Source organism: Streptomyces sp. IMTB 2501 (assembly GCF_001953885.1).
Classification (GTDB): Bacteria; Actinomycetota; Actinomycetes; order Streptomycetales; family Streptomycetaceae; genus Streptomyces.
Window position 1 is genome coordinate 114,485 of the sequence record NZ_MQUS01000013.1, and the last position, 56,789, is coordinate 171,273.

At 70.3% G+C, this 56,789-nt stretch carries 50 protein-coding genes and 1 pseudogene (1 of these 51 cut by a window edge); 17 read left to right on the forward strand and 34 right to left on the reverse strand.

Translation table 11 applies throughout. The features are described from left to right. The first annotated feature begins 39 nt into the window (after window positions 1–39). Window positions 40–549, forward strand: a complete 510-nt coding sequence (locus AV521_RS22965; RefSeq protein ID WP_179023318.1) for a hypothetical protein — start codon at window positions 40–42, stop codon at window positions 547–549. Between the two features lie 90 nt (window positions 550–639). On the opposite strand, the gene ppc is transcribed toward AV521_RS22965, so the two are convergent. Continuing rightward, window positions 640–3,384 (reverse strand): phosphoenolpyruvate carboxylase, encoded by a 2,745-nt coding sequence (gene ppc / locus AV521_RS22970; RefSeq protein WP_076090374.1) that lies wholly within the window; start codon window positions 3,382–3,384, stop codon window positions 640–642. Between the two features lie 304 nt (window positions 3,385–3,688). Between ppc and AV521_RS22975 the strand changes: the two genes are divergently transcribed. Genes AV521_RS22975 through AV521_RS22985 form a run of 3 tightly spaced genes read left to right on the forward strand, consistent with a single transcriptional unit; the run spans window position 3,689 to window position 5,929 of the window. Continuing rightward, window positions 3,689–4,696, forward strand: coding sequence for a fatty acid desaturase (locus AV521_RS22975; protein WP_076090375.1), 1,008 nt, complete (start codon window positions 3,689–3,691; stop codon window positions 4,694–4,696). After that, on the forward strand, window positions 4,693–5,370 hold the full coding sequence (locus AV521_RS22980) for a TetR/AcrR family transcriptional regulator (protein ID WP_067049993.1): 678 nt from the start codon (window positions 4,693–4,695) through the stop codon (window positions 5,368–5,370). Before AV521_RS22975 ends, AV521_RS22980 begins: the two co-directional genes overlap by 4 nt. A gap of 43 nt (window positions 5,371–5,413) precedes the next feature. Then, on the forward strand, window positions 5,414–5,929 hold the full coding sequence (locus tag AV521_RS22985; RefSeq protein ID WP_076090376.1) for a hypothetical protein: 516 nt from the start codon (window positions 5,414–5,416) through the stop codon (window positions 5,927–5,929). Here the strand turns inward: AV521_RS22985 and AV521_RS22990 are convergent. Together AV521_RS22990 and AV521_RS22995 are read right to left on the reverse strand one after the other, a co-directional pair. Next, the gene (locus AV521_RS22990; protein WP_076090377.1) at window positions 5,878–6,237 is read right to left on the reverse strand and encodes a VOC family protein; all 360 of its coding nucleotides are present in this window, start codon (window positions 6,235–6,237) and stop codon (window positions 5,878–5,880) included. The genes AV521_RS22985 and AV521_RS22990 overlap by 52 nt on opposite strands. Window positions 6,238–6,239: 2 nt before the next feature. After that, complete coding sequence (locus AV521_RS22995) at window positions 6,240–7,052, reverse strand: trans-aconitate 2-methyltransferase (RefSeq protein WP_076090378.1); 813 nt, start codon at window positions 7,050–7,052, stop codon at window positions 6,240–6,242. A gap of 88 nt (window positions 7,053–7,140) precedes the next feature. Here AV521_RS22995 and tamR point away from each other — a divergent pair, with 88 nt between their 5' ends. Then, window positions 7,141–7,638: a MarR family transcriptional regulator TamR gene (gene tamR, locus AV521_RS23000; RefSeq protein ID WP_076090379.1), complete on the forward strand. Its 498-nt coding sequence runs from the start codon at window positions 7,141–7,143 to the stop codon at window positions 7,636–7,638. On the opposite strand, the gene AV521_RS23005 is transcribed toward tamR, so the two are convergent. Further along, entirely contained in the window at window positions 7,597–8,364 is a 768-nt protein-coding gene (locus tag AV521_RS23005; RefSeq protein WP_076090380.1) for a response regulator transcription factor, read from the reverse strand. The two genes, tamR and AV521_RS23005, sit on opposite strands and share 42 nt — an antisense overlap. 255 nt (window positions 8,365–8,619) lie before the next feature. Here AV521_RS23005 and AV521_RS23010 point away from each other — a divergent pair, with 255 nt between their 5' ends. Beyond that, entirely contained in the window at window positions 8,620–9,069 is a 450-nt protein-coding gene (locus AV521_RS23010; protein WP_076090381.1) for an N-acetyltransferase, read from the forward strand. Between the two features lie 10 nt (window positions 9,070–9,079). Here the strand turns inward: AV521_RS23010 and galK are convergent, their stop codons facing one another. The 3 genes from galK to galT are packed head-to-tail and all read right to left on the reverse strand — an operon-like array spanning window position 9,080 to window position 12,263. Further along, window positions 9,080–10,243 (reverse strand): galactokinase, encoded by a 1,164-nt coding sequence (gene galK, locus AV521_RS23015; protein ID WP_076090382.1) that lies wholly within the window; start codon window positions 10,241–10,243, stop codon window positions 9,080–9,082. Further along, window positions 10,243–11,205, reverse strand: coding sequence for a UDP-glucose 4-epimerase GalE (gene galE, locus AV521_RS23020; protein ID WP_076090383.1), 963 nt, complete (start codon window positions 11,203–11,205; stop codon window positions 10,243–10,245). Before galE ends, galK begins: the two co-directional genes overlap by 1 nt. Next, window positions 11,202–12,263, reverse strand: coding sequence for a galactose-1-phosphate uridylyltransferase (gene galT, locus AV521_RS23025; RefSeq protein ID WP_076090384.1), 1,062 nt, complete (start codon window positions 12,261–12,263; stop codon window positions 11,202–11,204). Before galT ends, galE begins: the two co-directional genes overlap by 4 nt. Window positions 12,264–12,442: 179 nt before the next feature. Here galT and AV521_RS23030 point away from each other — a divergent pair, with 179 nt between their 5' ends. Both AV521_RS23030 and AV521_RS23035 read left to right on the forward strand, forming a co-directional pair. Further along, a complete protein-coding gene (locus tag AV521_RS23030) occupies window positions 12,443–14,134 on the forward strand; it encodes a sodium:solute symporter family protein (RefSeq protein ID WP_076090385.1) in 1,692 nt (563 codons plus the stop codon). A gap of 20 nt (window positions 14,135–14,154) precedes the next feature. Beyond that, window positions 14,155–14,508: a hypothetical protein gene (locus AV521_RS23035; RefSeq protein ID WP_076090386.1), complete on the forward strand. Its 354-nt coding sequence runs from the start codon at window positions 14,155–14,157 to the stop codon at window positions 14,506–14,508. Window positions 14,509–14,717: 209 nt separating this feature from the next. Here the strand turns inward: AV521_RS23035 and AV521_RS23040 are convergent, their stop codons facing one another. From AV521_RS23040 to rsmI, 10 genes are all read right to left on the reverse strand, one after another. Next, window positions 14,718–15,401, reverse strand: coding sequence for a response regulator transcription factor (locus tag AV521_RS23040; protein WP_076090387.1), 684 nt, complete (start codon window positions 15,399–15,401; stop codon window positions 14,718–14,720). A 225-nt stretch (window positions 15,402–15,626) separates the two neighbouring features. Beyond that, on the reverse strand, window positions 15,627–17,465 hold the full coding sequence (locus tag AV521_RS23045) for a PQQ-binding-like beta-propeller repeat protein (protein WP_076090388.1): 1,839 nt from the start codon (window positions 17,463–17,465) through the stop codon (window positions 15,627–15,629). 82 nt (window positions 17,466–17,547) lie between these two features. Further along, a complete protein-coding gene (locus tag AV521_RS23050; RefSeq protein ID WP_076090389.1) occupies window positions 17,548–19,329 on the reverse strand; it encodes a PQQ-binding-like beta-propeller repeat protein in 1,782 nt (593 codons plus the stop codon). Between the two features lie 584 nt (window positions 19,330–19,913). Continuing rightward, window positions 19,914–21,722, reverse strand: coding sequence for an ABC-F family ATP-binding cassette domain-containing protein (locus tag AV521_RS23055; protein ID WP_076090390.1), 1,809 nt, complete (start codon window positions 21,720–21,722; stop codon window positions 19,914–19,916). A 243-nt stretch (window positions 21,723–21,965) separates the two neighbouring features. Beyond that, window positions 21,966–22,859 carry a 4-(cytidine 5'-diphospho)-2-C-methyl-D-erythritol kinase gene (locus AV521_RS23060; RefSeq protein WP_076090391.1) on the reverse strand — a complete coding sequence of 298 codons (894 nt, stop codon included), beginning with the start codon at window positions 22,857–22,859 and terminating at the stop codon, window positions 21,966–21,968. After that, complete coding sequence (rsmA, locus tag AV521_RS23065) at window positions 22,856–23,833, reverse strand: 16S rRNA (adenine(1518)-N(6)/adenine(1519)-N(6))-dimethyltransferase RsmA (protein ID WP_256725654.1); 978 nt, start codon at window positions 23,831–23,833, stop codon at window positions 22,856–22,858. The genes AV521_RS23060 and rsmA overlap by 4 nt, the downstream gene beginning before the upstream one ends. Before the next feature lie 150 nt (window positions 23,834–23,983). Then, on the reverse strand, window positions 23,984–25,477 hold the full coding sequence (locus AV521_RS23070) for a resuscitation-promoting factor (protein WP_079249363.1): 1,494 nt from the start codon (window positions 25,475–25,477) through the stop codon (window positions 23,984–23,986). Between the two features lie 136 nt (window positions 25,478–25,613). Then, complete coding sequence (locus AV521_RS23075) at window positions 25,614–26,510, reverse strand: TatD family hydrolase (protein WP_076090392.1); 897 nt, start codon at window positions 26,508–26,510, stop codon at window positions 25,614–25,616. Between the two features lie 47 nt (window positions 26,511–26,557). Continuing rightward, window positions 26,558–26,977: a hypothetical protein gene (locus AV521_RS23080; protein WP_076090393.1), complete on the reverse strand. Its 420-nt coding sequence runs from the start codon at window positions 26,975–26,977 to the stop codon at window positions 26,558–26,560. Between the two features lie 380 nt (window positions 26,978–27,357). Further along, window positions 27,358–28,206, reverse strand: a complete 849-nt coding sequence (rsmI, locus tag AV521_RS23085; RefSeq protein ID WP_076090394.1) for a 16S rRNA (cytidine(1402)-2'-O)-methyltransferase — start codon at window positions 28,204–28,206, stop codon at window positions 27,358–27,360. Between the two features lie 144 nt (window positions 28,207–28,350). Here rsmI and AV521_RS23090 point away from each other — a divergent pair, with 144 nt between their 5' ends. Further along, entirely contained in the window at window positions 28,351–30,099 is a 1,749-nt protein-coding gene (locus AV521_RS23090) for a dolichyl-phosphate-mannose--protein mannosyltransferase (RefSeq protein ID WP_076090395.1), read from the forward strand. Window positions 30,100–30,210: 111 nt separating this feature from the next. Here the strand turns inward: AV521_RS23090 and AV521_RS23095 are convergent, their stop codons facing one another. Genes AV521_RS23095 through AV521_RS23115 form a run of 5 tightly spaced genes read right to left on the reverse strand, consistent with a single transcriptional unit; the run spans window position 30,211 to window position 34,816 of the window. Then, the gene (locus AV521_RS23095; RefSeq protein WP_079249364.1) at window positions 30,211–30,897 is read right to left on the reverse strand and encodes a peptidase inhibitor family I36 protein; all 687 of its coding nucleotides are present in this window, start codon (window positions 30,895–30,897) and stop codon (window positions 30,211–30,213) included. Then, complete coding sequence (locus tag AV521_RS23100) at window positions 30,894–31,277, reverse strand: hypothetical protein (RefSeq protein ID WP_143658638.1); 384 nt, start codon at window positions 31,275–31,277, stop codon at window positions 30,894–30,896. The genes AV521_RS23095 and AV521_RS23100 overlap by 4 nt, the downstream gene beginning before the upstream one ends. Before the next feature lie 39 nt (window positions 31,278–31,316). Beyond that, window positions 31,317–32,096: a hypothetical protein gene (locus AV521_RS23105; RefSeq protein ID WP_079249365.1), complete on the reverse strand. Its 780-nt coding sequence runs from the start codon at window positions 32,094–32,096 to the stop codon at window positions 31,317–31,319. Further along, on the reverse strand, window positions 32,093–32,578 hold the full coding sequence (locus AV521_RS23110) for a hypothetical protein (protein ID WP_076090398.1): 486 nt from the start codon (window positions 32,576–32,578) through the stop codon (window positions 32,093–32,095). Before AV521_RS23110 ends, AV521_RS23105 begins: the two co-directional genes overlap by 4 nt. Window positions 32,579–32,584: 6 nt before the next feature. Continuing rightward, complete coding sequence (locus tag AV521_RS23115; protein WP_076090399.1) at window positions 32,585–34,816, reverse strand: glycoside hydrolase domain-containing protein; 2,232 nt, start codon at window positions 34,814–34,816, stop codon at window positions 32,585–32,587. A gap of 610 nt (window positions 34,817–35,426) precedes the next feature. Here AV521_RS23115 and AV521_RS23120 point away from each other — a divergent pair. After that, window positions 35,427–37,097, forward strand: a complete 1,671-nt coding sequence (locus AV521_RS23120) for a penicillin-binding transpeptidase domain-containing protein (protein ID WP_076090400.1) — start codon at window positions 35,427–35,429, stop codon at window positions 37,095–37,097. Here the strand turns inward: AV521_RS23120 and AV521_RS23125 are convergent, their stop codons facing one another. Continuing rightward, window positions 37,098–37,436 (reverse strand): SsgA family sporulation/cell division regulator, encoded by a 339-nt coding sequence (locus AV521_RS23125; protein WP_076090401.1) that lies wholly within the window; start codon window positions 37,434–37,436, stop codon window positions 37,098–37,100. 140 nt (window positions 37,437–37,576) lie between these two features. Here AV521_RS23125 and AV521_RS51030 point away from each other — a divergent pair. The 4 genes and pseudogenes from AV521_RS51030 to AV521_RS23140 all read left to right on the forward strand — a co-directional run. Next, window positions 37,577–37,663: pseudogene (locus AV521_RS51030) on the forward strand (cobalt ABC transporter ATP-binding protein); the annotation flags it as partial. Then, entirely contained in the window at window positions 37,660–38,124 is a 465-nt protein-coding gene (locus AV521_RS23130) for a MarR family winged helix-turn-helix transcriptional regulator (protein WP_076090402.1), read from the forward strand. The pseudogene AV521_RS51030 and the gene AV521_RS23130, both read left to right, overlap by 4 nt. A gap of 151 nt (window positions 38,125–38,275) precedes the next feature. Continuing rightward, the gene (locus tag AV521_RS23135; RefSeq protein WP_076090403.1) at window positions 38,276–38,722 is read left to right on the forward strand and encodes an organic hydroperoxide resistance protein; all 447 of its coding nucleotides are present in this window, start codon (window positions 38,276–38,278) and stop codon (window positions 38,720–38,722) included. Window positions 38,723–38,795: 73 nt separating this feature from the next. Beyond that, on the forward strand, window positions 38,796–39,974 hold the full coding sequence (locus AV521_RS23140; protein WP_076090404.1) for a serine hydrolase domain-containing protein: 1,179 nt from the start codon (window positions 38,796–38,798) through the stop codon (window positions 39,972–39,974). A 73-nt stretch (window positions 39,975–40,047) separates the two neighbouring features. Here AV521_RS23140 and AV521_RS23145 read toward each other — a convergent pair whose 3' ends face one another. The 3 genes from AV521_RS23145 to AV521_RS23155 all read right to left on the reverse strand — a co-directional run bounded on the left by AV521_RS23145 (window position 40,048) and on the right by AV521_RS23155 (window position 42,192). After that, complete coding sequence (locus tag AV521_RS23145) at window positions 40,048–40,323, reverse strand: DUF1876 domain-containing protein (RefSeq protein ID WP_076090524.1); 276 nt, start codon at window positions 40,321–40,323, stop codon at window positions 40,048–40,050. A gap of 92 nt (window positions 40,324–40,415) precedes the next feature. Next, a complete protein-coding gene (locus AV521_RS23150) occupies window positions 40,416–41,303 on the reverse strand; it encodes an NAD(P)-dependent oxidoreductase (RefSeq protein ID WP_076090405.1) in 888 nt (295 codons plus the stop codon). A gap of 43 nt (window positions 41,304–41,346) precedes the next feature. Then, on the reverse strand, window positions 41,347–42,192 hold the full coding sequence (locus tag AV521_RS23155; RefSeq protein ID WP_076090406.1) for a DMT family transporter: 846 nt from the start codon (window positions 42,190–42,192) through the stop codon (window positions 41,347–41,349). A gap of 220 nt (window positions 42,193–42,412) precedes the next feature. Here AV521_RS23155 and AV521_RS23160 point away from each other — a divergent pair, with 220 nt between their 5' ends. After that, window positions 42,413–43,510, forward strand: coding sequence for a PP2C family protein-serine/threonine phosphatase (locus AV521_RS23160; protein WP_076090407.1), 1,098 nt, complete (start codon window positions 42,413–42,415; stop codon window positions 43,508–43,510). Here the strand turns inward: AV521_RS23160 and AV521_RS23165 are convergent. The 4 genes from AV521_RS23165 to AV521_RS23180 form a co-directional block, all read right to left on the reverse strand. After that, window positions 43,494–43,676, reverse strand: a complete 183-nt coding sequence (locus tag AV521_RS23165) for a DUF397 domain-containing protein (RefSeq protein ID WP_076090408.1) — start codon at window positions 43,674–43,676, stop codon at window positions 43,494–43,496. The two genes, AV521_RS23160 and AV521_RS23165, sit on opposite strands and share 17 nt — an antisense overlap. Continuing rightward, window positions 43,673–44,518: a helix-turn-helix transcriptional regulator gene (locus tag AV521_RS23170; protein ID WP_079249366.1), complete on the reverse strand. Its 846-nt coding sequence runs from the start codon at window positions 44,516–44,518 to the stop codon at window positions 43,673–43,675. Before AV521_RS23170 ends, AV521_RS23165 begins: the two co-directional genes overlap by 4 nt. A 153-nt stretch (window positions 44,519–44,671) precedes the next feature. Further along, window positions 44,672–46,876 carry an MMPL family transporter gene (locus tag AV521_RS23175; RefSeq protein ID WP_076090410.1) on the reverse strand — a complete coding sequence of 735 codons (2,205 nt, stop codon included), beginning with the start codon at window positions 46,874–46,876 and terminating at the stop codon, window positions 44,672–44,674. A gap of 144 nt (window positions 46,877–47,020) precedes the next feature. Continuing rightward, window positions 47,021–47,668, reverse strand: coding sequence for a TetR/AcrR family transcriptional regulator (locus AV521_RS23180; RefSeq protein ID WP_076090411.1), 648 nt, complete (start codon window positions 47,666–47,668; stop codon window positions 47,021–47,023). A gap of 155 nt (window positions 47,669–47,823) precedes the next feature. Here AV521_RS23180 and AV521_RS23185 point away from each other — a divergent pair, with 155 nt between their 5' ends. Then, the gene (locus AV521_RS23185) at window positions 47,824–51,261 is read left to right on the forward strand and encodes a S41 family peptidase (RefSeq protein WP_076090412.1); all 3,438 of its coding nucleotides are present in this window, start codon (window positions 47,824–47,826) and stop codon (window positions 51,259–51,261) included. A gap of 838 nt (window positions 51,262–52,099) precedes the next feature. Here AV521_RS23185 and AV521_RS23190 read toward each other — a convergent pair. The 4 genes from AV521_RS23190 to AV521_RS23205 all read right to left on the reverse strand — a co-directional run bounded on the left by AV521_RS23190 (window position 52,100) and on the right by AV521_RS23205 (window position 55,919). Beyond that, a complete protein-coding gene (locus AV521_RS23190) occupies window positions 52,100–52,333 on the reverse strand; it encodes a hypothetical protein (protein WP_076090413.1) in 234 nt (77 codons plus the stop codon). A gap of 117 nt (window positions 52,334–52,450) precedes the next feature. Further along, complete coding sequence (locus AV521_RS23195) at window positions 52,451–53,335, reverse strand: SDR family oxidoreductase (protein ID WP_076090414.1); 885 nt, start codon at window positions 53,333–53,335, stop codon at window positions 52,451–52,453. Further along, entirely contained in the window at window positions 53,332–54,297 is a 966-nt protein-coding gene (locus AV521_RS23200) for an alpha/beta fold hydrolase (RefSeq protein ID WP_076090415.1), read from the reverse strand. Before AV521_RS23200 ends, AV521_RS23195 begins: the two co-directional genes overlap by 4 nt. Beyond that, window positions 54,294–55,919 carry an NAD(P)/FAD-dependent oxidoreductase gene (locus AV521_RS23205; protein ID WP_079249367.1) on the reverse strand — a complete coding sequence of 542 codons (1,626 nt, stop codon included), beginning with the start codon at window positions 55,917–55,919 and terminating at the stop codon, window positions 54,294–54,296. Before AV521_RS23205 ends, AV521_RS23200 begins: the two co-directional genes overlap by 4 nt. Before the next feature lie 242 nt (window positions 55,920–56,161). Here AV521_RS23205 and AV521_RS23210 point away from each other — a divergent pair, with 242 nt between their 5' ends. Beyond that, on the forward strand, window positions 56,162–56,789 hold the 5' portion of the coding sequence (locus AV521_RS23210; RefSeq protein WP_076090526.1) for a MerR family transcriptional regulator. It continues 8 nt past the right edge of the window; only the first 628 of its 636 coding nucleotides appear in the window; it begins with the start codon at window positions 56,162–56,164; its stop codon lies beyond the right edge, outside the window.

Genomic DNA, 56,789 nt, shown 5'->3' on the forward strand with positions numbered 1-56,789 from the left:
GGTTCCCGGGTGAGTTGACCGGTCGTGGCGGTATGGCCAATGATCCCGGCCATGTCTGCCACAGCTTCCGCCTCTGCTCGTCGGGCCTCCGTGACCGCTCTGCGGTTCGGGCGGGTCGCGGCGATGGGCACGGTCGCCGCGTTGATTCTGTTCGCCGGTGTGTGGGGCTCCTGGGGGACCGCGCAGCACGTGATGCTGGCGAAGGGGCGTGAGGCGGGGACGGTGCGGGTGACGCGGTGTGCCGGGGACAGTTGTTCGGGGCCGTTCAATCCGACGTCGGAGGGATCCCTGGCACGTGCGCGTGTGGAGCTCACGAAGTCCGTCGCGGTGCGGCAGGGGCAGACGTATGACGTCGTTCTGAAGCCGGGTACGTCGGACGCGGTGCGTTCGGGGCCGGCGGGGATCTTGTACGCCTGGGTGCCGTTGGGCGGGGCGTTGCTGCTGGCTTCGGTGGTGGTGGCGGGTGGGCTGCGGCTGACGCGGGCGGCGTGGGTGCTGGGGCTTTCGGGGGCGGTGTTGCTGACGTCGGCGTTTCTGGCGGTGCAGTGAGGCGGTGACGAGGGTGCCCCCGGGGTCGTACGACCTCGGGGGCACCTTTTTGTGTCGTGTGCTTGTGTCGTGCTTGTTGTGTTGTTGTGGTCAGCCGGTGTTGCGTAGGCCGGCTGCCACGCCGTTGACGGTGAGGAGCAGGGCGCGGGAGAGCAGGGGGTCGGGGGTGACGTCGGCTGCGGCGGCGTCGCGCTGGCGCTTGAGCAGGGTGACCTGGAGGTAGGAGATGGGGTCGAGGTAGGCGTCGCGGATGGCGAAGGTCTGCTTCAGGTCGGGCTGGGCGTCCAGCAGTTCCTGTTCGCCGGTGATCCGCAGGATCTCGCGGACGGTGAGTTCGTGTTCGGCCTTGATGGTGTCGAAGACGTGCTTGAGGTCGTCGGGGACGAGGGTGTCGACGTAGTGCTGGGCGATGCGCAGGTCGGTCTTCGCGAGGGTCATCTCGACGTTGGAGATGAAGTTCTGGAAGAAGTGCCACTGCTGGTGCATCTCGTCGAGCACGGTGTCCCCTTCCTGCCGCAGGCCCGCTTCGCGCAGGGCCTTGAGGCCGGAGCCGACGCCGAACCAGCCGGGGACGATCTGCCGGGACTGGGTCCAGCCGAAGACCCAGGGGATGGCGCGCAGGCCGTCGAGGCCGGCGCCGGAGTCGGGGCGTCGGGAGGGCCTTGACCCCAGGTGCAGGTCGGCGAGCTGGTCGACGGGGGTGGAGGCGAAGAAGTAGGCGGGCAGGTCGGGGTCCTCGACCAGGCGGCGGTACGCGGCGTGGGCGGCGTCGGAGACGACGTCCATGGCGGTGTCCCAGCGGGCGAGGGCCTCGTCGGACTGGCGGGGTGCGGTGTGCAGGGCGGATGCCTGCAGGGTGGCCGCGACCGTCAGTTCCAGGTTCTCCCTGGCCAGGGAGGGGATGAGGTACTTGTCGGAGATGACCTCGCCCTGCTCGGTGACCTTGATCTCGCCTTCGAGGGTGCCCCAGGGCTGGGCGAGGATGGCGTTGTGGGAGGGGCCGCCGCCGCGGCCGACGGTGCCGCCGCGGCCGTGGAAGAGGCGCAGTCGTACGCCGTACCGGTGGGCGACGTCGCGCAGGCGGCGCTGGGCGCGGTGGATCTCCCACTGGCTGGTGGTGATGCCGCCGAACTTGGAGGAGTCGGAGTAGCCGAGCATGACTTCCTGGACGTCGCCGCGCAGCGCGACCAGGCGCCGGTAGGACGGGTCGGAGAGCATGTCTTCGAGGATGGTGTCGGCTGCGCGCAGTTCGTCGGTCGTCTCCAGGAGCGGCACGATGCCGATCTTGGCCCAGCCGGCGTGCAGGTCGACGAGTCCGGCCTCGCGGGCGAGGACGGCGGCGGCGAAGACGTCGTCGGCGCCCTGGCACATGGAGATGATGTAGGACTCGATGACCTCGGGTCCGAAGACCTCCAGGGCCTTCTTGACGGTCTCGAAGACGCCGAGGGTCTTGGCGCCGGCGGCGTCGACGGGTGCCGGGGTGGAGGCCAGCGGGCGGCGTGACCTCAGTTCCTTGGCGAGGAGCTTGGCGCGGTATTCGCGGGGCATGTCGGCGTAGCGCCAGGACTCCTCGCCGAGGCGGTCGAAGAGCTGGCCGAGGGCGTGGTGGTGGGCGTCGGCGTGTTCGCGGACGTCCATGGTGGCGAGCTGGAGGCCGAAGGCGGCGAGGGTGCGGATGGTGCGGTTGAGGCGGCCGTCGGCGAAGAGTGCGCCGCGGTGTTCCCGGAGGGAGGTCTGGATGAGCCGCAGGTCGGCGAGGAGTTCGGCGGTGCCGAGGTAGTCGCGGCCCGCTTCGTGCGGGATGCCCTTGGCGAGGCGCTGCTTGGTGTTGACGAGCTTCTGGCGGATGCAGGTGGCCTTGAGCCGGTAGGGCTCCTCGGCGTTGAGGCGCTTGTAGCGGGGGCTGATCTCGGGGAGCAGTTCCAGGTCCTGTTGCAGGGACTGCAGCAGTTCGTCGGTCGCCCCGGTGTAGCGGATGGAGTTGGAGAGCAGTCCGCGCAGTTCGTCGATCATCTCCAGGGCGTCGTTGATGCCGTGTTCGTGCTGGAGGATGAGGACGTCCCAGGTGACCTGGGGGGTGACGTTGGGGTTGCCGTCGCGGTCGCCGCCGATCCAGGTGCCGAAGGTGAGGGGGCGGGTGTCGGCGGGGAGCTTGACGCCGACGCGCTCCAGTTCCGCGGTGAGGTCCTCAAGGACGTCGCCGACGGCGTCGGCGTGCAGTTCGTCGAGGTAGTAGATGGCGTTGCGGGCTTCGTCGGCGGGCTCGGGGCGTACGACGCGCAGTTCGTCGGTCTGCCATACCAGGTCGATGTTCTCGGCGAGGCGGACGTCGTGGCGGCGGCGGTCGGAGTCGAGGACGGGGAGTTCCAGGAGCGCGGCGATGCGCCGGAGCTTGTTCAGGACCGAGCGGCGTGCGGCTTCGGTGGGGTGTGCCGTGAACACCGGGCGAACGTTCAGGTGCTGGACGGTCTGCTGGAGGTGTTCGGGGTCGGCGTCCTTGAGCCGGTCGGCGGTGCGGGCGAGGAGGCCGCCCTCGGCGGCGCGCCGGGCGCGCAGTTCGCGGCCGCGGTGCACCTGCTCGGTGACGTTGGCGAGGTGGAAGTAGGTGGAGAAGGCGCGTACCAGCTTGGCCGCGGTCTCCAGTTCGGTGCCGCGCAGCAGCTCGGCGGCGGCGTCGCCGTCTTCGCGGGTGAGGCGGCGGACCTTCTCGACCAGGTCGAGGAGCTCGGGACCTTCCTGCCGTACGAGGGTCTCGCCCAGGAGATCACCCAGCCGGCGGATGTCGGCGCGCAGCTCGCTGCTGGTCGTGGTGGTCTGGTCGTCGGCACTGCTCACAGGTGCGGCTCCTTGCAGTGTTGAAGCTCAGTCTGGGAGGGAACCCGGCCGGCTGGCAGGCGGCGGGCGCCGCATACGGGCCGGAGCGTCCGGGAAGGAAACTTCAGCGGACCGCGCTGTCCGACCGAGACCAAGGATAGGTGGCCATGTGGACGCGCAGGGTCTGGGGCTCTTGCCGCCGCTCGCCACGCTGCCATACTTACGTCGCCGTAGGTTACGGAACCGTAGGGAAGTACCGCTCGACTCCCGTCCCGTTCCGGTGGCCCGGCATCTGCCCCGACCCTCGACCCCACAGGGGACGCGCATGACCTCCAGTTCCGATGTGATCGAAGAAGCGCCCAAGGCCGACGACACTGCCTACCCCTCCGCCACGCTGGGTGGCGAGCAGAAGCGTTCGATCGAGCAGATCACGCTGCTCCTGTTCATCACCGTGCCGTTCCTGGCACTCGTGGCGGCTGTGCCGCTGGCTTGGGGCTGGGGGGTGAGCTGGCTCGATCTGGGCCTGCTGGTCTTCTTCTACTACCTGGGATGCCACGGCATCACGATCGGTTTCCACCGGTATTTCACGCATGGTTCGTTCAAGGCCAAGCGGCCTCTGAGGATCGCGCTGGCGATCATGGGCTCGCTGGCGGTCGAGGGGCCCCTGGTGCGCTGGGTGGCCGATCACCGCAAGCACCACAAGTTCTCCGACGCGGAGGGCGACCCGCACTCTCCGTGGCGGTTCGGGGAGACGGTCCCGGCGCTGATGAAGGGTCTGTGGTGGGCTCACATCGGATGGATGTTCGACGAGGAGCAGACCCCGCAGGACAAGTACGCACCGGATCTGATCAAGGACCCGGCGATCCGGGCGATCTCCCGGCAGTTCGTGTACTGGACCGCCGTGTCCCTGATCCTGCCGCCGCTGATCGGGGGTCTGGTGACGATGTCCTGGTGGGGCGCGGTGACCGCGTTCTTCTGGGGTTCACTCGTACGGGTGGCGCTGCTGCACCATGTGACGTGGTCGATCAACTCGATCTGCCATGCGGTGGGCAAGCGGCCGTTCAAGTCGCGGGACCGTTCGGGCAATGTGTGGTGGCTGGCGGTGCTGTCGTGCGGGGAGTCGTGGCACAACCTGCACCACGCCGACCCGACGTCGGCGCGGCACGGGGTGATGCGCGGCCAGATCGACTCCTCGGCCCGCTTCATCCGGATCTTCGAGCTGCTCGGCTGGGCGTACGACGTGCGCTGGCCGTCACGCTCACGTATCGATTCGCGCCGTAACACCCAAGATGACGGTTCCCGGCGCCGGAAGGTGGGCGCCGAGGCGGCATGATTGACGCCGTGGCGACCGACTCCAGCAGCACCTCCAGCAACGACAAACCGCGGCGGACCCGCCGGACCCGTATGACCGGCGCCGAGCGCCGCCAGCAGCTGCTGGAGATCGGTCGCACTCTCTTCGCGGCGAAGGGTTTCGAGGGCACCTCGGTGGAGGAGATCGCGGCCAAGGCCGGGGTGTCCAAGCCGGTGGTGTACGAGCACTTCGGCGGCAAGGAGGGCCTGTACGCGGTGGTGGTGGACCGCGAGATGCGGCGGCTGCTGGACATGGTGACCAGCTCGCTGACGGCCGGCCACCCGCGTGAGCTGTGCGAGCAGGCGGCTTTCGCGCTCCTCGACTACATCGAGGAGTACACGGACGGCTTCCGCATCCTGGTCCGTGACTCCCCCATCCCCCAGTCCACGGGCTCCTTCGCCTCGCTGATCTCGGACATCGCCACGCAGGTGGAGGACATCCTGGGCCGCGAGTTCAAGAGCCGGGGCTTCGACCCCAAGCTCGCGCCCCTGTACGCGCAGGCCCTGGTCGGCATGGTCGCCCTGACCGGGCAGTGGTGGCTGGACGTACGCCGCCCGAAGAAGGCGGAGGTCGCGGCTCACCTGGTGAACCTGGCCTGGCACGGCCTGGACGGCCTGGAGCAGAAGCCGCGGCTGATAGGCCACCGCAAGGCGTAGCCCCGGCGGCGGGTGGCGGGCGGGGCGTTCGTACGATCGGGCGGTGGCCAAGCAGCGTACGTCCCGCGCCCCGCAGGGCGTCGTCCCGATGGAGCGGAAGAAGAAGGCCGGGACCGTCCTGTGCGGCGTGCTCACCGTGGGCCTGCTCGCGCTCACCGTCTATCTGGTCGGCTCGGCCGTCGGACATCTCGGGTTGATCGGCCGCCGGCTGGGTCTGCGGGTCGAGGACTGCGAGGTGACGTCCAGCAGTGCCCCGCGCGGGGGCGGCAGGGCGGAGGTCTCGTACGCCTGCTCCGGAGAGGTGACCTCCGACGGCACGACGCGCCGGATCACGGCGTACGACTTCACCTCCTACCCCCTCACCCTCGACCCGGTGCAGGTGTCCCAGGAGCCCTGGGGGACCTGGGTCCCGGTGGATCACGGCACCTGGAACCAGGTGGGCCGCGCGGTGTCCCCGCTGGTCCCGCTCGGGTTCACGTATCTGTTCGCCAGGGGCACCCTGATCGGTTACCGCCGCTGGAGGAACTCCAGCCGGTTGCCGACGGGGTCCTGCGAGTAGAAGCGCAGATGGCCGGGGAGGTTGTCGTCCCAGGTCACCGGGGCACCGAGGGCGGTCAGCCGGGCTGCGTACGCCTCGATCTCCGTGACCCTGAGGCCTGGATGCGCCTTTTTCGCCGGACGGAAGTCATTCGCGATGCCGAGGTGCAGCTGGACGGGCCCCGCCGCGAACCAGCAGCCGCCGCGCGCGGCCGGCACAGGTGGCTTGGGGATCTCGGTCATGCCGAGGACACCGACGTAGTACGACCGAAGGGCGGGCTCGGACCCCGGCGGTGCCGCCAGCTGCACATGATCGACCGCGGCCAGCACTCTCAGGCCTCCTTCACGGCGACGGCGAACAGCCGGCGGAACGGCATGACCGTGCCGTACGGCGCGCTCGGGTAGGCCTGCCGCAGCAGGTCCCGGTACTCGGTGAGGAACGCGTCCCGCGCCTCGGGGTCGTCGGCGAGCGCGGTCAGCGCGGGCCGCAGACCGGTTCCCTTCACCCAGTCCAGGACCGGGTCCTCGCCGTGCAGGACGTGCAGATACGTCGTCTGCCACACGTCGGTCGCGCAGCCGAGGCGGGCGAGGCGGTCCAGATAGGCGCCGGGTGTGTGCACCGAGTCGGTGTGGCGCAGGACGTCGGCGAGGCGGGACTTCCAGCGCGGGGTGCCGGCGAGTTCGCGCATCAGGGCGTGCAGCGGGGCGTCGATGTTGTCGGGTACCTGGAAGGCGAAGACGCCGCCCGGCTCCAGGCCGGCGATCCAGTGGGCGAACCGCTCCACGTGGCCCGGCACCCACTGCAGCGTCGCGTTGGAGACGATCAGGTCGTACGGCTCCTCGGGCGTCCAGGTACGGACGTCGGCGGCGGCGAAGTCCAGCCGGCCGCCCCCGGCCGTGGGGCCCTCGTGCCCCGTGTGGGCCGCGTCGAGCATCTCGGGCGAGTTGTCGTAGCCGGTGACGTGGGCGGTGGGCCAGCGCCGGGTGAGCTGGACGGTGACGTTGCCGGGGCCGCAGCCGAGGTCGGCGATGCGGGGCGCCTGTGCGGGCAGGTCCGGGACGCGGGCGAGGAGATCGGTGAAGGGACGGGCCCGGTGATCGGCGTGCCGCAGGTACTGACCGGGGTCCCAGATGGCGTTCGTCATGACCACCACTCTCCCCACCCAAATATCTCGAAGTCAAGAGACTCGACGTCAAGAGACTTCATGTCGACACAACCACTACACTGATCTCATGGAGGACGAGGTCGATCGGCTGGTCGCAGCGTGGCGCCGGGAACGTCCGGACCTCGACGTCGAGCCGCTGGAAGTGCTCAGCCGGGTGAGCCGACTCGCCCGGCATCTGGACCGTGCGCGCCGGCTCGCCTTCGCCGAGCATCAGCTGGAGCCGTGGGAGTTCGATGTGCTGACCGCGCTCCGGCGCGCGGGCACGCCGTATCAGCTCTCCCCCGGCCAGCTGCTGACGCAGACCCTGGTCACGTCGGGCACGATGACCAACCGCATCGACCGTCTGGCCAAGAAGGGCCTGGTGGAGCGGCTGCCCGACCCGAGTGACCGGCGCGGTGTGCTGGTCCGGCTGACCGACACCGGCCGGGACCGCGCGGACCAGGCGCTGGCCGGGCTGCTGGAGCAGGAGCGGGCGATCCTCGCCGAGCTGTCCCGCGCCCAGCGCGCGGAACTGGCCGGGCTGCTACGCCAGTTGACCGCCCCGTTCGACAACGTCCCCGGTTAGGTCGGCCGGTCCGACCCCCGCGCGGCGGGCGAGCGCCACGGCGGCCAGCGTGGAGTGGACGCCCAGTTTGCCGAGGACGTTCTGCATATGGGTGCGCACGGTGTGCGGGGAGAGGAACAGCCGCTCGGCGACGGCCTTGCGGCCCAGGCCCGCGACCATGCACCTGAGGACCTCCCGCTCCCTCGGTGTGAGGGACTCCACCAGCCGCTCGCTCTCGGTACGGTGCCGGCGTGCGGCGGTGAGTTCGCGGAGCACACCGGTGAGCAGGGCGGGCGGCAGATGGGTCTCGTCGCGCAGCACGCCCCGGATCACCGTCAGCAGCCGGGACAGCGAGCAGTCCTTGGCGACCCACCCGGAGGCACCGGCCTGGAGGGCGAGCGCCGCCCGCCGGGGATCGTCCTTCTCGGCGAGCACGACGATCCGTACGGCGGGCTGGGCCGCGCGCACGCCCGCGACCAGGGAGATCCCGTCGACCAGGCCCTCCTCGTCGCCCTCCTGCACGGGCACGGCCGGGCGGGTGCCGGGCACCGCGCCGCCGAGGTCCGCGTCGACCAGGAGGACGTCGAAGCGACGGCCCTCACCGGCCGCCCGCTCCAGACAGCGCAGCGCGGCGGGGCCGCTGCCGGCGGCGGAGACGTCGACGTCCGGCTCGGCGGCCAGGGCGGCGGCGAGCGACTCGGCGAAGATGCGGTGGTCGTCCACGACCAGGACTCGGATACGAACCACGAAACCCCCTTCCCCAGGCTCCGCGCGGAGCCGGGGACAACCACGGAGCGTGTACGACACCCACGGCAAGGACGCGCGCCGCACGGCCGCCGCCGTCGCGGAAACTGCTACCCCCACCGCGGGCGCCGTACCCGCCTGTCTCGCCCCCTGATCAGCACCGGCCCCCACCGGTGCTGTTCCACAGAGTACGGATGAGAGCACGCAGCGGAAGCGGATTTACAGAACTGGCCATCCGGCGCGTTTATCGTGTGCCGCATGTTTCGTATTGAGGCGGAAGTCGACAAAGGCCGACGTGATCTGCTCCGCTCGCGGCTGCGGGACACCAACACGGCGGCGTCCCCGGTCCTCGCGGCCCTGCGCGGCACGCCCGGCGAACGCGAAGTCCCCCTGCACGTCTGGGCCCTGGACCCCGCCGGCGGCCTGGCGGGCGGCCTGGTCGGCCACACCTGGACGACCTGGCTGCACGTCACCTATCTGTGGGTCGACGCCGCCCATCGCGGCACGGGCCTCGGCTCACGTCTGCTGGCGGGGGCGGAACACATCGCCGCCACCGACCGCGCCTGCACGGCGTCCCGCCTGGAGACCTGGGACTTCCAGGCCCCCCGCTTCTACGAGAAACAGGGCTACGAGGTGGTGTGCGTGATCCCCGACTATCCGCCGGGGATCACGGAGTACACGCTGACGAAGCGCCTGCACCCCCAGTAGGCGGTATCGACTACTCGGTGGTGTCGACTCGCCGCGCCCCCGCCGAAGGCACCGCCTCGAAGACGCGCGGGGCCTTGAAGCCCGCCGCCGCGAAGGCCTCTTCGATCGCCTTGGTCTGGGTGTCGACGTCCGACGCCTCCGTCAGGACGATCGCCGAGCCGCCGAAGCCGCCGCCGGTCATGCGGGCGCCGAGGGCGCCGGTGGTGAGGGCCGTGTCGACGACCAGGTCCAGCTCCGGGCAGGAGATACGGAAGTCGTCGCGCAGGGAGGCGTGGCCCTCGGTGAGGACCGGGCCGATGGCGCGGGTGTCGCCGGCAGTGAGGAGTTCCACCACCCGCTCCACCCGGTGGTTCTCCGTCACGATGTGGCGGACCAGCCGGACGATCTCCTCCTCGTCGCCGAGCCGGGCCAGCGCCGCGTCCAGGCCGGCGTACGGGATGTCCCGCAGGGCGTCGACGCCGAGCAGGGCCGCGCCCTTCTCGCAGCCGGCCCGGCGCTTGCCGTACTCGCCGCCGCTGTGCGCGTGCTTGACCCGGGTGTCGACCACCAGCAGCCGCAGCCCCTCGGCCGCGAGGTCGAAGGGGATCTGCCGCTGGGACAGGTCACGGGTGTCCAGGAAGAGCGCGTGGCCCGCCTCGCAGCAGGCCGACGCCGTCTGGTCCATGATCCCGGTCGGCGCGCCGACGTAGACGTTCTCGGCGCGCTGACACAGCCGGGCCAGCCTCCAGCGCCGCAGGCCGAGGTCGTAGAGGTCGCCCAGGGCGAGGGCGATCACCACCTCCAGGGCCGCCGAGGAGGACAGGCCAGCGCCGGTCGGGACCGTCGAGGAAAGGTGGACGTCCGCGCCGGTGACCGCGTGGCCCGCCTCGCGCAGCGCCCAGACCACGCCCGCCGGGTACGCGGTCCAGTCGGCGTCGCTCTGCGGGGCCAGGGCGTCCAGGCGCAGTTCCACCACGCCGCCCTCGACGTCCGCCGAGTGCAGACGCAGGATGCCGTCGTCCCGGCGCGAGACCGCCGCGACCGTCTGGTGCGGCAGCGCGAACGGCATCACGAAGCCGTCGTTGTAGTCGGTGTGCTCGCCGATCAGGTTGACCCGGCCCGGCGCCGCCCACACCCCCTCCGGCTCGGCGCCGTACAGCTCGGCGAAACGCTCCGCGACCTGCTGTGCCCCCACTACCGCTCCCTTGTGACGTGCTGCGCGAACTCCCAGGCGTCCGCGACGATGCCCGCGAGATCCGCGCGGGACGGGTTCCAGCCGAGCTTCTCGCGGGCCGTGTCCGCCGAGGCGACCAGGACGGCCGGGTCGCCGCCCCGGCGCGGGGCCACGACCTCCGGGATCGGGTGACCGGTGACCCGGCGGACCGTCTCGATGACCTCGCGGACGGAGAAACCCTCGCCGTTGCCGAGGTTGCAGATCAGGTGCTCGCCCGGCCGTGCGGCCGCCACGGCCAGCAGATGGGCCTCGGCCAGGTCCGCGACGTGGATGTAGTCGCGGACGCAGGTGCCGTCCGGGGTGGGGTAGTCGTCGCCGAAGACCGAGATCGACTCCCGCCTGCCCTGGGCGACCTGGAGGACCAGGGGGATCAGGTGGGACTCGGGGTCGTGCCGCTCGCCGTGGGCGCCGTACGCGCCCGCCACGTTGAAGTAGCGCAGCGAGACCGCCGCGAGGCCATGGGCGTCGGCCTCGCTGGTGATCATGTGGTCGACGGCGAGCTTGGAGGCGCCGTAGGGATTGGTCGGCCGGGTCGGGGCGGTCTCCCGGATCGGGACCTGCTCCGGCTCGCCGTACGTCGCCGCCGTGGAGGAGAAGACCAGCTTGCGGACGCCCGCGTCGCGCATCGCGCCGAGCAGGGCGAGGGAGCCGGCGACGTTGTTGTCCCAGTACTTCTCCGGCTTCACCACGGACTCGCCGACCTGCGAGGACGCGGCGAAGTGCAGCACGCCGTCGTAGGAGGCGTCGAGCCACTTGGCGGCGTCGCGGATGTCGCCCTCGATGAAGGTGGCGGCGGCCGGGACGCCCTCGCGGAAACCGGTGGAGAGGTTGTCGAGGACGGTGACCTCGTGGCCGGCCTCCAGCAGATGCTGGGCCACGACACTGCCGACGTAACCCGCGCCGCCCGTCACCAGGTACTTCATGAACTCGCTACCTCTCGCAGTCGCTCGGCCGCGCGCTCCGGCGGCACGTCGTTGATGAACACGCTCATGCCGGACTCGGAACCCGCGAGAAACTTCAGCTTGCCGGAAGTGCGGCGGATGGTGAAAAGCTCTAGGTGGAGCGCGAAGTCGTCCCTCGTCACTCCGTCGAACTCCGCCAGCGCGCCGAACGGGGCCTGGTGCCAGGCCGCGATGTACGGCGTCGGAGACTCACCGGTGCCGAAGATCCGGTCGAAGCGCCTCAAGAGTTCCAGATAGACCTGGGGGAATTCTGTGCGCGCCGCCTCGTCGAGCGCGAGCAGGTCGGGGACCCGGCGCTTCGGGTACAGGTGGACCTCGTACGGCCAGTGCGCCGCGTACGGCACGAAGGCGGCCCAGTGTTCACCCTCAAGGACGACCCGTTCGGCGGCCAGCTCCCGCTCCAGGACCGCGTCGAACAGGTTCTCCCCGCCGGTCGCCTCCTTGTGCGCGGCGAGCGAGCGGAGCATCAGCGCGGTGCGCGGGGTGGTGAAGGGGTAGGCGTAGATCTGTCCGTGCGGGTGGCCGAGGGTCACACCGATCTCCTCGCCCCGGTTCTCGAAGCAGAAGACCTGCTCGACGGAGGGCAGATGCGACAGCTCCGACGTCCGGTCCGTCCAGGCGTCCAGCACGAGACGCGCCTGCTCGGCGCTCAGGTCCGCGAAGGAGGCGTCGTGGTCCGAGGTGAAGCAGACGACCTCGCAGCGGCCGGAGTCGCCGGCGAGCGAGGGGAACCGGTTCTCGAAGACGACGACGTCGTACGACGAGTCCGGGATCTCGCTGAGCCTCTCGCCGTGCGTCGGGCACAGCGGGCACTCGTCGGCCGGCGGGTGGTAGGTGCGGCCCTGGCGGTGCGAGGCGATGGCGACCGAGTCACCGAGCAGCACGTCCTGGCGGATCTCGGAGGTGGTCACCGTGCGGTCCAGGGGACGGCGGTCGACGGCGTCCCGCACGGTGTCGTCCCGAAGGTCGTAGTAGATCAGCTCACGACCGTCGGCCAGCCGTGTCGAGGTCTTCTTCAAGCCGGACTCCTCTACGTCCCGCACCCAATCACTCAACACAATCAAACATAACAGACCACAACCCGACAACATCTAGGTTCATCACAATCAAACAAAGAACACCAACAGAAGTGTTCAATTACTGAACACGGAGACGTAGGTTCCGCTCAGGATCAGTTCGCGCAACGAAGCGAGTTCTCATGCAAACCCCCACAGACACCCCGCTCCATCTGGCGGCGGAGCTACGGCTCCCCACCAACTGGCTGGACTACACGATCCTGGCGATCTACTTCGTCGTCGTCCTCGGCATCGGCTTCGCGGCCCGCCGCTCGGTGAAGACCAGCCTCGACTTCTTCCTCTCCGGACGCTCGCTGCCCGCCTGGATCACCGGCCTCGCCTTCATCTCGGCGAACCTGGCGGCCACCGAGATCCTGGGCATGGCCGCGAACAGCGCCCAGTACGGCGCCTACACCGTGCACTGGTACTGGATCGGCGCCATCCCGGCCATGGTCTTCCTGGGCCTGGTGATGATGCCCTTCTACTACGGCAGCAAGGTCCGCTCGGTCCCCGAGTTCCTGCTGCTGCGCTTCGACCGGGCCGCCCATCTGCTCAGTTCGATCCTGTTCGCGTTCGCCGCCATCCTGATCGCGGGCGTCAACCTCTACGCCCTCGCGATCGTCGTCGAGGCGCTGCTGGGCTGGCCGCAGTGGGTCGCGATCGTGGTCGCCGGCGCGTTCGTGCTGGCGTACATCACCCTCGGCGGTCTGTCCTCGGCGATCTACAACGAGGTCCTCCAGTTCTTCGTGATCCTGGCCGCCCTCATCCCGATCACCGTCCTCGGCCTGAAGAAGGTCGGCGGCTGGGGCGGGCTGACCGACAAGCTCACCGCCACCCACGGCCACAACTTCACCACCGCCTGGGGCGGAACAGGCATCGGCAGCGTCAACCCGCTCGGCGCCAACTGGCTGACCATCGTCCTCGGCCTCGGCTTCGTCCTCTCCTTCGGCTACTGGACCACCAACTTCGCCGAGGTGCAGCGCGCCCTGTCCGCGAAGAACCTCTCCGCCGGGCAGCGCACCCCGCTGATCGCCGCCTACCCGAAGATCTTCATCGTCTTCCTGGTGATGATCCCGGGCCTGGTCGCCGCCGCGCTCGTGCCGAAGATCGGCTCCTCCGGCTCCGGCCTGCAGTACAACGACGCCATCCCGTACCTGATGCAGGAACTGCTGCCCAACGGCGTGCTCGGCATCGCCGTCACCGGTCTGCTGGCGGCCTTCATGGCGGGCATGGCGGCGAACGTGTCGTCCTTCAACACCGTGTTCACGAACGACATCTGGGCCAAGTACGTGGTGCGCGGCCGCGAGGACGCCTACTACGTCCGCTTCGGCCGCCTGATCACCGCGATCGGCGTGGCCGCCTCGGTCGGCACGGCGTTCCTGGCGTCCTCGTTCTCGAACATCATGAGCTACCTGCAGACCCTGTTCTCCTTCTTCAACGTGCCGATGTTCGTGGTGTTCATCGTCGGCATGTTCTGGAAGCGCGCGTCCGCCAAGTCCGGCTTCTGGGGCCTGCTCGCGGGCACCGTCACCGCGATGGTGAACTACTTCGTGCTCTACAAGAAGGGCATCATCTCCATCCCCTCCGACCAGGGCGCCAACTTCGTCTCCGCGATCGCGGGCTTCGTGGCGGGCGCGGTCGTGATGGTCGCGGTGTCCTTCTTCACGAAGCCGAAGCCGGCGGAGGAACTCCAGGGGCTTGTGTACGGCACCCGCTCCCCCGGCATGGCCGAGGCGGCCGCGCCCGGTGACGAGGCCTGGTACCGCAAGCCGGCCCTGCTGGGCTGGGGCGCGGTCGTGCTGGCCGCCGCCTGCTACATCCCGTTCTCGTTCTGACGCGGAAGGACCGAGGAACCATGAGCGAACACCCCGACCACGCAGAGCACCCCGACCGCCGTCACGAGGGCTTCCACTACAGCGAGGAGGACGTCCAGCGGGAAGTCACCGAGTTGGAGAGCAAGTCCGCGACCGCGGCCCGCATCTTCGACCTGCGCCGCATCATCGGCGGCCTGTTCGTGCTGTACGGCGTCATCGTCACGATCACCGGCATCACCGACTCCCAGTCCGCCATCGACAAGGCCCAGAACGTCAACATCAACCTCTGGACCGGCATCGGCATGCTTCTGCTGGGCGTCTTCTTCCTGGTCTGGCTGAAGCTCAGGCCTGCGGCGCCTCAGCCGATTCCTCCGGAGGGTTCGCCGGAGGAGTGACCGTCGGCCGGGGACGGTTTCCGCCGTAGAGGTGCGGGCCGTCCCCCGGCCGCGGGTTCGTCGTGGCTGATCGCGCAGTTCCCCGCGCCCCTTGGGGAGTTGCGCCGCCGCACCCGCATTCGCGCCGTAGCCGCGGGCAGTCGTGCCTCCCCCAGTGCCTTGAGGGAGCGCGGGCAGGCGAAACCCACCCCCGCACCAGCACAGGGCGCCTACTCGGGGCCGGAACTCAAGGGTCCCGCTCGGTCCAGGAGCCCCGTCCGCGCGGCCAGCGCCGCCGCTTCCAGGCGCGACCCCACGCCCAGTTTCATCAGCACCCGCTGCACATGCGTCCGCGCGGTGCTCGGCGCGATCCCCATCCCGGCCGCGATCAACCGCGTGTCCTCCCCGTCGGCCACCCGCACCAGCACCTCCACCTCCCGGGGCGTCAGCATGCGCAGCAGCCGCTGAGCCTCGTCATCCGGCTGCGCCGACGGATTGAGCAACTCCCCGAACGCCCCCTGCAGCAACTGCGGAGCCACCGCGGCCTCCCCCGACCGCGCCTTCATGATCGCCCGCTCGACCCCCTCTATCCGCTCGTCGTGCCGTACGTACCCCGAAGCCCCCGCGGCGAACGCGGCCGCGATGCCGCGAGGCGACGGCACGGGCCCGAGCACCACCACCGCCACCTGCGGCCGCTCCCGCTTGACCTTCACCACCGGGTCGAACGCACCCGGTTCGGCCGGCGCCGCCGTACCCAGCAGACACACCTCCGGCGCCCGCGCGATCACCAGGTCCGCCGCACCCGCGGCCGGCGCCGCCGCGGCGAGCACCCGGTGCCCGCGCAGCTTCAGCGCCGATGCCAACGCCTCCGCGAGCAGGCGATGGTCGTCGACGACCATGAGCCGTACTCCCATAGAGCAACCCCCCAGTCCCCCCCATGGATGCCCCACTATGGACGTCCAGCGGTCCACAAGGACAGAGGGCCCCCGGCACCCCGCCCTTCATGCCCCCGGAAGCTACACGCTTGTTCGACGTATTGCTGCCCCTCTCGATGAGAAGTGCCCCGGATCGATGAAATCCGGGGCACTTCTTGGTAAGTCACCCATTCGGGCGAGAGGTGCGAAGGCGTCGGCCGGCGGTCAGCCGTTCGTGCCGTACGCGACCACCAGGTCCTCCTTGCCGTCCGACGCCCAGCCCTTCTCCTTGGCGTAGACCTGCGACATGTACAGACGCCCGTCGCCGAAGAGGATCTCCGAGTCCTCCGGCAGCATGTTGGACTCCGCATTCCGCGCGTCGTCCACGGCCGGGTTCTCCAGCAGCTTGGTCGCCTTGAAGGACCCGCCGTCGATGCTGACGACCTGCCCGCCCTTGTCGTACGGCGGCTTCTTGTAGGCGATCAGGTTGCCGCCGTCCGTGCGCAGCGGGCTCAGCAGATAGCCGTCGCCGGCCTCGATGCGCTGGCCGGTCGGCTTGCCCGTGTTCAGGTCGAAGGAGACGATCTCGTTGGTGCTGTTCAGCGCGCCGCCGCTGCCGTCGTGCTCCTCGGTCGGCAGGTACAGCTTGCCGTTGCCCGCGACGATCGACTTGCAGGCCTCGACGCGGTAGATGCCGTCGCACTTGCCACCGTAGGTCTTGCCCGGCGCGGAAATGTGGGCGAGCAGCTTGCCGGTCTTGTTGTCGATGGAGAAGTAGTCCGAGACCCCACTGCCGTCACCGGCGCTCTCGCCCACGTCGGCGGCCACCACCAGCGGGTCGGTGGAGACGATGGAGGCGTACTTGATCCCCGGGTCCATCTTGTACTCGGAGATCACCTTCCCGGTCTTCGGGTCGAGCGTCTGGACGAGCAGCTGTCCGTTGTCGGAGTCACCGCATTTGCGCACCGCGACCAGCTTGTCGCCGCCTCCGTAGCCCGCGTCGTAGCAGTTGTCGCCCGGCTTCGGGAGCCACAGCGGCTTGTCCGAGTCGATGTCGAAGGCGGCGGCGCCGTTGCTGTCGCCGACCGCGACGGTGCGCTGAGCAACCGTCACATTCTGGTAGCTGATGGGAGAGTCACCGGACTTGACCGACTGGGTCCACAGCTTTTTGCCCGCGTTGAGATCGATCGCGGAGATCTGTGTGCACCCGGCGAAGTTCTTCTTCGTGTTCCACTTCGGCTGGTAGACGATCGCGGTCTTGCCGTCGGCCGTGGCGTGCGGGCTGGCCGCACAGACCGGGCCGGGCAGCGGGATCGTCCACAGCTTGGTGCCCTTGACCGGGTCGTAGCCGACGATCTCGGCCATGCCGCTCTTGGCGTACACCTTGTCCGTCAGCCACGAACCCACGGTGCTGACCGTGTCGTCCGCGGTAGGCAGCGGGACTTGGAACAGCACGTGGGCCGCGGGGTTGGCCGGCACCTTCTCCTTGCCGCCCGTGCCCCCGGTGCCGCCGCCGCTGCCGTTCTTGCCCCCGGTGGCGCCACTGGAGGAGGCGCTGTCGTGCGTCTTGTCGCCGCCTCCGGAGGAACTGGCGTACCAGAAGCCGCCGGCGACGATCAGCGCGATGGCCACGACCGCCGCGACGACGATGAGCAGCGTGGTGTTGTTCCGCCCGCCGCCGCTCTGCCCCGGCTGCGGGTGCATCGGCACGGTCGGCGGCTGGCCCGGATAGCCGTAACCCGGCTGCGCGGGCTGCGCGTACGGGTTCTGGCGCTGGCCGGGGTAGGGAGCGGCGGGCTGGCCGTACGTCGGCTGCTGGACCTGGGCCGGGGGCTGCTGCCCGCCGGGGTAGCCGTAACCCGGCTGCGGAGGCTGGGTCGGCTGCGGGGCCGGTGCGGCCTGCGGATAGCCGTAGCCGGGCTGCGGCTGCGGAGGCTGCTGCGGCTGAGGCGGCTGCTGCGGCTGAGGCGGCTGCTGCGGCTGAGGCGGCTGCTGCGGGCTCGGGGGGCCGAAACCGCCCTGCTGCGGGGGCTGGTTCGGCGGCGGAGGGGGCGGCTGGGTCATGAGACGGGTACCTCGGTGGGGCTCGAAAGCCGGAAGGGATTCACTGCGGACAGAGGGAAGCCGGGACGGCGGCTCGGTGGGCTCAGTTGCCGAAGGCCATGATCAGCTTCTGCTTCGACTGGTCGCTGCCGGTCAGCCGGCCGACGGAGATGAAGAACCGCCCGTCGGCCCAGTCCACGACACCGTCGTAGAAGGTGTTCTCGATCTGGGCCGTGCCCTGCGGGTTCTGCAGCAGCTTGGTGGTCGTGTGGGAGGAGCCGGTGACCGGGATCGACACCACCTGGCCACCCGCGTCGTACGACGGCTGCACATACGCGACGAGCTTGCCGCCCTGGACCTGCATCGGGTACATCGGCTCGTCGGCCGGGGACTTGACCCGCCACCGTTCCTTGCCGTCGGCCAGACTGATCGCGACGATCTCGTTGGCGCTGCTGGTGGTGTCCGTCGGCAGATACAGCGTGTCGGCGTCCGCGGCGACGCCCTGGCAGCCCTGCAGGTCCCGCTCGAGGACCGCCCAGCCGCAGCGAGGGGCGAACTTCCCGTCGACCTTGACCTCCGAACGGAACTTGCCGTCCTTGGTGAACGCCGAGATGTTCCAGGCCTTCTTGTCCTGGTTGGTCAGATAGACCACCAGCGGGTCGACGGAGAACGTCCGGGTGACCTGCCAGCCCTTCTTGACCTGCTGGGTCCAGCGCACCTTGCCGGTGGCCGGGTCCAGTTCCTGGAGCTCGTCGTGCGCGTTGCTGCCGCCCGCACCGCAGGAGGACACCTGGATCAGCCGGTCGGTGCCGCCCGCGTACGCGGTCGGGAAGCAGGCCGCGCCGTACTTCTGCTTGTCGTACAGCTTCTTGCCGCTGTCGATGTCGTACGCCGTGCCCGACTCCGAACGCCCCACCATCAGCGTCTTGTTGCTCACGGTCAGCTCGATGTTGAGCGCGCTGTCGAACAGCCCGCCGTCGGCGACCTCGGTGGTCCAGCCCTTGTGGCCGGTGGCCAGGTCGATCTGCTGCAGCTGGTTGCACTTGGCGTTGTCGCCGACACCGCTCATGTACGCCACGACGACCTTGTCGTCGGCCGACTTCTGCGGGGTGACCGCGCAGATCTTCTGCGGGAAGGAGACCGGGTCCCACACGGGCTTTCCGTCGCCTACGCCGTAGGCGAAGACCTGCTTGTACGCCGCCTTCACCGCCGCCTTGCCGGTGATCCACATGCCGGGCGCGTCGGCGCCCGAACCCGGGGCGTCCGGCGCCGACTTGTACCAGAGCACCTTCGCCTCGCCGGCCCGCCGGCCCTCGTTGAGGTTCTCCGGGTCGTCACCGCCGCCGGACGCGCTCGGCGCGGCGGTGGCGGAGTGCTTGGGGTCGTCGCTCTGCTGGGCGACCGGCTTCTTCTCGGGATCGTCTCCGCCGCTCGTGACCGCGTACACCGTGCCGCCGATGACGAGCAGCGCGGCCACCGCCGCACCGATGATCAGCGCCGTCTTCTTCCTGTCGGGCCCGGCGGCGGGCGCCCCCGGGTACGGCGGCTGCTGCGGCTGGCCGAAACCGGGCTGGGGCGCCGCGCCGTAGGGACCCGGCTGCTGCGGATATCCGTAGGGGCCCGGGGTGCCGTACGGGCCCGGCTGCTGGGGGTACCCGTAGCCGGGCCGGGGCGGCTGAGCCGGGGGCGGGGGTGTGGGAGGGACGCCGGGAGCACCCGGAGTGCCAGGCGTGCTCGGGGTGCCCTGCGAAGCGCCGAATCCGCCCTGGGCCGGTGGTGGTTGCGGGGCGCCGAAGCCGCCGCCCTGTGGCGGCTGGTCCTGCGGCGGTCTCTCCTGTGGCGCTCCGAAACCGCCGTGCGGCGGTTGATTGGGCGGCTGAGTCATCAGCGCTCTTCCCCCTCGTTCACTGATTTTTAGCCACGCCCTTAGGTTCTTGACGGACCCTTGGTCGTTACTCAGACAGTTCTCAGACGGCCCTTTCTATCACCCGGTACTGACAGCACACGGGCTCGGATCCGTCGCTGTTCCCAAGGGACGACCGGCCCGTGATGCCGTCGTTACGCGCCTTCACGCCCCCTTCACGCAGCGCACGCAACAGCATCGCGCGCCGGGGGAGGACACCGGCGCGACGGTGGGCGGGACCGCGAAGAGCGGGCGGGCGGTGGCTGATTCACGCCAGGGGGCACGGGCGCGGGTTGCGCGCGCCGCGCTACGAGGAGCGCGCGGGTGTCGAGCGCCCACCACGCACAGCGCGTCCACCTGCGTGGAGCGCCGTGCCAGACAGCGCGCACACCCGGACCAAGCGCCGCACCGGCCAGCGCGCGGCCTCGCCCGAGCGCTGCACTTGACGGCGTGCGCCCCCGCTCAAGCGCCGTATTCAGCGGCGCGCATGCCTGTAACTCCCCACCGGCACACACCACTCACTACGGCGCCCGCTCCCTCTCCCGTGCTCTCGTGCCCCGGTCGCGCTACGCGTCCTCCGCCAGTTCCAGCCAGCGCAGTTCCAGTTCCTCGCGCTCGCCGGCGAGGTCGCGCAGCTGGGCGTCCAGGTCGGCGACCTTCGCGAAGTCGGTGGCGTTCTCGGCGATCTGGGCGTGCAGCTTGGTCTCCTTCTCGGAGATCTTGTCCAACTGCCGCTCGATCTTCTGGAGTTCCTTCTTGGCGGCGCGCTGGTCGGCGGCGCTCTTCTCCGGGGTGGCCGGCTTGGGTGCCGCGGCGGCGGCCTGCGCGGCGACCGCCTCCTCCATGCGCCGGCGCCGCTCCAGGTACTCGTCGATGCCGCGCGGCAGCATCCGCAGGGTGCCGTCGCCGAGGAGGGCGAAGACCCGGTCCGTGGTGCGCTCGACGAAGAAGCGGTCGTGGGAGATGACGATCATCGAGCCGGGCCAGCCGTCGAGGACGTCCTCAAGCTGGGTGAGGGTCTCGATGTCGAGGTCGTTGGTGGGCTCGTCGAGGAAGAGGACGTTGGGCTCGTCCATGAGGAGGCGCAGGAGCTGCAGGCGCCGACGCTCACCACCGGACAGGTCGCCGACCGGCGTCCACTGCTTCTCCTTGTTGAAGCCGAACGTCTCGCACAGCTGCCCGGCGGTCATCTCGCGCCCCTTGCCGAGGTCGACGCGCTCGCGCACCTGCTGCACCGCCTCCAGGACCCGCCAGGTGGGGTCGAGTTCGGCGACCTCCTGGGAGAGGTAGGCGAGCTTGACGGTCCTGCCGACAGCGATGCGCCCGCCGGCCGGCTGCTCCTCGCCCTCGCTGCGGGCGGCCGCGGCCATGGCCCGCAGCAGCGAGGTCTTGCCGGCGCCGTTCACGCCGACCAGACCGATCCGGTCGCCGGGCCCGAGCTGCCAGGTGACGTGCTTGAGCAGCACCTTCGGCCCGGCCTGGACGGTGATGTCCTCAAGGTCGAAGACGGTCTTGCCGAGCCGCGAGGAGGCGAACTTCATCAGCTCGGAGCTGTCCCGGGGCGGCGGCACGTCCGCGATCAGCTCATTGGCGGCCTCGACCCGGAAGCGCGGCTTGGAGGTGCGCGCGGGCGCCCCGCGGCGCAGCCAGGCCAGCTCCTTCCTGATCAGGTTCTGCCGCTTGACCTCCTCGGTGGCGGCGATCCGCTCACGCTCGGCACGCGCGAAGACATAGTCCGAGTAACCGCCCTCGTACTCGTACACGTCGCCGCGCTGCACGTCCCACATGCGGGTGCAGACCTGGTCGAGGAACCACCGGTCGTGGGTCACGCACACCAGCGCCGAGCGGCGGTTCTGCAGATGCCGGGCGAGCCAGGCGATGCCCTCGACGTCGAGGTGGTTGGTGGGCTCGTCGAGGACGAGGAGGTCCTGTTCCTCGATGAGCAGCTTGGCGAGCGCGATCCGGCGCCGCTCGCCGCCGGACAGCGGTCCGATGACGGTGTCGAGCCCCTTCGGGAAGCCCGGCAGGTCGAGCCCGCCGAACAGCCCGGTCAGTACGTCCCTGACCTTGGCGTTTCCGGCCCACTCGTGGTCGGCCATGTCGCCGATGACCTCGTGCCGGACGGTGGCGGCGGGGTCGAGGGAGTCGTGCTGCGTGAGCACGCCGATCCGCAGCCCGCCGGAGTGCGTGACACGCCCGGTGTCGGCCTCCTCCAGCTTGGCCAGCATCCGGATGAGGGTGGTCTTGCCGTCGCCGTTGCGTCCGACGACCCCGATCCGGTCCCCTTCGGACACACCGAGCGAGACGCCGTCGAGCAGGGCACGGGTGCCGTACACCTTGCTGACGTTCTCGACATTGACCAGGTTGACGGCCATTTCACTCCTGTGCGCGGGGCTGTATCGATATGCGGCTCCGCCGCGTGGGTCAGCCTTCTAGCGTAGGGCCTGCGTGGGTGAGTGCGGGGCGCGAGGGAGATGTCACCCTTTGTGATGACATGCGCCCCGAAGTGCGCCTAGGCGTACGCATCACATGACACCCGACGCGATCGGTTCGAAGTCGACAAGCCGTACCTCATCGGCATCGGCCCGACGGCCCTCGACAACCTCCGAGCCCTGCCCTCAGAGCACCGTCGCCCCCGCCACCGGCCCCGCCGCCGTCCGCACCGACCTGCACGTGCCGGACGCCCGCAGCGCGCCCGCCACCTTCTCGGCCGACTCGTTGTCGCGTGTGAGGAACGCGGTCGTGGGACCGGACCCCGAGACCAGCGTGGCGAGGGCACCCGCCCCGCGCCCGGCCGCCAGCGTGTCGGCCAGCTCCGGGAACAGGGACAGGGCCGCAGGCTGAAGATCGTTGGAGACGGCCGCCGCCAGCGCGTCCGGGTCGCCCTTGGCCAGCGCCGCCAGCAGGTCCGCAGAGGCCACCGGCTCGGGGATCTCCCGCCCCTCGGCCAGCCGGTCGAACTCACGGAAGACCGCAGGCGTCGACAGCCCCCGCTCGGCCATCGCGAACACCCAGTGGAAGGTGCCGCCGGTCTCCAGCACCGTCAGCCGCTCCCCGCGTCCGACGCCGAGCGCTGCGCCGCCCACCAGACTGAACGGCACATCGCTGCCCAACTCGGCGCAGAGGGCGAGGAGTTCGGCACGGGAGGCACCGGCGTTCCACAGCGTGTTGCAGGCGAGCAGCGCGCCCGCGCCGTCCGCGCTGCCGCCCGCCATGCCGCCGGCGACCGGGATGTCCTTGGCGATGTGGATGTGCACGGCCGGTTCGATGCCCCGGCGCGCGGCCAGCGCGATCGCGGCGCGCGCGGCGAGGTTGGAGCGGTCCAGGGGGACCTGGGCGGCGTCCGGGCCCGCGCAGGTGACGCGCAGTTCGTCCGCCGGGGTGACGGTGACCTCGTCGTACAGGCCGACCGCGAGGAAGACGTTGGCGAGGTCGTGGAACCCGTCGGGGCGCGCGGCGCCGACCGCGAGCTGGACGTTGACCTTGGCCGGCACCCGTGCCGTGACGCTCACTTGCCGCTCTCCTCGTGATCGGTGACCCGTACGTCCGTGTCCTCGGTGATCCGGCCGTCGTGTTCGGTGATCCTGGCGTCGTCTTCGGTGATCCGGTCGTTCCTGGTGGTCAGCGCGTTCTTGTGCTCGGCGATCCGGGCGAACTCCTCCACCGTCAGCGACTCCCCGCGGGCCTGCGGAGAGACACCGGCCGCGATCAGGGCGGCCTCGGCGGCAGCGGCGGACCCGGCCCAGCCGGCCAGTGCCGCCCGCAGGGTCTTCCGGCGCTGTGCGAAGGCGGCGTCGACGACCGCGAAGACCTCCCGCCTGGAGGCCGTCGTCTTGATCGGCTCGGTCCGCCGGACGAGGGAGACCAGCCCGCTGTCGACGTTCGGCGCGGGCCAGAAGACATTGCGGCCGATCGCCCCGGCCCGCTTCACCTCGGCGTACCAGTTGGCCTTCACGGACGGCACGCCGTACACCTTCGAACCGGGCGCGGCGGCCAGCCGGTCGGCGACCTCGGACTGCACCATGACCAGGGTGCGCTCGATGCTCGGGAAGGTGTCGAGCATGTGCAGCAGCACCGGTACGGCGACGTTGTACGGGAGGTTCGCCACCAGCGCCGTCGGCGGGGGGCCGGGCAGTTCGGCGACGTGCATCGCGTCGGAGTGGACCAGCGCGAACCGGTCGGCGCGCGCCGGCATGCGCGCCCCGATGGTCGCGGGGAGGGCACCGGCGAGTACGTCGTCGATCTCGACGGCGGTGACCCGGTCGGCGACCTCCAGCAGCGCGAGCGTGAGGGAACCGAGCCCCGGGCCGACCTCGACGACCACGTCGTCGGGGCGGACCTCCGCGGTGCGGACGATACGGCGGACCGTGTTGGCGTCGATCACGAAGTTCTGGCCGCGCTGCTTGGTGGGGCGGACACCGAGCGCTGCCGCGAGCTCACGGATGTCGGCGGGGCCGAGAAGGGCGTCGGGGGTGGGGCTGCTCACGGGACAAGGGTACGGGGGGCCGCCCGACCGGGTTGCCAGGGTTCCCGGCGCTGTGCAGCCGACGGCACCGCAGCTCCCTGGGAGCGCCCAGCCACCACGCGCCCCACCCGGCGACGGACCGCGGCTCGACGGGCAGCCCCCGCGCCCCTGTCAACCGTGCAGCCGCGCCCCGCAGGACGGCCAGGGCGTCGCCCCCCGCCGTGTGTACAGCTTCTTCGCGCGGAAGGTCTGTTCCTCCGCCGGGGCGTCCTGGGGGCGGCCGCTGCCGCCGAGGCTGTGCCAGGTGCCCGTGTCGAACTGGTACAGCCCGCCGAACGTGCCGGAGGGGTCGACCGCGTCCGGGCGGCCCCCGGACTCACAGGTGGCGAGGCCGCGCCAGTTCAGATCGTCGGCGCCGGACACGGACTGCGGCAGCGGCTTGGTGCCCACCTTCACAATCTGTTTGCGCGGTTTGCGCACCACCTGGGAGTTCTCCCGGCGCGGCTTCTCCCGGACCCCGTTCACGATACGCAGCAGATAGGTGTCACGCCGCAGGCCGGGCTCCCCGGCCTGCGCGACGACCTCGGTGCCCTTGAAGAGGGTCGGGTCGTCGGTGCGCTGGACGTCGAACGGGATCTGCTCCTCGCGGACCTCCCGGCTGCCGCTGACCCGCAGCACGGTCACCGTCTGCCCGTCGCGCGGGAAGCTGTCGGGCGGGACGGAGGTGGTGTCCTCGCCGTGCAGGCCGACCCCGGCCTCCGCCAGGGCCTCACGGACGGTGGCCGCGTTGGTGCGGATGCTCCGGCTGCGGCCGTCGGCCATGATCGTGACGTCGCGTTCGGTGCGCACGTCGAGCGCGAGCCCGGCGCGTCCGATGCGTTGGGAGCGCGAGACGGACAGGTACGCGCCCTCCGCGCGCACTCCCAGTTCGTTCAGCGCTCCCGCCACGGTGTGCGCCGTGGTCCACACCTCGCGCTGCCTGCCGTCCAGGGTGAGCCGGACGGGGCGCCCGTAGCGCACGGCGACCGCGTCTCCGCTGGTGAGCGCCGCGCCTGGGGCGGGCGCGATCATGTCGTGCGCCCCTGTGCTCACACCCTCCTCTGTCAGCAGCTCGCTCACGTCGTCGGCGAAGGTGTGCAGGGTGCGCGGTTTGCCGTCGACCGTCAGCTCGATCGCCTTGTCCTTGGCGACGAACGCGGTGGTGCCGCCCGCGAGGAAGGCCACGACCAGCGCCTGCGGAAGCAGGCGGCGCACGGCGGACTCCGGGCGCTCGGCGCAGCGCGCCCTGCGCCGACGCGCGGCCCGCCCGCTCACTCCGGCAGGCCCCCCGGCGCCGAACGCCCTCTCCCCGTGCAGCGCGCCCCCCGCGTCCAGCGCACTCCCGGCGTCCGGCGCGCTGCGCGCCCCCGGCACGCTCGGGGCTCCAGGACGCCCGGCCTGCCGGGGCAGCGCCGGCTCGGTGACGAAGTAGGCCTGCGCCTCGTAGGCGGGCCGGTAGGTGTCCTCGTACAGCCCGTGCGGCTGGGTCTCCGCGGTGTGCACGGAGGCTTCGGGGCCGTACGACGGGAACGGCTCATACGACTCGTACGACCTGTACGGCCCGTATGGCGCATACGACTGGTACGGCTCGTGTGCCTCGAACGTCTCGTACTGCGACTTGCTCACGCCGACACGCTCCAGAGGTGCCAGAGGGGTCAGGATCGGGCCCCCAGAACCTAGCGGAGCGATGGTGACTCTCCAAAGCGACGCGACTGCGTACTGTTGCCCGTCGAGCGTGCGCGCCCAGTACTCGAACAGGGGCTCAGTAGCCGAAGGCGCGGGCGGTGTTGTCGGCGAGGGCCGTGGCCAGCGCGTCCTCGTCGATGCCGCGCACGGCGGCCATCGCACGGACCGTGACCGGGACGAGGTAGGGCGCGTTGGGCCGGCCACGGTACGGCGCCGGGGTCAGGAAGGGCGCGTCGGTCTCCACGAGCACCAGCTCCAGCGGGGCGACGGCGAGGGCGACCCGCAGATTCTGGGCGTTCTTGAAGGTGACGTTGCCCGCGAAGGACATGAAGTAGCCCTCGCGTGCGCAGATCTCCGCCATCTCGGCGTCGCCGGAGTAGCAGTGGAAGACGGTGCGCTCGGGGGCGCCCTCCTCCTTCAGGACGCGCAGGACGTCGGCGTGCGCGTCGCGGTCGTGGATGACGAGTGCCTTGCCGTGCCGCTTGGCGATCTCCATATGGGCGCGGAAGGACCGCTCCTGGGCGGCCTTGCCCTGCGGACCGGTGCGGAAGTAGTCCAGCCCCGTCTCGCCGACGCCCTTCACCTGGGGCAGTGCGGCGAGCCGGTCGATCTCGGCGAGGGCCTCGTCCAGCGCGGCGTCACCGCCCGGCTCGCGGGCGCCCTGCCGCGACCAGCCGTCGGGGTCGCCGTGGACGATGCGCGGGGCCTCGTTGGGGTGGAGGGCGACGGCGGCGTGGACGGCGTCGTACGCGGCCGCGGTCTCGGCGGCCCAGCGGGAGCCCTTGATGTCGCAGCCGACCTGGACGACCGTCGTCACCCCGACCGACGCGGCCTTCGCGAGGCCTTCCTCGACCGTGCCGGACTGCATGTCCAGGTGGGTGTGCGAGTCGGCGACCGGAACCCGCAGCGGCGGCGGAAGCGGCGGCGCGGCGTTCTTGTCGCCCTTGGTGTTCTGGCCGGCGTTCGAAGGCATGCCCCGATCCTACGAAAGGGGCACGCCCTCGGCGGACGGCGATCCGCTCAGCCGGCCTTGCGGTGGAACGCGTGCAGGAGATCGGACAGGTGCCAGTGGTGCGGCTCCTTGGCCTGCGCCGACTGCACCGGCCGCACCGGGACCTGCGGCGCCTCGACCGGTCCCGCCTGCGGCACACTGTGGTGCCGGTGCTCGTCACCGCACACCGACGAGACCTGCCCCGCGCGCATGATTCGTACGACATGGCCGTCGCAGTTGTGGCAGCTGGGCCGGCTCAGCGGCGACGGCACGACCCGGCCGTCGGCCACGTACAGCACAAACTCCTGCCCGTCGGCGTCCGTGTGGTGCTCTATCTCGTACGACTGCTCCCAGCCGTGCCCGCACCTCATGCAGGCGAAGGAATACGACTCGTGAACAACGGCTGTGGGCGTGCCACGGAGGCCGGTCTGCCCTGCGATCTCACTCATGCCAGCTCCTCTTGTCCGCTGGACAAGCACCCCGCATGGGATTCCCCCCGGAATCCCTGGGGCGAGGGACGGGTGCGTCCCTTCAACCAGTGGACGCCTTCACCAGGGCGAACGCAGCAGGGCTGTCGAGTGTTGGAGTCGATTTGAGCCTTCCTTGCCGAAACCGCCCCGCTCGGCCTCGTTTCCCTTTGCCATCGGCGACAGCCCTTTGCCCTCCCATGGCCCATCTGCTCACCCGAGAACAGCCCTGCTCAGAGGGGGTATGAATGCCGGTCGGGGGCAACGCCCGAAGGGGCGCGGGGAACTGCGCGAACATGCCCCACAGACCCGCGGTCGCCGAACGACGCACGCCGCCGAGCCGTTGGGCGAACAAACCCCCGTCACTCACCGGCACGCTTCGCTGCAACCACGGCGTCGAACACGACCCGCTTCGGAATCCCCGCCTCCACCGCCACCGCCGCGATCGCCTCCTTACGTCTCTCCCCGGCCTCCTCCCGCACCCGCACCCGGCGCACCAGTTCCGCCGCGTCCAGCTCCTCCGGCCCGGCCTCAGGTGCCCCCTCGACCACGACGGTGATCTCCCCGCGCACGCCCTCCGTGGCCCATCTCGCCAGCTCGGCCAGCGGACCGCGTCGTACCTCCTCGTATGTCTTGGTCAGCTCGCGGCATACGGCGGCCCGCCGCTCCGCGCCGAAGACCTCGGCCATCGCCGCGAGGGTGTCGTCGAGCCGGTGCGGGGCCTCGAAGTACACGAGCGTGCGCCGCTCGTCCGCGACCTCCCGCAGCCGGGACAGCCGCTCGCCCGCCTTGCGCGGCAGGAAGCCCTCGAAGCAGAACCGGTCGACGGGCAGCCCGGACAGGGCGAGCGCGGTGAGCACGGCGGACGGTCCAGGCACGGCGGTTACCTTGATGTCCTTCTCGACGGCGGCCGCGACCAGCCGGTAGCCCGGGTCGGACACGGACGGCATCCCCGCGTCGGTGACGAGCAGCACGCGCGCGCCGCCGAGCAGTTCCTCGACCAGCTCCGGTGTGCGCGCGGATTCGTTGCCCTCGAAGTACGACACCACGCGGCCCTTGGGCGTGACGCCGAGGGCCTGGGTGAGCCGGCGCAGCCGCCGGGTGTCCTCGGCGGCGACCACGTCGGCGCCGGCCAGCTCCTCGGCCAGCCGGGGCGGCGCGTCCGCGATGTCGCCGATGGGGGTACCTGCCAGGACAAGGGTTCCAGTCACGCCTCCATCCTCGCAGGGACCACTGACAGCCCGGCCGTCGCCCGCGGCGGCCCGGCCGGCCCCGGCGGCCGGGAAAACGGCCGCATCCCGACCGGTACCGCACATGCACGGGACTCGCACAGAACGGTTCCCTACGATGGCGCGGTGACCAGTACCGCGTCCTCCATGGACCTCCGGCAGGGCCAGGCGCCGCACGACCAGCGGCCGTCGTGGCAGCGGCGGCTGCGCCGATTCGGCTACGCACCGGCCGAGGACGCCCCCTCGGGCGACGTACGCGACCGGCTGGTACCCCCGTATGCCGGGCCGAGCCCCCGGCTGTGGCAGGCGCTCGGCGTGTCGCCGGTCCTCGCCGAGCGGATCACCCGCTGGTCGGGCTGGGGCGGTCCGCTGCTGGTGACGCTGATGGCGGGCCTGACGCGGTTCTGGAACCTGGGCAGTCCGCGCGCGGTGATATTCGACGAGACGTACTACGCCAAGGACGCCTGGGCGCTCGTCCACCGCGGTTTCGAGGTCAACTGGGACAAGAACGCCAACGACCTGGTGCTGCGGACGCACGGCCATCTCTCGATCCCGACGGACGCGGCGTACGTGGTGCATCCGCCGGTCGGCAAGTACGTCATCGGGCTCGGCGAGCTGATCTTCGGGTTCGACCCGTTCGGCTGGCGGTTCATGACGGCCCTGCTGGGCACGCTGTCCGTGCTGCTCCTGTGCCGGATCGGGCGCCGGATGTTCCGCTCGACGTTCCTCGGCTGCCTCGCGGGCGCGCTGATGGCGGTGGACGGCCTGCACTTCGTGATGAGCCGGACCTCGCTGCTCGACGGCGTGCTGATGTTCTTCGTACTGGCCGCGTTCGGCTGCCTGGTCGTCGACCGGGACCGCGCCCGGGAGAGACTGGCCGCGGCGCTGCCCGCCGACCCCGACGGCCGGGTCCGCCCGGACGCGGGCGTGGCCGACACGTTCCGCTTCGGCCTGCGCCCCTGGCGCTGGGCGGCCGGGCTGATGCTGGGCCTGGCCATCGGCACGAAGTGGAACGGCCTGTACATCCTGGCCGCGTTCTGTGTGATGGCGGTGCTGTGGGACGTCGGCACCCGCAGGACGGCCGGCGCCCTGCGCCCGTACGCGGCGGCCCTGAAGTACGACACGGGCCTCGCCTTCCTCGCGACGGTCCCGGTGGCGATCGCCGTCTACCTGGCCTCCTGGACCGGCTGGATCCTCTCTCCCGCGGACGGCACCGGCGGCTACTACCGCAACTGGGCGGCCACCGACGGCAAGGGCGGCAGCTGGACCTTCCTGCCGGACTGGCTGCGCAGTCTGTGGCACTACGAGCACGAGGTCTACAAGTTCCACATCGGGCTCACGCAACCGCACACGTACCAGTCCAACCCGTGGAGCTGGATCGTGCTGGGCCGCCCGGTGTCGTACTTCTACGAGTCGCCGAACCCCGGCGTCGACGGCTGTCCTTCGAACGCCGGCCAGAAGTGCGCCCGCGAGGTGCTGGCGATCGGAACCCCGTTGCTGTGGTGGGCGGCCTGCCTCGCGATCCTGTACGTGCTGTGGCGATGGGCGTTCCGCCGCGACTGGCGCGCCGGCGCCATCGCGTGCGGGATCGCGGCCGGTTACCTGCCCTGGTTCATGTACCAGGAGCGCACGATCTTCCTGTTCTACGCCGTCGTCTTCCTGCCGTTCCTGTGTCTGGCGGTGGCGATGATGATCGGTGCGATCGTCGGCCCCGCGGGCGCCTCCGACACCCGCCGGGTGGTCGGCGCCTCGTCCGCGGGTGTACTGGTGCTGCTGATCGCCTGGAACTTCATCTATTTCTGGCCCCTGTACACGGGCACGGCGATCCCGATCGACCAGTGGCGGTCGCGGATGTGGCTGGACACGTGGGTGTAGCTGGGCGTACACGCCGTGAGGGCGCGGCCGGCTGCCACGTCCTCACGGTCGTTGTTGGTCATCAGTGGTCGTCGTCGGTCCCTCTCGGACGGCCCACCGGGTCCGCCATTATCAGGATCGCTTGACCTCGAATACGTCGACCTTGTCGTTCCAGTTGCCGCCGCCGGGGTAGGCCATGTTCTTGAAATTGGCCCAGCCGTGCGGCGGGAGAAGGTCCCGCTGCCGGTCGTGCAGCAGCCCCGAACGGGAATCCCAGATCTTCGCGTACCCGTAGTTGATCGTCCAGCGGCCCACCCAGTAGTAGACCGAGCTGAGCTTGTCACGGAACCCGTAGTCGCCGAGGTTCTTCTTGCCGCTGCTGGAGAACTGGAGTCGCCGGCCCTGGTAGTTGGCGTCCTGGTACAGGCACCAGTAGTCGGCGGCACAGTGGTCACGCGGGTCAGAAGCCCGGAGCGTGGACGCCTTGAGAGATTCCTGCCGGACCTTGGCGGGAAGGTCCGGGTCCGCCAGGGACTCCTCGGTCGTGTCATAGCAGTGGACCTCCCCGTTGGGAAGCTCCGTGCAGACGTTGGCGCCTTCCCAGGACTCGGCGAGGTTGATCTTCCGCCCGTCGTAGTCGGCGATCACCGGATTCACCGGGCTCGTCGATGGCTCTGCCGACGGCGTCGGATCCTGGCTCGCGGTGACCGAAGGCTCCACGCCGGGTTCAGCCGCGAGCGCCCGCGGACCGGTCCCCACAAGGACGGCGCCGGCGGAGGCCACGGTCACGAGGGCGGAGGCAAGGGTTCTGCGTATCAAGAGTTGTTCTCCACGGTCGTGTCGAAGTGATGCAGTCTGGTCCCGTCAGGGCCGTACACGTTCAGCACATAGCCCTGAGCGAGGCTGACACCCTCCCTGGTCAGGAAGGACGCCAGCGTCTTGTCGAAGGTGTCGAAGCCGCCGCCGTAGCCGGACCTTTTGCGGGTCCACACGGTCAGGACCAGCACGCCTTTCCGGTTCTTCGTGTGCGCGAGTCCGTACACATCGGCGTCTCCGCCGGCCTTTCGGTAGCGCGCCGCCAGGTCGCGGCCTGCACCTGCCGGGGACGCGCTGATGGTCGGCGGGCCGTCGGACGGCCGCGGATCACTCTTCGCCGACGGCTCCGTACTGCACCCCGTCAGCAGGATGAGCGTGGCCAACACGACTGAGGGAAGCGCTCGTTTCATCACGGCAGCCTGTCAAGCCTGCTGGCGGGCAAGCCGGTCCGCCGCACGCTTACGAGCCGGCTGATACGGGTCCGGGCCGGTTCCCGCTCCCTCGCCCGGCGTCTCGTTCCAGCCACGTATCCTGCCCGCGATCTTCGCCAGCCGGACATCTCCGGGCTTGACGTCGATGGAGAACAAGCCTTCGTAGGGGCGGCGGTCGTCACCACCCCAGCGGACAACGCCTTCGCATTCGGCGAGGATGTCCCGGACCGTATCCTTCTGCGCGTCGGTGAAGCCACCCTGCGCCCCGGGCGTGTACCAGGTGGGGCGGATCACGACCGCTGTACCGGAAGCCTGGTTGCTCTCCGGAAGAGCACTGTCGCGGACCTTGCCGGGGTGGATCCATCCCAGGAGTGCCGGGGCTTCGCTCTTGGTGCCGAGTGCGTCGATCTCGTAGTTGAAGCGGCGGATCACGTGTGTAAGGACGGTTGCCACGTCACCGGCGCGGACCGCCACGGTGAGCGGGCCTGGGGTGCCCGCGACGTCACAGGTCCAGATCGAGCCGCCGGCGTCGGTCTGCTTCTCCATCTCCCACCCGTTGGTGGACGGGCGGCCCGTGAGGAGTCGTCGCCGCCGGGCTTCGAGGCTGCGCAGTGCCTTCTTCAGCTCGTCGTTCTTCACGGGATCAGGGCCGGACCGGGATGCGGCCACGGCCGGGACGGACAGGAAGCCGACGGAGGCGAGAGTTGTGGCCGCGGTGACGCCCATCGCGGTGGTGAGGGCGTGTCTGCGGGTCGGTTCGGTGTGACTCAACGGATCAGTCCTTGGCCGGTGCGCCGCGCTCGCCGGGACCGCAGGACGGAGACGACTCCGCAGGTCAGACCGAGCAGCAGCAGGACGAGAATGGTCGGGTTGACGTAGTGCGGAATGAGGATGGAGTAGTCGCGACCGTCCGGTGCCCGGCATACGAGCCGCAGGGGGACGAAGTCGCCGCGCATGCCGACGAGGTGCCGCACGTCCGGAGGACGAGCCACCTCGCACGCCTGGCCTTCTTCCTCGCGATCCATGAAAATGACGTGCAGACATCCCCAGAGGTAGAGCGCGAGTGACGCGGCAACCGTCAGCAGGGACGCGTCCCGCCACGCGGCCGGCGAAGTGCAGGAACGCAGGTTCCGCGGTGCGAGCCGCGAACACAGGTAGACGAGGAGTGCGACCAGCGCCGCCGCTCCGCAGAGCACGATGGCGAAGAGCGCTGGGAAGTTGTGCCCCTGCCACGGATCGGATGGGGTGATCATGGCCGGTCAGGACTCGCGGATGATGCGGTTGTACTTCTCGAAGATCGCATACAGCGGCATACGCAGCTTCGCGTCGGCCTCGGCCTGGTCGCCGAATCCCTGGTAGCGGCGGAGGATCTGACAGGTCTCGCCGTCGGTGTAGTCGAGTGCGGGGTGGCGGATCGGGGTCTCGTCGTGATCCCCCTTCTTTCCGTCGGCCGCCCAGATGTGCATGTGCGGGACGGTTCCCACGTTGAATGCGTTGTCCTGGTTGAGCTTCTGCCACATGGACCACCTGTCGGAGTCCTTGGCCGGGTCGAGGACATTTCCGGAGAGGATGCCTGCGCGGATGGAGTTGTTGCGGGCGAGGATGCCGGTACGGCCCTGGATCTTGGCGATACCTGTGCTGCTGTCCACAAGTTTCTCGACGCCGGGGAGGTCTTTGGCCCAGTCCGGGATCGCAGCGGTGTGGTAGTACGCCACCCCGGCGTCTTCCACGACGTCCACCTGGCTGTAGTGGCAGAACTCCCAGTAGGCCGAGGTCTGGATGAGGGCCTTGCGCATGCGGTGCCTGCGGGACGCAGACGTGATCACGTCGTCGAGCGTCATGATTGTTTCCAGGCACTGCTTCCTGGCGTAGACGTAGCCTGTGCTGCCAGGCCTGCCGATGGACTTCATGTAGTCCTCGGTTTCCTTGACCAGTGCGTCCCAGTAGGAGAGGTTGAAGCCGAGGTCGAGCTTCTGAGCGGGGGCCGCTGTGAAGTCGCCCTGTCCGGTGTCACGTCCGGAGGCGATGTTGTTGTCGATCTCGATCCGGCTGTCGCCGGAACCGACCGTCTTCGTGACGATCTGGTCGAAGGACCAGTTGTCCGGCAGCGGGTAGCCCAGGTTGCCGGAGAACCCGGACGACATGTCGGACACGAAACTCGCGTGTGCGTATCCGGCGGCGGAGACGCGGGAGCACACGTTGCGCGGGCCGTAGATACCGATCTTGAACTGGCTGCCCATGCGGCTCATCTGCGCCTTGATCGCACGGAAGTAGGGCAGTACGTGCGAGGTGACCTCATCGTCAACCGCGTCGTAGTCGACCGCGAAGTAGATCCGGGTACCGGGCTTGAAGCCGTGTTCCTCCGCCTTGTAGGAGGCGTTCATGCAGTCCGTCTTGCCTTGCGCCGGGCTGTAGTAGTCGACCGACCGGGCCCACGTCTGGAAGATCGGGAAGCAGCGCAGCCCGTACTTCTTGATCGTCTCCAGCTCGCCCGGCTGGATCTCCTTCTCCGGCAGGGACGCGGTCGACGGGTTGTACAGATACCGGCCTATGTACTTGTAGCCGGCGTCCTTCAATGCCTGCGCACGAGCAGGGGTGACCTTGGTGACCCCGTCGCATGCCGCGCCCTTACGGGTCTGGTCACCGTACGAGACCAGCAGGGAGGCCCAGGTACGGAAGTCGCCGGCGCCGGAGACGGGGAGCTTCGAGAACGACTGGAAGGCCTCGACTCCGGCCTTCACGTCCGCGGTGAAGTTCCCGAACGGAACACCGCGCTTGTTGAGGATCATCGCGGCGGTGAACAACTGCGCCCATGTCCCGGTCGTCCCGGCGGCAACCGTGTGGTTCTTCAGACCGTCCTGGGTGCCGGGGCCGAACACCCCGTTGGCGGCGCCGTCAGCCATGCCGAGTTCGTACTGGATCGCGTACAGCATGGACTTGGCAACGTCACGGGAGTGGTGACCGTCGCAGGGGATGACGAAGAAGTCACGACGGCCTACGTAGCGCCCGTTCATCCACTGCTGGATCTCACGGATGGCCCGTGAGCCGCTGTTCACGGTGACGTAGGCGTCCATGTTCAGCAGCGCCTTGAACACCTTCGGCTTCAAGTCGGCGCCTGGGTACGCCTTGTCGACGCCCATGTCCTGCTTGAGCTTCTTCACTGCAGCCTGGACGCGGGAGTTGTACTTCCCGTCGATGTCGCCGCCGTCGTAGCCCTTGCAGTACAGGCCGGACTGGATGATCCGGCAGAAATCCGCCGACGGCATCGTGGAGGCGTTCAGCCTCGGATGCTTCGACGCCAGTGTGGACAGCGTGGTGGGGCCGAAGCTGTTCGACAGACTCTTGATGCCCAGTTCCCACTGGAGCGCCCTGGTCAGGCTGTACATCGTGGTCCAGCCGGTCCTGCCGTCCTCCTTGACGGTCATCCCGATGCGGGAACCGTAGACCTTGTTGACGAACTGCTGGGCTTTGAGCACCATCGCATCGGCCATGCGTAAGCGTCCTCTCGCGGCGACGTGACCTATGGCGGCAGGCGGAGCAAGCCACGACAGCACACATGAAGAGGCAAGTACCTCGGCATGACGATCCCCCGTGGCGACACCGTTCCCCCGGTCGCCGGCTGACCTGCGCGCACAACAGATCGGGTCAAGATCTGCCCATGCGCGGGTAAATACTAGGCATGGATCAACCGATTGACGCAAGGCGGGCTGGACACGCTCGACATCGGCGACGTCGATCCCGGCTTCGCTGCCGTCAGCGGCACGGATCCGCGACAGGGCGAGCCGGTGAACGGTGCCGCGCCGGCTTCGGGTGACGGCGACCGCCCTCCGGTGGTTCGGTCAACCGCCGGTACAGGCGGGGATCCTCCCTCGGTTCCGGCAGGGCCTGGCCGAGGCACCCGTGACGGCCCCATGACGGCCCGGACAACGCGGAAGGGCCAAGGCCGGCCCCGGCGGGTCGGACCGGCGTGCGATTGTCGCAAGCCTGCTACGGATTCGCCGCGGACATCACCCTCGTAGGTGGGGACTTTAAGGTGGGTGCCGTCGTTGAGGAGTGTGTGGGCCACGGGGACCCTGGGGAAGGCACGGAGGAACTGAGGCTGTGGGCAACAGAAGGCGCGTCGCCGAGCGACGGAAGACCACCAGGCCCGCCGTGGTCGGCGGGATGATCGCCGTGTTCGTCGGCGGCGTCGGATTCGGTGCCTACGCACTGACCGACGGCGGCGCGGCGGCCGACGAGCGCACGTCCGCCACGTCCGACCACAAGGCCGTCAAATCCGGTCCGCTCAGCGCCGCCGAGATCCGCACGGCCTCCACCCGTTTCCTCACCGCGTGGCAGCACGGCAGGATCGACGAGGCGGCCGCCGCCACGGACGACGCCTCCGCCGCCACCACGCTGCTCACCGGCTACACCAAGGACGCCCGCCTGAAGGACGTCACGCTCGCGCCCGGCACGCCCACGGGCGCCAAGGTGCCGTTCACCGTCAAGGCGACGGTGTCGTACCAGAAGCTCAGCAAGCCGCTGGCGTACAGCAGTTCGCTCACCGTGGTGCGGCGGGCGAGTGACGGCAAGCCGCTGGTCAACTGGCACTCCGAGGTCGTCCACCCGGACCTGAAGGACGGCGACACGCTCGTCACCGGCGAGTCCGGCACCCCGCCGATCAAGGCGCTGGACCGCGACGGCGGCGAGCTGACGGCCGCCAAGTACCCCTCCTTGGGCCCGGTGTTGGACGGCCTGCGGCAGAAGTACGGCAAGACGGCGGGCGGCAAGGCCGGCATCGAACTGCGCGTGGTGCGCGGCAATGCCTCACAGAAGGCCCAGCTGTCCGACAAGACACTGGTCGAGCTGAGCCACGGCACGCCGGGCGCGGTGAAGACGACGCTGAATCCAGCCCTCCAGACGGCGGCCGAGCAGCAGGTCGGCAAGCGGCAGCAGGCGTCCGTGGTCGTCGTACGGCCCTCGACCGGCGAGATCCTCGCCGTCGCCAACAGCGGGCACGGCTTCAACGTCGCCTTCCAGGGCTCCCTCGCGCCCGGCTCCACGATGAAGATCGTGACGTCGACGATGCTGTTCGAGAAGAAGCTCATCACCCCGGACGCCTCGCACCCGTGCCCCAAGACGTACAAGCTGGCGGGCTGGACGTTCCACAACGACGACAACTCCGAGATCAAGAAGGGCACGTTCAAGCAGAGCTTCGGGGCCTCCTGCAACAACGCCTTCATCGACTTCGCGCCGAAGCTGTCCGACGACGACCTGACGAAGGAGGCCCAGCAGGTCTACGGCCTCGGCATGGACAACTGGTCCATCGGCGTCCCGTCGTTCGACGGCTCCGTCCCGGTGGAGAGCGGCGCGCAGATGGGCGCCTCGCTGATCGGGCAGGGCGGGGTGCGCATGAACCCGCTGAACATGGCGTCGGTGGCGGCGACGGTGGAGTCGGGCGCCTTCCACCAGCCGTACCTGGTGTCCCCGGCAGTGGACAACCGCACGCTGGCGAAGGCCGCGCGCACCATGTCGTCCCAGACGCAGTCCCAGCTGAAGGACGTCCTCAAGTTCACCGCGGATTACGGCACCGCGGCCAAGGCGATGGCGGGCATGAGCGGGGACTACGGCGCGAAGACGGGCTCCGCCGAGGTCGACGGGCAGAAGAAGCCGAACGGCTGGTTCACCGCCTACAAGGGCGACCTCGCCGCCGCCGGCGTGGTGCAGGCGGGCGGCCACGGCGGCGACACGGCCGGGCCGATCGTGGCGGCCCTGCTGAAGACGGGCGGCTGATCAGCCCCGTACGGGCTCTGCGGTGTAGGTGCGGCGCAGAAATCTGAGCAGCGCCTTCGACTCGAACTGCACCACCTCGACGCCGTGGGCGGAGTGGAACTCCACGACCGCCTGGACGCGCCCGCACGGCCACACACGTACGTCACCGCTCTCGGCCGGCGCCCGCAGTCCGCGTTCCAGCAGTGTGCGCGAGAAGGTCCACTCGTGAGTGCCGGGCAGGTCGACCCGGACGGACCGTGGATCGGAGTCGGGGTCGTACCGCAGCAGCACGGGTACGGCCCCCGGGTCCTCCTCGTCCGTGACGATATGGGCGCGCGCGTACTGCTCGATCACAGACATCGGACCGCCCTTTCACGCTGAGTGACATACACGAAAGCCGTGCTTCCGCTTTCTCTCCAATGTCGCACATTTTCCGGTTCACGCCTTCGGGAACGGCTTGGCTGCCCCCGTGCCGGCCGCCGCCGTCGTCTTCACGCGCGCTGCTCTCCGACAAGGAGCTGATACGAGCGCACCGGTCGGAGCTGCCGTTCGGTTTCGATCCGAAGTCCGTGACAATGGGCGCGTGACGAACGAGGACCGCGCCTACGAGGGGTCGCTGCTGCTGGACGACCAGCTGTGCTTCGCGCTGTACGCCGCCCAGCGCGCCGTGACCGCCGCATACCGTCCGCTTCTGGACGACCTCGGGCTCACCTACCCGCAGTACCTCGTGCTGCTGGTGCTGTGGGAGCGCGGCGAGACCAGCGTGAAGGAACTGGCGCGCTCCCTGCGTCTGGACTACGGAACCGTCTCGCCGTTGCTGAAGCGGCTGGAGGGGGCGGGGCTGGTACGCAGGGAGCGCGCGGCCGACGACGAGCGCTCGGTGCTCGTCGCGTGCACGGGGCGCGGAGAGGAACTCAGGGAGCGCGCGGCGCGCGTGCCCGGCGCGCTGCTCACGACGACCGGCCTCGGCGCGCAGGAGGTCGCGCGGTTGCGCGAGGAGCTGTGGAAGCTCACCCAGCGCGCCGACACGGCGGCCGACCGGCACTGATCACGCGCACCCACACCCTGATCGATCCGTACCCACAGCCCTGATCTCGCGTTACCCGCGGTTGCCACCCCCGGGCGCTGATCACTGACCTACCAGCCAGTATCTTGTGCGCGATGTACTTGTGCGCCACTTGTCCCGGGGGAGGCCGGCCATGACCGAGGGCACCGCTGTCGACACCCGTCCGACGAAGATCATGTACGTCGCCGAAGCCACCGCTCACGGCGGCCGCGACGGCTATGTCACCAGCCAGGACGGCCAGGTCGAGCTGAAGGTCGCGATGCCCCCGGAGCTGGGCGGCGACGGCAACGGCACCAACCCGGAACAGCTCTTCGCGGCCGGCTACAGCTCCTGCTTCCACAACGCGCTGATCCTGGTCGGCAACCGCGAGGGCTACGACCTGACCGGCTCCACGGTCGCCGCCAAGGTGGGCATCGGCCCGAACCGGCAGCGCGGCTACGGCCTCGCGGTCGCCCTCAGCGTCTCCCTGCCGGTCCTCGACCCGGACATGGCGGCGCGGCTGGTGGACGCGGCGCACGACGTCTGCCCGTACTCCAACGCGACGCGCGGCAACATCGACGTAACGATCCTGCTGGGCTGATCCCACCGAGGAATCGCAGGCTCGCGGCCCGTGTTCCACTCACTGTCGCAGGCGATCGGAAGGGACAGCGGGCGTGGACGTGAACGGCACAGTGGCCGAGGGCTTCGAGCCGGTCGAGGAGGCGTTCGCAGCGAACTTCGCGCTGCTCGGGGAACGTGGCGCCGCCGTCGCCGTGTACCGCGACGGGCACAAGGTCGTCGACCTGTGGGCCGGCACGAAGGACGTCGACGGCATGGCCGGTGCGCCCGGTACGGCCCCGTGGGAGACCGGGACCGCGCAGATCGTGCGCTCCGCGACCAAGGGCGTCGCCGCCGCCGCGCTCCTGCTGCTGCACCAGCGCGGCGAGCTGGACCTGGACGCCCCGGTCGGCGCGTACTGGCCCGAGTACAAGGCGGCCGGCAAGGAGCACACCCTCGTCCGGCAGCTGCTCGCCCACCGCGCGGGCGTGCCCGTGCTGGACCGCCCGCTGACCCCCGCCGAGGCCGCCGACCCCGGCCTGGGCGCCGCGGCCGTCGCCGCACAGGCGCCGGTGTGGGAGCCGGGCACGGACCACGGCTACCACGCCCAGACCTACAGCTGGCTCACCGGGGAACTGATCCGGCGCATCACCGGTCGCCCGGTCGGCGAGTGGATCGCGGAGGAGATCGCCGGCCCCGTCGGCGCGGACCTGTGGCTCGGCCTGCCCGAGTCGGAGCACGCGCGCGTGGGCCGCGTCGGCCCGGTCGAGGCGCCCGAGACGGCGGGCGGTCTGAAGACCCGCCCCAAGCGCGCGGTGACCGAGGCCTACGCCGACCCGGAGTCGCTGACCCGGCGCGCGTTCGCCGCGATCACCCCGCTCCCCGACGAGAACGACCCCGCCTACCGCGCGGCCGCCCTGCCCGCCTCCAACGGGATCGCCACCGCCGGCGGGCTGGCCCGTTTCTACGCCTCGCTGATCGGCGAAGTGGACGGCGGCACCCGGCTGTTCACCCCGGAGACGATGGAGCTGGCCCGCACCGAGCAGTCCGCCGGGCCGGACCGGGTCCTGGTCGTCGGCACCCGGTTCGGCCTCGGCTACATGCTGCACGGCGCCGCGTCCCCGCTGCTCTCCCCCGGCTCCTTCGGCCACCCGGGCCGGGGCGGCGCCCTCGCCTTCGCCGACCCTGAGACCGGCATCGCCTTCGGCTATGTCACCAACGGCTTCCGGAAGAGCGTGACGGCGGACCCGAGGGCGCAGGCGCTGGTGCGGGCGCTCCGCACGGCGCTCGCATAAGACCGCGCACCCCAGAGCGCGCGCCTGGGCGCACCGCGCGGCATCACCCACCGCGCGCCTCACACGCGCGACCTCACACGTTGATGGTGTGCGAGGTCCGCCCGGACTCCGCGTCGATCTCGTCGTGGGCCTTGGTCAGCAGCTGCATGGCCAGTTCGTTGAGGGCACGTGCGCCGGCTATCTCCTCGCCGACCCGGGGCTGGTTGGAGTCGACGCGGTGCCGGGTGGCGTGGCCGTGCGCCCGCACCTCGGTGCCGTCGGGCAAGCGCACCAACGCCACCGCGCGCGTGTGCTGATCATCCTCCGTGAACTCCAGCTCGACATGCCATCCGACAGCGGTGTGCATCATGACGATCACCTCCGAAAACCGCTGCTTCCAGGGTGCGCCCCCGCGCCCCGGCCCGTCATGTCGACGCCCGCCCGGCCGCCCGGTGAGCCGCTCTACTCGCCCTCGTCGTCGAAGCTGGCGAAGTACGCGGCGGCCATGTCCTCGTCCGCGTGACCCCGGGCGGCGGCACGGGCGAACCGTTCGGCCGCCGCCTCGGCGACATCGAGCCGTACGCCGCCCCGCTCGCCGGCCTGGACGATGAGCCGCGCGTCCTTCTCGGCGGTGGCCACGGCGAACGACGCCGGGGTGAGCTTCCCGTCGAGTACCAGAGCGGACTTGGCCCGCAGGTACCCCATGTCGAGCGGTCCTCCGTCGATGAGGTCGAAGAAGCCCTGCGGGTCGACGCCGAGGCCCTTCGAGAGGGCCAGCACCTCACCGGTCGCCGCGGTGACGGCGAGCACCCAGCTGTTGGCCACCAGCTTCAGCCGGCTGGCGCTGCCCGCGGCCCCGTCCTCACCGGTCCACACCGTCTTGGCGCCGACGGCGTCGAAGACGGGCGTGACCGTCTCCCGGCCGTCCTCGGGCCCGGCGGCCAGCACCGTCAGCTGACCGGCCTCGGCGGGCTGGCGGGTGCCGAGGACCGGGGCGTCGTAGAACACCAGGCCGTGCTCGCGGGCGAAGCCGGCCAGGTCGGAGACCAGCTCGATGCCGACGGTGGTGCACTGCGCCCACACGGTGCCCGGACGCAGCGCCGGTGCGGCCTCGCCCATCACGTCCAGGACGGTGTTGCCGTCGTAGAGCATGGTCAGCACCGCATCGGCGCCCTCGACGGCCTCGGCGGGCGTGCCGGTGACCCGGATCCCGTCGGCGGCCAGCGGCTCGGCCTTCTCGCGGGTACGGTTCCAGGCCCGGACCCCGAGCCCGGCGCGGGCGAGGTTGCGGGCCATGGCGGCACCCATGATGCCGGTGCCCAGGACGCTGACGGTCGGTTTGTCGGTCATGACGGCTCCCTCGTACGGTTCGTGACGGCCCAACGTCATCCTGCTACCCGGCGTGCAGCATCAGTCCTATCCCCACGACCAGCAGTCCCGCCGCCGCGATCCGGGGCGCCCCGAAGCGCTCCTTGAAGAAGAGGGCGCCTATGGCCGCGCCCACGATGATCGAGGACTCGCGCAGGGCGGCGACGGGGGCGAGGTCGGCGCGGGTCTGGGCCCACAGGACGAGGGCGTACGCGGCGACGGAGAGGAACGCGCCGAGGAGGCCGAGGGCGGCACAAGGCCGCAGCAGCCGTACGGTCTCGCCCCGCACGCGCGCGTACATGTATGCCGGGACGACGGCTCCCTGAACGGCCATCAGCCAGGCGATGTAGCCCAGCGACGACTGGGAGGCGCGTACGCCCAGGCCGTCGAGCACCGTGTACGCGGCAATCGTCAGCCCGGTCGCCAGGGCTGCACCGATCGCGGCCCAGTTGGGCTGGTGGCCGCGCAGCCCCCACAGGCTGACGCCGCTGAGCCCGAGGCACGACACGGCGATGCCGGCCGCCGACCACGCCCCGGGCACCTCGTGCGCGAACACCGCCGCCAGCACGGTCACCACGAGCGGCGCGCTCCCGCGCGCGATCGGATAGGCCTGCCCGAAGTCGCCCAGCCGGAACGAGGTCATGAGCAGCGCGTAGTAGGCGACGTGCACGGCGGCGGAGGCGAAGAGGTACGGCCAGGCCGCTGCCGCCGGAAACGCCACGAACGGCACCAGCGCGAGCCCGATGAGCAGTCCGCCGCCGGAGATCAGCGTGAACCCGACCAGCTTGTCGGTGATCTTGTGCGCGATGGCGTTCCAGCTGGCGTGCGTGACCGCGGCGAACAGCACCGCTGCGGTGACCAGCGGCGTCACCGCGAGCCTTCGGGGTGGGCTCGGGATTCTTCGGCGCCGGTGGCAGCTGTCGTCGTCATGCGGGGCACGGTAGCGGTCGTTGTACAGCGCACGCGACTGAGTTGCCATGCCCGCGCGAGACGACACGTACCCATACGGCCGCCGCACGACTGGCACGCGAATCGGGGCCTGAGGATGCTTGAGCGTGTGGTGTACGGCGCGACGCGGACGGGAGCGGTACATGAGGGCAGCGAGCGGCAGACGCACCACCGTCGGCGGCTGGTGGGTGCGCCACCTTCGGCTGCTGCCCGTTCTCCTCCTCGCCGGAGGCGCCCTCTTCGACTACAACACCGCTCCGCATGTCAGTGGAGAAGCCTTCTACACAGCCGCGCCGATGGCAGCCGCCGCACTGCTGTCCCTTCGCGCGACGATCCTGGCGGGCATCGGTGCCTGCGCCACCGACGTCGCGCTGCTCGTCCACTTCGGCCTCCTGGGGGACTCCGGTGGGCAGAGCGAGCTGGCCGCGGTCGCGACGGTCTCGGTCCTCGCCGTCGTCGTCAACCGTCTCATGCACTACAGCAACCTGCGTCTGGAGTCCGCACGCAGAATCGCCCTGGCCGTCCAGCGCGCCGTGCTGCCGCAGCTGCCGTCCTCGATGGGCTCCCTGCGGATCGCCGTGCGCTACCAGGCGGCTGTGAAGGACGCGCAGATCGGCGGCGACCTGTACAGCGCCCAGGACACCCCGTACGGCGTGCGCTGTCTGGTCGGGGACGTACGGGGCAAGGGCCTGGACGCGGTCCATGCGGTGGAGGTGACCATGGGGGTGTTCCGGGAGGCCGCCGAGGAGGAACCCACGCTCGTCGCGATCACAGCCAGGCTGGAGCGGGCACTGCTACGGGAAAGAGGGCGGCGGACGGGACCCGAGCGGACCGAGGGGTTCGTCACCGGCGTTCTCGTCGAGATCCCGCCCTGCGGCGATGAACTGCGGCTGGTCAACCGCGGTCACCCGGCGCCCCTGGTCCTGCACGCGGGCCAGGTGCGCAGCGCGGAACCGTCCGAACCGGCCCTCCCCCTGGGACTGGCGGAGCTCAGCACCGGCCAGGACCGGACCGACACGGTGCCCTTCCCTCCGGGAGCGACTCTCCTGCTGTACACGGACGGGCTGAACGAGGCACGGAACCGCGCCGGCGACTTCTACGACCCCGCAGCCGGGCTGACCGGACTCGACTTCGCCGGACCGGACGCGCTGCTCGACGCCCTTCTCACCGAGGTGAGCCGCCATACCGGCGGCCGCATCACCGATGACCTGGCCCTGCTCGCGGTCACCCGAGACGGATGAGGAAATCGGCCCAGGCGGCCGGGGTGACCTTCAGCTGCGCGGTGTCGGGGGTTTTGGAGTCGCGGATGTGGATGGTGGTGGGGGTGGTGGCCACTTCGACGCAGTCGTCGCCTTCGCTGCTGCTGCTGTAGCTGCTCTTGAACCAGTGCAGTTCCGTGGCGCTCATAGTCTCCCCAGCGCTTGCTCAATGAAGGCGTGCGACTCCCTCGGTGAGAGAGCCTCGGCTCGGATGATCCCATACCGCAGTTCGAGGATCCGGAGCTGCCTGAGGTCCGAGACCGGGCGGCCGTTGAACGCCCCGTCGGAACGACCTACAGCGGTACCGTCCTCGAACTTCAGCAACTCGACCAAGCCGCTCATTCCGGGGTGCCCTTCGTGGCGGGTCGGCATGACCTGGACCTCGACGTTGGGCAACTGGGACAGTTCCAACAGGTGTTCAAGCTGTCGACGTAGCAGCATTGTCCCGCCGATGGGCCGTTCGAGCGTCACCTGTTCCTGGACAAAGCTGAGGTCAGGAGCGGGCGAACGCTCGAAGATCGAATGTCGCGCCACGCGTGCCGCAACCATCTGCTCCAACTCGTCCTGTGTGTAAGCCGGTCGGCGCACCTTCAGCAACGCCCGCGTGTACTCCGGTGTCTGGAGCAACCCATGGATATTGTGGTTGCTGTACAGCAGCAGCTCGACGGCCCGGCCCTCCATCTCCGCCAGCCTCCGCACCTTCTTCGGATACCGGGCCCTGCGCATCTCCTCCATGAACGCCTTGAGATGACCCTGCGCCTTCAGGACCCCGTCGGCCTTCTCCAGGAACTCCGGCCGGGGAATCCGCTGCCCTCGCTCGATCTTGCGGATCAAGTCCTCGCCGTAGCCCATGACTTCGGCCAGATCGGCCACGCTCATCCCGGCCGTCTCCCGGCAGACCTTGAGCAGCCGCCCCACCGCCTGCACCACCGGCTCGATCTCGTCGCCGGGTTCGACGTCCCAACCCGCCTCGTCCACGCCCTCGTTCACGCTCACACACCTCCAACGCGCACCTGTACCCGTACAACGCCCGAGACAGCCAAGACAGCCGGGACAAACCCGGGACAGAAAAAGGCCGGTGAGAGTGCAAGCCCCGTCCCCACGGGCACCCTCACCGGCCGGTCCGCTACCGGAAGCGGTACGTCAGGCGCGTACCAGCTCCCTCTCCTCGTCCGGATCAGCGTTCTTCTGGAGGCCCTCGCCCTCGACGTCCACGTTGGGCAGCGCGCGGTCGAGCCACTTCGGCAGCCACCAGGCCCGCTTGCCGAGCAGCGCGAGCACCGCCGGGACGATGGCCATGCGGACGATGAACGCGTCGAAGAAGACGGCGATCGCGAGGCCGAAGCCGATCATCTTGACCATCGCCTCGGTGGAGCCGATGAAGCCGGAGAACACGGCGATCATGATGACGGCGGCGGCCGTGACGACCCGTGCACCGTGCTTGAAGCCGGTCACGACGGCCTGGTTGGGCTTCTCGCCGTGGACGAACGCCTCCCGCATCCGGGTCACGAGGAAGACCTCGTAGTCCATCGCGAGGCCGAAGACGACACCCACCATGAAGATCGGCATCATCGACATGACCGGGCCGGTCTGCTCGACGTTCATCAGGCCCGACAGCCAGCCCCACTGGAAGACCGCGACCACGGCGCCGAGGGCCGCCAGCACGCTGAGCAGGAAGCCGAGGGCCGCCTTCAGCGGGACGAGGATCGAGCGGAAGACCACGATCAGGAGGAGGAAGGCCAGGCCGACGACCAGCGCCAGGTACGGCACGAGCGCGTCGTTCAGTTTCTGCGAGACGTCGATGTTCATCGCCGTCGAACCGGTGACCAGGACCTTGGAGTCCGTCTCCTTCGCGATGTCCGCGCCCTTGTCACGGATGCTGTGCACCAGGTCCTCTGTCGTCTTCGAGGACGGCTTGGACTTGGGTACGACCGTGATCGTCGCGGTGTCGCCGGCCTTGTTGGCCATGGCCGGGGTGACCGCGACGACGTCCTTCAGGCCCTTGATCTCGTCGCCGACCTTGGTGAAGGCGGCCTTGGGGTCATGGCTGTCCTTGGCGTCGACCACGACCATCAGCGGGCCGTTGAAGCCCGGCCCGAAGCCCTCGGAGAGCAGGTCGTAGGCGCGGCGCTGGGTGGTGGAGGTGGGCTGGGAACCGTCGTCGGGCAGGCCCAGTTCCAGGGAGGCGGCCGGGATCGCCGCCGCGCCGAGGCCGAGCACACCGAGCAGCAGAACGGCGATCGGGCGGCGTACGACGAAGCTCGCCCAGCGGGTGCCCATGTTGGGCCGGCCCGGCTTCTTCGGGGTGCGGCCGCCGCCGAGCAGCTTGCTCTTCTCGCCCGCCGGCTTGATCTTGCGGCCCGCGTAGCCGAGCAGCGCCGGGATCATCGTCAGCGCGATGAGGACGGCGATGGCGACGGTGCCGGCCGCCGCGATGCCCATCTTGGTGAGCATCGGGATGTTGACGACCGACAGGCCGACCAGGGCGATGACGACGGTGAGGCCGGCGAAGACCACTGCCGAACCCGCCGTACCGACCGCCCGTCCGGCCGCTTCCTCGCGCTCGCGGCCCTCGGCCAGTTCGGCGCGGTAGCGGGAGACGATGAAGAGGGCGTAGTCGATGCCGACGGCCAGGCCGATCATCGACGCGAGGGTGGAGGTCGTGGAGCCGAGATCGAGGGCGCTGGCGAGCGCGGTGATCGTGGAGACACCGATGCCGACGCCGATGATCGCGGTGAGCAGCGGGAATCCGGCCGCGAGCAGCGAGCCGAAGGTGATGACGAGGACGACGGCGGCGATACCGATGCCGATGACCTCGCTGGAGCCGGTCTTCGGGGCCGCGCTCAGCGCGTCACCGCCGACCTCGACGGTCAGTCCGGCGTCCCGCGCGTGCTGTGCGGCCTCCTTCAGGGCGTCCCGGGAGGAGTCCTTCAGCTGCATGCCGGAGACCTTGTACTTCACCGAGGCGTAGGCGATCGTGCCGTTCTTGCTGACGGCGTGCCCGGCGTAGGGGTCGGCGACGGAGGTGACCTCGGAGCCGCTGCCCAGCTCCTTGACGGTCTTCTCGACGGCTTCCTTGTTGAGTTTGTCGGTCACCTTCTCGCCGCTCGGCGCCTTGAAGACGACGCGCGCGGTGGCGCCGTCGGCGCTCATCCCGGGGAAGCGCTGTTCCAGCAGGTCGAAGGCCTTCTGCGCCTCGGTGCCGGGGATCGAGAAGGAGGTGTTGCCGGCGGCCGGCGCGGAGGCGGCGCCCACCCCGGCGAGGGTGAGCAGCGCTATCCATATGAGAGCGACGAAGTGCCGTCGCCGGAAGGCGAGACGGCCGAGTTTGTAGAGCATCGTGGCCACGGAGACGTACTCCCGGTCAGGTCGTTGGGTCCATCAGGGCAGGGGTGATCAGCCCGACGACGTGAGCGGTGACGTCAGTTGGTGGGCTTACTCGGGGTTCAGAGGGTGATCAGGAGAGGGGATCAGAACGTGATCAGGAGGTGATCAGGAGGTGGGAACGCCGAGGGCGGGGAGGACCACGGCGTCGATGTACGACAGGAGGAAGGCCTGTGTCGGCGGCTGCTCGTCGATGAGCGTGCGGGCGGCGAACCCGCCGATCATCATGTGCATCACGTAGTCGATCGCCGGGTTGTCCGCGCGGACCTCGCCCCGGTCGATCGCCCGTTGCAGTACACGGCGGAACGCCGCCATCTCCGGCTCGATGAGATGGTCCTTGAACGCCCGCAGGAGGTCCGGGTTGCCGTGCATGGCCATCGCCAGACCCCGCATCAGCGCGGAGTTCTGCTCCATCTCGCAGTCGTCGGAACGCAGGGTGAGGGCGTGCAGGTCGCTCCTGAGCGATCCGGTGTCGACCTCGTCGGCGAGGCCTCCCGGCTTGCCGTGCCGCACCGCCTTCGCCACCAGCTCGGCCTTGCCGCCCCACTGGCGGTAGAGCGTCGCCTTGCTGGACTTGGTGCGCGCGGCCACGGCGTCCATGGTGAGGGCGTCGTAGCCGACCTCGCGGAGCAGGTCGAGCACGGCCTCGTACAACTCGGCCTCACGCTCGGGCGTGATCCGGCTGCGGCGCCCCGGTGCGAGCACCGGCTCCACCGGAGCGGCTGACGCCGCACCCTTTGCCGCGACCTCGGTCATGCCACTCACCTTCCCGCTCCGGAGCCTCCTGCTTCGTACCACCATGAAGATACCCTGAGAGCATGCGAAACGAAACCGTTTCGTACGTGTCTTGGGTCACGGACGTCAGAGCCGCATAAGTTGCTGGGTCCCAGTTGGCGGAAAAGCATGGGGAGGTGAGCTATCTGCGCCTTCCCCACCTCAGCGGCGACCTGCTGTGCTTCGTGGCCGAGGACGACCTCTGGCTGGCTCCTCTCGATGCCCCGGGCCGGGCCTGGCGGCTCACGGCGGACCGTACGAAGACCGGGCACCCGCGGTTCTCGCCCGACGGCAGGCAGATCGCGTACACGACCTGGCGCAGCCTCGTGCCCGAGATCCACCTGGTCGGGGTCGACGGCGGTCCCGCGCGGCAGCTGACGTACTGGGGCAGCGCCGACACCCAGGTCTGCGGCTGGACGCCCCCTGAGGAGGACGGCAGGAGCCGCATCCTGGCGGTGGCCTCGCACGGCCAGCCCTTCTCCTACTTCACCTGGGCCTACAAGGTCCCCACCGACGGAGACCCGGGCGGCCGGCTGCCCTGGGGCCCGGTCGCCGACATCCAGGTCGCCGACGTCGCCGGCGAGCACAAGACCCTCCTGCTCACCGGCACCCCGCCCCACGAACCGGCCTCCTGGAAGCGCTACCGCGGCGGCGCCATGGGCCGGCTCTGGCTGCACGGCGAGCAACTCGTGCCCGACATCGGCGGCCATCTGGCATGCCCCATGTTCGTCGCCGGCCGGATCGCCTTCCTCTCCGACCACGAGGGCGTCGGCAACCTCTACTCCTGCGCCCACGACGGCACCGACCTGCGCCGCCACACCGACCACGACGCGTTCTACGCCCGGCACGCCTCCAGCGACGGCACCCGGGTCGTCTACCAGTGCGCCGGCGACCTGTGGCTGGTCGACGACTTCGCCCCGGACGCCGTACCGCGCAAGCTGGACATCCGCCTCGCCGGGCCGGCCACCGGACGCCGCCCGTACCAGGTGCCGGCCGCGCAGAACATCGACGGCATCTCCGTGGACGAGACCGGCCGGGCCAGCGCCGTCGTCGTACGCGGCAGCCTGTACTGGCTCACCCACCGCGAAGGCCCTGCCCGTACGATCGCCGACACGCCCGGCGTGCGGGTACGGCTGCCGGAGATGCTGGGTACGACCGGTCAGCTGGCCTATGTGACGGACGCCGAGGGCGAGGACGCCGTGGAGATCGCCCAGCTGCCCCGCGCGACCGGCGACCGCGCGCCCCGCCGGCTCGCCTCCGGCGAACTGGGCCGCGTCCTGGAGCTGGCCTCCGACCCGGAGGGCGAACGGCTTGCGGTCGCCTCGCACGACGGGCGGTTGCTGCTGATCGATGTGTCGGAGGGCGAGGGTGGGGAGGCTGCCGCGAGCGGGGACGGCGAGGTCGCCGGAGCTGCGGCGGGTGCGGGCGACAAGGGCACGGGAGCTACGGCCGGAGCCGACGACACGAATGTTGTGGCCGGAGCCGACGACACGAATGTTGTGGCCGGAGCCGGCGAACAGGACACCGGACCCGCGGAAACCGCCGGAGGCCGGGTCACCGAGCTGATCCGCTCCGTCAACGGCCCCGTCCGCGACCTCTCCTTCTCCCCGGACGGCGCGTGGCTCACCTGGTCCCACCCGGGCATCGGCCGCTCCCTGCGCCAGATCAAGCTGGCCCGGATCAAGGACCGGCTGATCGTGGACGTGACCAACGGCCGCTTCGAGGACGAGAATCCGGTCTTCACCCGCGACGGCCGCTACCTCGCCTTCCTCTCCTGGCGCGGCTTCGACCCGGTGTACGACGTCCACACCGGCGACCTGTCCTTCCCGCTCGGCTGCCGCCCGTACCTCGTCCCGCTGAACTCGGTGACCCCCTCCCCGTTCGCCCTGAACCCCGAGGGCCGTCCGGCGGCCGGCGGGCTCGACCCGGTCGAGGACGAGGAGACGGGCGAGGCCGGCACGGTGACGGTGGAGGTGGAGGGCCTGGCGAACCGGGTCACGCCGTTCCCGGTGATCGCCTCCAAGTACTCCGCGCTCTGCCCGGTCGCGGGCGGCGGACTGGTCTGGCTGCGCTGGCCGATCTCCGGCGCGCTCGGCGAGACCTTCGTCAACCCGGCCGACATCAGCGGTCGCCCGACCCTGGAGTACTTCAACATCACCAAGGCGAAGAAGGCCGAACTGGTCGACCACATGGACTGGTTCGCGGTCAGCGGCGACGGCACCCGGCTGGTCGTCGTGGACGAGGGCGATCTGCGCGCGGTGCCCTCCACGGAGTCCGGTGACGCGGACACGACCGTCTGGATCGACCTGCGCCGCATCCTGCACGAGGTCGACCCGCCCGCGGAGTGGCGCCAGGCCTTCGACGAGGCGGGCCGGATCATCCGCGGCTACTTCTGGGACCCGGGCATGTGCGGCATCGGCTGGGACGCGGTGCTCGACCAGTACCGCCCGCTCGTCGAACGGGTCGCCTCCCCCGACGATTTCGCGGATCTGCTGCGGGAGGTCCTCGGCGAACTGGGCACCTCGCACGCCTACGTCACCGCCGCCCGCCGCAACGAGGGCCCGTCCCCCTACCAGCGCTGGCAGGGCCTGCTCGGTGCCAACCTCGTCCGCCGCGACGGCCACTGGCTGGTCAAACGCATCCTGCCCGGCGACTCCTCCGACTCCAAGGCCCGCTCACCGCTGGCCGGCACGGGCATCCGCGAGGGCGCCGTCCTGACCCACGTCGACGGCCGCCCGGTCGATCCGGTGGCCGGGCCGTTCCCGCTGCTCGCCGGCTCCGGGGGTACGACCGTGGAGCTGACGTTCACCCCGGAAGGGGAGTCGGGCCGAGCCCGCCGGGTCGCCGTCGTACCGCTCGTCGACGAGCGGCCGCTGCGCTACCAGGACTGGGTCGCCAAACGCCGCGAGGTCGTACGGGAGTTGAGCGGCGGCAAGTGCGGCTACCTGCACATCCCCGACATGGGCGGCTCGGGCTGGGCCCAGTTCAACCGCGACCTGCGCATGGAGGTGTCCCGGCCCGCGCTGATCGTGGACGTGCGCGGCAACGCGGGCGGGCACATCAGCGAACTCGTCATCGAGAAGCTGACCCGGACGATCCTGGGCTGGGACCTGACGAGGGACGCGCAACCGGTGTCGTACACCTCGAACGCCCCCCGAGGCCCGATCGTCGCCCTCGCCGACGAGGCGACCTCCTCGGACGGCGACATGATCACGGCGGCCTTCAAGTTGCTGAAGCTCGGCCCGGTGGTCGGCCAGCGCACCTGGGGCGGCGTGGTCGGCATGACGGGCCGCCACCGGCTGGGCGACGGCACGGTGATCACGGTGCCGATGAACGCGGCCTGGTTCGATGCCTACGGCTGGTCCGTGGAGAACCACGGCGTCACCCCCGACCTGGAGATCATGCGCACCCCCCTGGACTGGGCGGAAGGCCGGCACGCCCAGATGGACGACGCGATCCAACTGGCCCTGGACCTCCTCGAATCCAACCCCGCCGCAATCCCCCCCGACTACAGCGACGCCCCCAACCGATCCCGCCCAACACTCCCGCTCCGGGCGAAGCGGGGGGAGACATAGGCGAGCGATGAGGGGGTGTGGTGCGGAGGGGCCGTGCGGAGGGGGGTGGTGCGAGGGGGCCGTGCGGAGGGGGCCCGTGCGGGGGGCCGTGCGGAGGGGGCCCGTGCGGGGGGCGTGGTGCGGGGGACGTGGCGCGGAAGCGGCCGACGTGAAGGGGCGCGGTGCGCGGCGCGGTGTGGCAGTGGCCGGCGTGAAAGAGCGCGGTGTCGGGACGCGACGTGGAAGAGGCCGGCGTGAAAGGGCGCGGTGTGGCAGTGACCGCTGAAGGGGTGGTGGGGGCGCGATGTGGCAGTGGCCGGCGTGAAAGAACGCGGTGTCGGGACGCGACGTGGAAGAGGCCGGCGTGAAAGGGCGCGGTGCGCGGCGCGGTGTGGCAGTGGCCGGCGTGAAGGGGGGTTGGAGTTGGGACCGATGCAGAAGAGGCCAACGTGAAATGAGCGCAGGGGGAGGGATTCGATGCAGGAGAGGCCAGCGTGAAGGAATGAGGTGTGCGGGACGCAGCCCGGGGAGCGCACGGTGTGAGAGGCGCGCGTGAGGGCGCAATGCGGGGGACGCACGTGAGAGGCGCATATGAAGGCCGCGGGGGACTACGCGGCAAAGGATCAGGCTGTTGAGAACGCGGGGGATCTACGCGACAAGGCCAGGCTGTTGAGGGACGTGGGGGATCTACGCGGCAAGGCCAGGCTGTTGAGGGGCGCGGGGAACTGCGCGACAAGCCCCCACCCACCCGCACCCGACACCACACCCCCACCACCCCGAACGCAACGACAAAAACAGGGCGCCCTCCACAAAGAAGGGCGCCCCAAACCAACCACCCGGCCAAAGCCGAGCGCAGCGACTACGCGTCGTAGTCCCGGTTGAAGCGGTCCTGCATCTCCCGGTCCGTGTCCTCGATGTCGCGCATGTTCTCGTGCTTCTGACCACGCTGCGGTTGCTGGCCACGCTGCGGCTTCTGCCCACGCTGCGCCTGCTGGCCACGCTGGCCGGCCCGCTCACGCCCCTCGTTGAGCTTGTCCTTGGCCTTCTTCTGCGACTCGCCGGCCTGGTCCTTGAACTGGTCCTTCATACCCATGTGGGTTCACTCCTGTGGTGAGTGAGGGTGGGGGTGGCCCTGGGCGGGGCCCCTCGCTGGGGCCCCTCGGCGGGGCCTCGACCAGATTCACACGGGCGACCAGGGTGCGCATGTGGATCAGTTACGGCGCGTAGCCCGCGCCGCTTCGTCGGCCGCACCACCCGCGCCCACGAGTCCCGAGCGCATCCCCTGCAGCCGGGGCGCGAACCGCTTCATCTCGCGCTGCCCGACCGTCCCGATGATCCCCGGCAGATACCCGCGCACGCCCTGCATGCCGCGCAACCACCACTGTCCGTACACATGCGCCGAGCGCCGTTCGATCCCGGCGACCAGCCGGTCCACCGCCGGTCCCAGCGGGTATGTCTTGTTGGACGGCCATGGCAGCCGCTGCCGCAACTCGCGCATGACGTCGTCCTGGTCGGCGCCGCGCACCATGTCGGTGTCGGTCCACGACAGATAGCCCACGCCGACGCGCACGCCCTGGTAGCCGACCTCGGCGCGCAGACAGTGCGCGTACGCCTCCACGCCCGACTTGGACGCGCAGTACGCCGTCATCATCGGCGCCGGGGTGATCGCGGCGAGCGAGGCGATCTGGAGCAGATAGCCCCGGCTCTCCGTCAGCACCGGCAGGAACGCCCGCGCGGTCACCGCCGAACCGATCAGGTTCACCTCGATCACGCGCCGCCAGGCCTGCGGATCGGAGTCGGCGAACGGACCGCCCGTCGCCACACCGGCATTGGCCACCACGATGTCGACCTTCCCGAACCGCGCCTTCACCTCCTGCGCGACCCGGCTCATCGTCTCGTGGTCCGTGACGTCGGCGTACCAGTAGGCGCAGTCGCTGTGCAGACGCGAGGAGACCTCCTTGAGCGCCTCCTCCTCCAGCCCGACCAGCGCGACCTTCGCGCCGCGCGCGGAGAGCTTGCGCGCCAGCAGCTCACCGACACCGCGCGCCGCTCCGGTGACGACCGCGACCTGCCCTTCGAGGCTGACCCTGCTCATGCGCCCTCCTTGATCTGCGCCGGGGTGGCACGGTGCTCGTCCTCGGGGCCGGTCCCCGGGACGGTGACATAAGTGGTGACGAGGTCCCGGATCCTGCCGGTCACCAGGTCGGGTGCCTCGATCGGGGTCATGTGTCCGACGCCGGTCAGCTCGGTGAGGCCGACGCACTGCGGCAGCGCGGCGACCAGCGCGCGGGCGTGCACGGGAGGCGTGAGCCGGTCGGACGCGCCGTGCACGACCGCGGTGGGCGCGTGCAACTCCCGTACGCCGTGGTCGAGATCGAGCGCTTCGAGCACGCCGGCCCAGGCGTGACGCACGGCGCGCGGACAGGCATGCACGATCCGCGCGCACGCCTCCACCATGTGCGGGGCGGAACCGGCGCCCATGGTGGCGTACTTGAGGATGCTCTTCGCGACCGGCGTGACCGGCCCGAGCGGGGCGCGCGAACCGAGAACGCGCCCGGTGATCCAGGTGCGCACGCGCCCGGCGCGCAACGGCACCACACGTGCCTCCGCGACCAGCCGCGAGCTGCCGGTGCTGCACAGCAGGACGGCACCGACGTGTTCGCGGAAGCGGGGGCGCGTGGCCGCGGCCATGACCGTCATACCGCCCATGGAGTGGCCGACGATCAGCGCCTTCTCTCCACGCGCGAGCGTCTGCGCGAGCACCGCTTCCAGATCGTCCGCCAGCGCTTGGGTGGTGCACGCGGGGCTCGCGGGACTGCGCCCGTGCCCCCTCTGGTCGTACGCGATCACACGGTGGTCTTTGGCCAGGTCCCGTATCTGCGCGGCCCAGAAGGCGGTCGAGCAGGTCCAGCCGTGGGAGAGGACTACAGGGGGCGCGTTCTCGGGCCCGTGCACCTCGACGTACAGCCGCGCGCCGTCGGCGGAGACGACGGTGAGTTCGCGGGCGGGGGTGGGCGGGACGTACGGTCCGGAGGCCACGGAGGCGAGACGGCTCATGCGGCGCCCTCGCTCCGCTGGGCGTCGGCGACGCGCGCGGGCGCGGACTTCCCGGTGGCGCGCGCGGGTCGCTTGGTTGTGCGCGCGGGCTCGCTCGTCTTCTTCACACCGTGGCCAGCGCCGTCCGCGCCGCCCTCCGCGTCCTTCACGCCGGGCTTGCGGATGACCGCGTACTCCCCCAGATCCACCCGCCGGGTCGCGCGCCGGAACTCGGACGTCGTACCCGGCCAGATGGTGGTGTTGCGGCCGCTCGCGTCCAGGTACCAGCTGGTGCAGCCGCCGGTGTTCCACACAGTGCGCTTCATGCGCTCCTGAACCGTGCGGTTCCAGCCCTCGACGGCCGCGGGCCGGGCGTCGAGGGCCGTACGGCCTCCGAGGACGTCCAGTTGCCGCAGATAGTCGGCCATGTAGTTCAGCTGGGACTCGATCATGAGGATCATGGAGGAGTTCCCGAGGCCGGTGTTGGGCCCGATGATGGTCATCCAGTTCGGGAACCCGGCGGCCGCGGCGCCGCGCAGCGCCTGCATGCCGTTCTTCCAGGAGTCGGCGAGGGTGATGCCCTCCGCCCCGACCACCCGCTCGGCGATCGGCATGTCCGTGACGTGGAAGCCCGTGCCGAAGATGATCGCGTCCACCTCGGCCTCGGTGCCGTCGGCCGCGACGACGGTCGAGCCGCGGATCTCGCTGAGCCCGCCGGCGACGACGTCCACATTCGGCTGGGCCAGCGCCGGGTAGTACTCGCTGGACAGCAGGATCCGCTTGCAGCCGATGCGGTAGTCGGGGGTGAGCTTCGCGCGCAGGGCCGGGTCCTTGATGGCGCGGGCCATGTTGCGCTTGGCGAGCTGCTCGACGAGTCCGAGTTCGTCGGGATGCTTGGTGAACGCCTGCACCTGCAGCTCCCGGATGCCCCACAGCAGGCCCCGCCTCAGCTGGGTGGTGAAGGGCAGCGACCGGTGCAGCCGGCGCTCGACGCCGCTGATGGCGCGGTCGACGCGGGGCATCACCCAGGGAGGGGTGCGCTGGAAGAGGGTGAGCCGGCCGACCTCGCGCTGGATCGCGGGCACGATCTGGATGGCGGACGCGCCGGTGCCGACCATGGCGACGCGCTTGCCGCGCAGGTCGAAGTCGTGGTCCCAGCGGGCGGAGTGGAACACCTTGCCCGGGAAGGATTCCAGGCCGGGGATCTCGGGGATCTTCGGGTCGGAAAGCGGCCCGGTGGCGGAGACGACCACGTCGGCGGAGAGCGACCCGCGCGCGGTCTCGATGTTCCACCGCAGGTTGTCCGCGTCCCAGGTCATCAGTTTGACCTCGGAGTCGAAGCGGATGTGCCGGCGCAGCCCGAAGAGGTCGGTGACGTGCTCCAGGTAGGCGCGGATGTGCCGCTGCCCGGAGAAGGTACGCGGCCAGTCGGGGTTGGGTGCGAAGGAGAAGGAGTAGAGGTGGGAGGGCACGTCACAGGCGCACCCGGGGTAACTGTTGTCCCGCCAGGTGCCGCCGACGCTGTCCGCCCGCTCCAGGACGACGAAGTCGGTGATCCCTTCGCGGCGCAGCCGCACGGCGGCTCCCAGCCCGCCGAACCCGGACCCGATCACCGCCACCCGTACATGCTCGTGCTGGGCCATCCCGAAGCCTCCACGCATCACCTTGGACTCTGCCAGTGAACACTGGCGCAATTGGACTGTAGAGCAGCGCACTACCGAGCGGTAGGGGTCGGGAAGGGAAAGTTACCGGCGGTACAACATAGGCTGCGGACGTGGCAGACGACGGTGCACTCAGGGCGGGGCAGGGCGGCCGGCGCGATGAACGGGACGGCGCGCAGGGCGCACACCACGGCGCGCGGGACACCGGACCGCGCGAGTACCGCATGGAGGAACTGGCGCGCCTGGCCGGCATCACCGTGCGCACACTGCGCTTCTACCGCGAGCGCAAGCTGATCCCGCCGCCCCGCCGCGAGGGCCGTATCGCCTGGTACGACGACCACCACCTGGCTCGTCTGCGCACCATCGCCGCCCTGTTGGAACGCGGCCACACCCTCAACGGCATCGCCGAGCTGGCCGAGGCCTTCGACCACGGCCGCGATGTCGCCGACCTCCTCGGCGTCGGCGGCCCCACCGAGGAGGAACCGGTCCACCTCACCCCGGAGGAACTCGCAGCCCGCTTCGAGGGCGAGGTCACTCCCGAGAACCTCGCCGCCGCCATGGAACTGGGCTACCTGGGCACCGACGGCGACGCGATCGTCCACGTCAGCCGGCGTCTGCTGGACGTCTCCTCGGCGCTGGTCCGCGAGGGCATCCCGCTCGGCGAGGTCCTCACGGCCGCCGCCCGCGTCCGCGAACACGCCGACGCCCTGGCCGAACTCTTCTCCGACCTGATCCTGCGCCACGCCCCCGAGGAGGACCTCCACCGCCTGCGACCCCTGGCCCGCAGCGTGGTGGAGGCGGAACTCTCCCTGGCCATGGACCGCCGCCTCAACAAGGAGACAGGCGCGAAGG

What these genes read in the sequence shown, in the direction of transcription:
- AV521_RS23165 (WP_076090408.1), bottom strand. Translation starts at nt 43,676, where the DNA reads ATGAGCGCCACGGAACTGCACTGGTTCAAGAGCAGCTACAGCAGCAGC.
- AV521_RS23205 (WP_079249367.1), bottom strand. Translation starts at nt 55,919, where the DNA reads ATGGCCCAGCACGAGCATGTACGGGTGGCGGTGATCGGGTCCGGGTTC.
- AV521_RS23110 (WP_076090398.1), bottom strand. Translation starts at nt 32,578, where the DNA reads ATGATCACCCCATCCGATCCGTGGCAGGGGCACAACTTCCCAGCGCTC.
- AV521_RS23055 (WP_076090390.1), bottom strand. Translation starts at nt 21,722, where the DNA reads ATGGCCGTCAACCTGGTCAATGTCGAGAACGTCAGCAAGGTGTACGGC.
- AV521_RS23010 (WP_076090381.1), top strand. Translation starts at nt 8,620, where the DNA reads ATGTTTCGTATTGAGGCGGAAGTCGACAAAGGCCGACGTGATCTGCTC.
- AV521_RS23190 (WP_076090413.1), bottom strand. Translation starts at nt 52,333, where the DNA reads ATGGGTATGAAGGACCAGTTCAAGGACCAGGCCGGCGAGTCGCAGAAG.
- AV521_RS23200 (WP_076090415.1), bottom strand. Translation starts at nt 54,297, where the DNA reads ATGAGCCGTCTCGCCTCCGTGGCCTCCGGACCGTACGTCCCGCCCACC.
- tamR (WP_076090379.1), top strand. Translation starts at nt 7,141, where the DNA reads ATGGAGGACGAGGTCGATCGGCTGGTCGCAGCGTGGCGCCGGGAACGT.
- AV521_RS22965 (WP_179023318.1), top strand. Translation starts at nt 40, where the DNA reads ATGATCCCGGCCATGTCTGCCACAGCTTCCGCCTCTGCTCGTCGGGCC.
- AV521_RS23115 (WP_076090399.1), bottom strand. Translation starts at nt 34,816, where the DNA reads ATGGCCGATGCGATGGTGCTCAAAGCCCAGCAGTTCGTCAACAAGGTC.
- AV521_RS23195 (WP_076090414.1), bottom strand. Translation starts at nt 53,335, where the DNA reads ATGAGCAGGGTCAGCCTCGAAGGGCAGGTCGCGGTCGTCACCGGAGCG.
- AV521_RS23125 (WP_076090401.1), bottom strand. Translation starts at nt 37,436, where the DNA reads ATGTCTGTGATCGAGCAGTACGCGCGCGCCCATATCGTCACGGACGAG.
- AV521_RS23045 (WP_076090388.1), bottom strand. Translation starts at nt 17,465, where the DNA reads ATGACCCAGCCGCCCCCTCCGCCGCCGAACCAGCCCCCGCAGCAGGGC.
- AV521_RS23040 (WP_076090387.1), bottom strand. Translation starts at nt 15,401, where the DNA reads ATGGGAGTACGGCTCATGGTCGTCGACGACCATCGCCTGCTCGCGGAG.
- AV521_RS23050 (WP_076090389.1), bottom strand. Translation starts at nt 19,329, where the DNA reads ATGACTCAGCCGCCCAATCAACCGCCGCACGGCGGTTTCGGAGCGCCA.
- AV521_RS23150 (WP_076090405.1), bottom strand. Translation starts at nt 41,303, where the DNA reads ATGACCGACAAACCGACCGTCAGCGTCCTGGGCACCGGCATCATGGGT.
- AV521_RS22980 (WP_067049993.1), top strand. Translation starts at nt 4,693, where the DNA reads ATGATTGACGCCGTGGCGACCGACTCCAGCAGCACCTCCAGCAACGAC.
- AV521_RS23035 (WP_076090386.1), top strand. Translation starts at nt 14,155, where the DNA reads ATGAGCGAACACCCCGACCACGCAGAGCACCCCGACCGCCGTCACGAG.
- AV521_RS22995 (WP_076090378.1), bottom strand. Translation starts at nt 7,052, where the DNA reads ATGACGAACGCCATCTGGGACCCCGGTCAGTACCTGCGGCACGCCGAT.
- AV521_RS22975 (WP_076090375.1), top strand. Translation starts at nt 3,689, where the DNA reads ATGACCTCCAGTTCCGATGTGATCGAAGAAGCGCCCAAGGCCGACGAC.
- AV521_RS23030 (WP_076090385.1), top strand. Translation starts at nt 12,443, where the DNA reads ATGCAAACCCCCACAGACACCCCGCTCCATCTGGCGGCGGAGCTACGG.
- galE (WP_076090383.1), bottom strand. Translation starts at nt 11,205, where the DNA reads ATGAAGTACCTGGTGACGGGCGGCGCGGGTTACGTCGGCAGTGTCGTG.
- AV521_RS23160 (WP_076090407.1), top strand. Translation starts at nt 42,413, where the DNA reads ATGAGGGCAGCGAGCGGCAGACGCACCACCGTCGGCGGCTGGTGGGTG.
- AV521_RS23080 (WP_076090393.1), bottom strand. Translation starts at nt 26,977, where the DNA reads ATGAGTGAGATCGCAGGGCAGACCGGCCTCCGTGGCACGCCCACAGCC.
- AV521_RS23075 (WP_076090392.1), bottom strand. Translation starts at nt 26,510, where the DNA reads ATGCCTTCGAACGCCGGCCAGAACACCAAGGGCGACAAGAACGCCGCG.
- AV521_RS23135 (WP_076090403.1), top strand. Translation starts at nt 38,276, where the DNA reads ATGACCGAGGGCACCGCTGTCGACACCCGTCCGACGAAGATCATGTAC.
- AV521_RS23145 (WP_076090524.1), bottom strand. Translation starts at nt 40,323, where the DNA reads ATGATGCACACCGCTGTCGGATGGCATGTCGAGCTGGAGTTCACGGAG.
- AV521_RS23180 (WP_076090411.1), bottom strand. Translation starts at nt 47,668, where the DNA reads ATGACCGAGGTCGCGGCAAAGGGTGCGGCGTCAGCCGCTCCGGTGGAG.